This is a genomic window from Alteromonas sp. ABH2_165, assembly GCF_056159945.1.
The window spans coordinates 57,672-115,342 of the sequence record NZ_JBSWWF010000005.1; the positions used below are offsets into that span (position 1 = coordinate 57,672).

Annotated in this window: 49 protein-coding genes (1 of these 49 only partly in view); 16 read left to right on the top strand and 33 right to left on the bottom strand. The window is 48.0% G+C overall.

Features of this window, described 5'->3' with window-relative positions:
- From ACXAFQ_RS10975 to ACXAFQ_RS10985, 3 genes are all read right to left on the bottom strand, one after another.
- Positions 1 to 397, bottom strand: the 5' portion of a protein-coding gene (locus tag ACXAFQ_RS10975; protein ID WP_474821599.1) for a sodium-dependent transporter. It extends 1,025 nt beyond the left edge of the window; the window shows 397 of its 1,422 coding nt (coding positions 1–397); its start codon is at positions 395 to 397; its stop codon lies off the left edge, out of view.
- A 246-nt stretch (positions 398 to 643) separates the two neighbouring features.
- Entirely contained in the window at positions 644 to 1,381 is a 738-nt protein-coding gene (locus tag ACXAFQ_RS10980) for an SDR family NAD(P)-dependent oxidoreductase (protein WP_474821603.1), read from the bottom strand.
- Positions 1,378 to 1,776 carry a thiol-disulfide oxidoreductase DCC family protein gene (locus tag ACXAFQ_RS10985; RefSeq protein WP_474821607.1) on the bottom strand — a complete coding sequence of 133 codons (399 nt, stop codon included), beginning with the start codon at positions 1,774 to 1,776 and terminating at the stop codon, positions 1,378 to 1,380. Before ACXAFQ_RS10985 ends, ACXAFQ_RS10980 begins: the two co-directional genes overlap by 4 nt.
- A gap of 155 nt (positions 1,777 to 1,931) precedes the next feature.
- Here ACXAFQ_RS10985 and msrA point away from each other — a divergent pair, with 155 nt between their 5' ends.
- Both msrA and dps read left to right on the top strand, forming a co-directional pair.
- Positions 1,932 to 2,468 (top strand): peptide-methionine (S)-S-oxide reductase MsrA, encoded by a 537-nt coding sequence (gene msrA / locus ACXAFQ_RS10990; protein WP_474821610.1) that lies wholly within the window; start codon positions 1,932 to 1,934, stop codon positions 2,466 to 2,468.
- 330 nt (positions 2,469 to 2,798) lie between these two features.
- Positions 2,799 to 3,311 carry a DNA starvation/stationary phase protection protein Dps gene (gene dps, locus ACXAFQ_RS10995; RefSeq protein ID WP_474821613.1) on the top strand — a complete coding sequence of 171 codons (513 nt, stop codon included), beginning with the start codon at positions 2,799 to 2,801 and terminating at the stop codon, positions 3,309 to 3,311.
- 183 nt (positions 3,312 to 3,494) lie between these two features.
- On the opposite strand, the gene ACXAFQ_RS11000 is transcribed toward dps, so the two are convergent.
- A complete protein-coding gene (locus tag ACXAFQ_RS11000) occupies positions 3,495 to 4,622 on the bottom strand; it encodes a hypothetical protein (protein WP_474821617.1) in 1,128 nt (375 codons plus the stop codon).
- Between the two features lie 249 nt (positions 4,623 to 4,871).
- Between ACXAFQ_RS11000 and ACXAFQ_RS11005 the strand changes: the two genes are divergently transcribed.
- On the top strand, positions 4,872 to 6,737 hold the full coding sequence (locus ACXAFQ_RS11005) for a metallophosphoesterase family protein (protein ID WP_474821621.1): 1,866 nt from the start codon (positions 4,872 to 4,874) through the stop codon (positions 6,735 to 6,737).
- A 10-nt stretch (positions 6,738 to 6,747) separates the two neighbouring features.
- On the top strand, positions 6,748 to 7,290 hold the full coding sequence (gene fldB / locus ACXAFQ_RS11010) for a flavodoxin FldB (RefSeq protein WP_474821623.1): 543 nt from the start codon (positions 6,748 to 6,750) through the stop codon (positions 7,288 to 7,290).
- Between the two features lie 20 nt (positions 7,291 to 7,310).
- Here the strand turns inward: fldB and ACXAFQ_RS11015 are convergent, their stop codons facing one another.
- On the bottom strand, positions 7,311 to 8,507 hold the full coding sequence (locus ACXAFQ_RS11015) for an MFS transporter (RefSeq protein ID WP_474821625.1): 1,197 nt from the start codon (positions 8,505 to 8,507) through the stop codon (positions 7,311 to 7,313).
- 266 nt (positions 8,508 to 8,773) lie between these two features.
- Here ACXAFQ_RS11015 and ACXAFQ_RS11020 point away from each other — a divergent pair, with 266 nt between their 5' ends.
- The 3 genes from ACXAFQ_RS11020 to ACXAFQ_RS11030 all read left to right on the top strand — a co-directional run bounded on the left by ACXAFQ_RS11020 (position 8,774) and on the right by ACXAFQ_RS11030 (position 11,310).
- Positions 8,774 to 9,574: a CLCA_X family protein gene (locus ACXAFQ_RS11020; protein WP_474821627.1), complete on the top strand. Its 801-nt coding sequence runs from the start codon at positions 8,774 to 8,776 to the stop codon at positions 9,572 to 9,574.
- A 138-nt stretch (positions 9,575 to 9,712) separates the two neighbouring features.
- Positions 9,713 to 10,120 (top strand): ExbD/TolR family protein, encoded by a 408-nt coding sequence (locus tag ACXAFQ_RS11025; RefSeq protein ID WP_474821631.1) that lies wholly within the window; start codon positions 9,713 to 9,715, stop codon positions 10,118 to 10,120.
- Between the two features lie 182 nt (positions 10,121 to 10,302).
- Entirely contained in the window at positions 10,303 to 11,310 is a 1,008-nt protein-coding gene (locus ACXAFQ_RS11030) for a choice-of-anchor A family protein (RefSeq protein ID WP_474821634.1), read from the top strand.
- Here the strand turns inward: ACXAFQ_RS11030 and ACXAFQ_RS11035 are convergent.
- The 7 genes from ACXAFQ_RS11035 to ACXAFQ_RS11065 form a co-directional block, all read right to left on the bottom strand.
- The gene (locus tag ACXAFQ_RS11035) at positions 11,290 to 13,623 is read right to left on the bottom strand and encodes a cellulose synthase subunit BcsC-related outer membrane protein (protein ID WP_474821636.1); all 2,334 of its coding nucleotides are present in this window, start codon (positions 13,621 to 13,623) and stop codon (positions 11,290 to 11,292) included. The genes ACXAFQ_RS11030 and ACXAFQ_RS11035 overlap by 21 nt on opposite strands.
- Positions 13,613 to 14,653 (bottom strand): family 8 glycosyl hydrolase, encoded by a 1,041-nt coding sequence (locus tag ACXAFQ_RS11040; RefSeq protein ID WP_474821638.1) that lies wholly within the window; start codon positions 14,651 to 14,653, stop codon positions 13,613 to 13,615. Before ACXAFQ_RS11040 ends, ACXAFQ_RS11035 begins: the two co-directional genes overlap by 11 nt.
- Positions 14,653 to 16,914: a cellulose biosynthesis cyclic di-GMP-binding regulatory protein BcsB gene (locus ACXAFQ_RS11045; protein WP_474821640.1), complete on the bottom strand. Its 2,262-nt coding sequence runs from the start codon at positions 16,912 to 16,914 to the stop codon at positions 14,653 to 14,655. The genes ACXAFQ_RS11040 and ACXAFQ_RS11045 overlap by 1 nt, the downstream gene beginning before the upstream one ends.
- Positions 16,914 to 19,121, bottom strand: coding sequence for a UDP-forming cellulose synthase catalytic subunit (bcsA, locus tag ACXAFQ_RS11050; protein ID WP_474821644.1), 2,208 nt, complete (start codon positions 19,119 to 19,121; stop codon positions 16,914 to 16,916). The genes ACXAFQ_RS11045 and bcsA overlap by 1 nt, the downstream gene beginning before the upstream one ends.
- 1 nt (position 19,122) lies before the next feature.
- Complete coding sequence (locus ACXAFQ_RS11055; protein ID WP_474821648.1) at positions 19,123 to 19,602, bottom strand: hypothetical protein; 480 nt, start codon at positions 19,600 to 19,602, stop codon at positions 19,123 to 19,125.
- A 114-nt stretch (positions 19,603 to 19,716) separates the two neighbouring features.
- Positions 19,717 to 20,454: a tRNA1(Val) (adenine(37)-N6)-methyltransferase gene (locus ACXAFQ_RS11060; RefSeq protein WP_474821650.1), complete on the bottom strand. Its 738-nt coding sequence runs from the start codon at positions 20,452 to 20,454 to the stop codon at positions 19,717 to 19,719.
- 15 nt (positions 20,455 to 20,469) lie between these two features.
- Positions 20,470 to 21,102: an NAD(P)H-binding protein gene (locus ACXAFQ_RS11065; protein ID WP_474821653.1), complete on the bottom strand. Its 633-nt coding sequence runs from the start codon at positions 21,100 to 21,102 to the stop codon at positions 20,470 to 20,472.
- 66 nt (positions 21,103 to 21,168) lie between these two features.
- On the opposite strand from ACXAFQ_RS11065, the gene ACXAFQ_RS11070 reads away from it, so the two are divergent.
- The gene (locus tag ACXAFQ_RS11070) at positions 21,169 to 23,379 is read left to right on the top strand and encodes a S9 family peptidase (protein ID WP_474821657.1); all 2,211 of its coding nucleotides are present in this window, start codon (positions 21,169 to 21,171) and stop codon (positions 23,377 to 23,379) included.
- 53 nt (positions 23,380 to 23,432) lie between these two features.
- On the opposite strand, the gene ACXAFQ_RS11075 is transcribed toward ACXAFQ_RS11070, so the two are convergent.
- Both ACXAFQ_RS11075 and ACXAFQ_RS11080 read right to left on the bottom strand, forming a co-directional pair.
- Positions 23,433 to 23,807 (bottom strand): PH domain-containing protein, encoded by a 375-nt coding sequence (locus ACXAFQ_RS11075; RefSeq protein ID WP_474821659.1) that lies wholly within the window; start codon positions 23,805 to 23,807, stop codon positions 23,433 to 23,435.
- 19 nt (positions 23,808 to 23,826) lie between these two features.
- The gene (locus tag ACXAFQ_RS11080; RefSeq protein WP_474821662.1) at positions 23,827 to 26,340 is read right to left on the bottom strand and encodes a putative bifunctional diguanylate cyclase/phosphodiesterase; all 2,514 of its coding nucleotides are present in this window, start codon (positions 26,338 to 26,340) and stop codon (positions 23,827 to 23,829) included.
- A gap of 139 nt (positions 26,341 to 26,479) precedes the next feature.
- Between ACXAFQ_RS11080 and ACXAFQ_RS11085 the strand changes: the two genes are divergently transcribed.
- A complete protein-coding gene (locus ACXAFQ_RS11085; RefSeq protein WP_474822427.1) occupies positions 26,480 to 27,484 on the top strand; it encodes a serine/threonine dehydratase in 1,005 nt (334 codons plus the stop codon).
- Entirely contained in the window at positions 27,484 to 29,151 is a 1,668-nt protein-coding gene (locus tag ACXAFQ_RS11090) for an amidohydrolase (RefSeq protein ID WP_474821665.1), read from the top strand. The genes ACXAFQ_RS11085 and ACXAFQ_RS11090 overlap by 1 nt, the downstream gene beginning before the upstream one ends.
- Positions 29,152 to 29,200: 49 nt before the next feature.
- Here the strand turns inward: ACXAFQ_RS11090 and ACXAFQ_RS11095 are convergent, their stop codons facing one another.
- From ACXAFQ_RS11095 to dinB, 5 genes are all read right to left on the bottom strand, one after another.
- On the bottom strand, positions 29,201 to 29,869 hold the full coding sequence (locus tag ACXAFQ_RS11095; RefSeq protein ID WP_474821667.1) for a hypothetical protein: 669 nt from the start codon (positions 29,867 to 29,869) through the stop codon (positions 29,201 to 29,203).
- Positions 29,869 to 30,618, bottom strand: coding sequence for a hypothetical protein (locus ACXAFQ_RS11100; RefSeq protein ID WP_474821671.1), 750 nt, complete (start codon positions 30,616 to 30,618; stop codon positions 29,869 to 29,871). The genes ACXAFQ_RS11095 and ACXAFQ_RS11100 overlap by 1 nt, the downstream gene beginning before the upstream one ends.
- A 250-nt stretch (positions 30,619 to 30,868) precedes the next feature.
- The gene (locus ACXAFQ_RS11105) at positions 30,869 to 31,735 is read right to left on the bottom strand and encodes an MBL fold metallo-hydrolase (RefSeq protein WP_474821675.1); all 867 of its coding nucleotides are present in this window, start codon (positions 31,733 to 31,735) and stop codon (positions 30,869 to 30,871) included.
- 100 nt (positions 31,736 to 31,835) lie between these two features.
- Positions 31,836 to 32,066 carry a DUF1653 domain-containing protein gene (locus ACXAFQ_RS11110; protein WP_474821677.1) on the bottom strand — a complete coding sequence of 77 codons (231 nt, stop codon included), beginning with the start codon at positions 32,064 to 32,066 and terminating at the stop codon, positions 31,836 to 31,838.
- Between the two features lies 1 nt (position 32,067).
- On the bottom strand, positions 32,068 to 33,144 hold the full coding sequence (dinB, locus tag ACXAFQ_RS11115) for a DNA polymerase IV (protein ID WP_474821679.1): 1,077 nt from the start codon (positions 33,142 to 33,144) through the stop codon (positions 32,068 to 32,070).
- A gap of 544 nt (positions 33,145 to 33,688) precedes the next feature.
- Between dinB and ACXAFQ_RS11120 the strand changes: the two genes are divergently transcribed.
- Positions 33,689 to 35,332 carry a S8 family serine peptidase gene (locus tag ACXAFQ_RS11120; protein ID WP_474821681.1) on the top strand — a complete coding sequence of 548 codons (1,644 nt, stop codon included), beginning with the start codon at positions 33,689 to 33,691 and terminating at the stop codon, positions 35,330 to 35,332.
- A gap of 78 nt (positions 35,333 to 35,410) precedes the next feature.
- On the opposite strand, the gene nqrM is transcribed toward ACXAFQ_RS11120, so the two are convergent.
- The 10 genes from nqrM to ACXAFQ_RS11170 all read right to left on the bottom strand — a co-directional run bounded on the left by nqrM (position 35,411) and on the right by ACXAFQ_RS11170 (position 45,124).
- Positions 35,411 to 35,644 carry a (Na+)-NQR maturation NqrM gene (gene nqrM / locus ACXAFQ_RS11125; RefSeq protein ID WP_474821683.1) on the bottom strand — a complete coding sequence of 78 codons (234 nt, stop codon included), beginning with the start codon at positions 35,642 to 35,644 and terminating at the stop codon, positions 35,411 to 35,413.
- 12 nt (positions 35,645 to 35,656) lie between these two features.
- A complete protein-coding gene (locus ACXAFQ_RS11130; protein ID WP_474821685.1) occupies positions 35,657 to 36,679 on the bottom strand; it encodes an FAD:protein FMN transferase in 1,023 nt (340 codons plus the stop codon).
- A 63-nt stretch (positions 36,680 to 36,742) separates the two neighbouring features.
- Complete coding sequence (nqrF, locus tag ACXAFQ_RS11135) at positions 36,743 to 37,972, bottom strand: NADH:ubiquinone reductase (Na(+)-transporting) subunit F (RefSeq protein ID WP_474821687.1); 1,230 nt, start codon at positions 37,970 to 37,972, stop codon at positions 36,743 to 36,745.
- Between the two features lie 20 nt (positions 37,973 to 37,992).
- Entirely contained in the window at positions 37,993 to 38,601 is a 609-nt protein-coding gene (gene nqrE, locus ACXAFQ_RS11140) for an NADH:ubiquinone reductase (Na(+)-transporting) subunit E (RefSeq protein WP_474821691.1), read from the bottom strand.
- A 5-nt stretch (positions 38,602 to 38,606) separates the two neighbouring features.
- A complete protein-coding gene (locus ACXAFQ_RS11145; RefSeq protein WP_070125457.1) occupies positions 38,607 to 39,239 on the bottom strand; it encodes an NADH:ubiquinone reductase (Na(+)-transporting) subunit D in 633 nt (210 codons plus the stop codon).
- Positions 39,240 to 39,251: 12 nt separating this feature from the next.
- Positions 39,252 to 40,016 (bottom strand): Na(+)-translocating NADH-quinone reductase subunit C, encoded by a 765-nt coding sequence (locus ACXAFQ_RS11150; protein ID WP_474821695.1) that lies wholly within the window; start codon positions 40,014 to 40,016, stop codon positions 39,252 to 39,254.
- On the bottom strand, positions 40,006 to 41,205 hold the full coding sequence (locus ACXAFQ_RS11155; protein WP_474821697.1) for an NADH:ubiquinone reductase (Na(+)-transporting) subunit B: 1,200 nt from the start codon (positions 41,203 to 41,205) through the stop codon (positions 40,006 to 40,008). Before ACXAFQ_RS11155 ends, ACXAFQ_RS11150 begins: the two co-directional genes overlap by 11 nt.
- Before the next feature lie 3 nt (positions 41,206 to 41,208).
- Positions 41,209 to 42,546: a Na(+)-translocating NADH-quinone reductase subunit A gene (locus ACXAFQ_RS11160; protein ID WP_474822432.1), complete on the bottom strand. Its 1,338-nt coding sequence runs from the start codon at positions 42,544 to 42,546 to the stop codon at positions 41,209 to 41,211.
- A 607-nt stretch (positions 42,547 to 43,153) separates the two neighbouring features.
- Positions 43,154 to 44,332, bottom strand: a complete 1,179-nt coding sequence (fabV, locus tag ACXAFQ_RS11165; protein ID WP_474821699.1) for an enoyl-ACP reductase FabV — start codon at positions 44,330 to 44,332, stop codon at positions 43,154 to 43,156.
- 135 nt (positions 44,333 to 44,467) lie between these two features.
- The gene (locus ACXAFQ_RS11170; protein ID WP_474821703.1) at positions 44,468 to 45,124 is read right to left on the bottom strand and encodes an FKBP-type peptidyl-prolyl cis-trans isomerase; all 657 of its coding nucleotides are present in this window, start codon (positions 45,122 to 45,124) and stop codon (positions 44,468 to 44,470) included.
- Between the two features lie 197 nt (positions 45,125 to 45,321).
- Between ACXAFQ_RS11170 and ppc the strand changes: the two genes are divergently transcribed.
- Complete coding sequence (gene ppc / locus ACXAFQ_RS11175; protein ID WP_474821706.1) at positions 45,322 to 47,946, top strand: phosphoenolpyruvate carboxylase; 2,625 nt, start codon at positions 45,322 to 45,324, stop codon at positions 47,944 to 47,946.
- A gap of 105 nt (positions 47,947 to 48,051) precedes the next feature.
- Here ppc and ACXAFQ_RS11180 read toward each other — a convergent pair whose 3' ends face one another.
- From ACXAFQ_RS11180 to ACXAFQ_RS11190, 3 genes are read right to left on the bottom strand one after another with little or no spacing between them, the layout of a single operon-like run.
- Positions 48,052 to 49,494 (bottom strand): DUF2271 domain-containing protein, encoded by a 1,443-nt coding sequence (locus ACXAFQ_RS11180; protein WP_474821709.1) that lies wholly within the window; start codon positions 49,492 to 49,494, stop codon positions 48,052 to 48,054.
- 7 nt (positions 49,495 to 49,501) lie between these two features.
- Complete coding sequence (locus tag ACXAFQ_RS11185) at positions 49,502 to 50,395, bottom strand: calcium-binding protein (protein WP_474821713.1); 894 nt, start codon at positions 50,393 to 50,395, stop codon at positions 49,502 to 49,504.
- A 9-nt stretch (positions 50,396 to 50,404) separates the two neighbouring features.
- Entirely contained in the window at positions 50,405 to 51,193 is a 789-nt protein-coding gene (locus ACXAFQ_RS11190) for a DUF4198 domain-containing protein (protein ID WP_474821716.1), read from the bottom strand.
- Positions 51,194 to 51,385: 192 nt separating this feature from the next.
- Here ACXAFQ_RS11190 and ACXAFQ_RS11195 point away from each other — a divergent pair, with 192 nt between their 5' ends.
- From ACXAFQ_RS11195 to ACXAFQ_RS11205, 3 genes are all read left to right on the top strand, one after another.
- The gene (locus ACXAFQ_RS11195; protein WP_474821718.1) at positions 51,386 to 53,764 is read left to right on the top strand and encodes a TonB-dependent hemoglobin/transferrin/lactoferrin family receptor; all 2,379 of its coding nucleotides are present in this window, start codon (positions 51,386 to 51,388) and stop codon (positions 53,762 to 53,764) included.
- Between the two features lie 141 nt (positions 53,765 to 53,905).
- Complete coding sequence (locus tag ACXAFQ_RS11200; protein ID WP_474821722.1) at positions 53,906 to 54,502, top strand: PepSY-associated TM helix domain-containing protein; 597 nt, start codon at positions 53,906 to 53,908, stop codon at positions 54,500 to 54,502.
- 27 nt (positions 54,503 to 54,529) lie between these two features.
- Positions 54,530 to 55,828, top strand: a complete 1,299-nt coding sequence (locus tag ACXAFQ_RS11205) for an NADPH cytochrome P450 oxidoreductase family protein (protein WP_474821726.1) — start codon at positions 54,530 to 54,532, stop codon at positions 55,826 to 55,828.
- Positions 55,829 to 55,945: 117 nt separating this feature from the next.
- Here the strand turns inward: ACXAFQ_RS11205 and mdh are convergent, their stop codons facing one another.
- Entirely contained in the window at positions 55,946 to 56,884 is a 939-nt protein-coding gene (mdh, locus tag ACXAFQ_RS11210) for a malate dehydrogenase (RefSeq protein ID WP_474821729.1), read from the bottom strand.
- Between the two features lie 225 nt (positions 56,885 to 57,109).
- Here mdh and argR point away from each other — a divergent pair, with 225 nt between their 5' ends.
- Complete coding sequence (argR, locus tag ACXAFQ_RS11215; protein WP_070125469.1) at positions 57,110 to 57,574, top strand: transcriptional regulator ArgR; 465 nt, start codon at positions 57,110 to 57,112, stop codon at positions 57,572 to 57,574.
- Positions 57,575 to 57,671: the final 97 nt, after the last annotated feature.

Consider the following 57,671-nt stretch of genomic DNA (forward strand, 5'->3'; position numbering starts at 1 on the left):
ACGTTTCAGGTTCGGCGAGCACCGCTAAATCGCCGGTGACAATCTCGTACAGATAACCAAAAATCCATACCGTAATAACCAAATAAAACACGGCAATCATGAATGGCGTGATAACGGATAACCAACCCGCGAGTTTCCAGCCCGTCGAATTCCCGCTGATGACACGATACGCCCCCAGAGGGTCTTTCTTGGCATGACGCCCAACCGACATTTCTGCCAACATGACAGGTAAGCAGATCGCCACAACAAAAATGGCGTACATCAATAAAAACGCGCCGCCACCGTTTTTAGCAGCGCCAACAGGAAACCCAACCAGGTTACCAATACCGACTGCCGATCCGGCTGCTGCCAGAATAAATCCGATGCGCGATCCGAACTGTTCTCTCGCCCCGCTCATATCATCTTTCCTCTTCACTTATTGTTATAATCGGGTGGTGATGATTTTTTGTGTTGTTTTGTTTACCACACGTGTTACGGCCGTTTTTAATAATTTTATGGCCTCACCTTCCCCACACTGCTTACACTCGCAAGTTTTTGGCAAGTTCGCAAACAGTAACGGCGAATAGTATCAGCGTCCCTGTGTAAAGTCTCGCATCAGTCAGCTGGAATGGCCTGTTTACGCGGGGTGTGGCGAATATTTACGCTACCAGTCGATAGGCTTATGTTGCCAATCTGTAAAGTAGGGAGAGTGAGCGGGCGTGACGTTATCGAGAAACGCCATTAATTGCTCTGCGGTAAATTGAGGGGTAAACAGTTTGCCTTTGGGGACATTGGCTTGGAAAGGTTGAGATAACCCACTATCGACGGTGCCGGGATGATAGCTAACCAGTGCAGTGCCCTTACTACGTCTGGCATATTCCACGGCAGCTGTTTTTAGCATCATGTTTAACGCGGCCTTGGAGGCCCGATAGCCATACCAACCGCCGAGCTGATTGTCCGATATGCTGCCAACCCGTGCACTCAGACAGGTTATCGAGCTATGCTCATCTGCCATGCATCCCACCAGATTTTTCACCCAAAGGGTGGGAATAATGGTATTTACCGCAAAGTAGGCCATGAGTTTGTCGGCAGATAAATCTTCCAGCTTTTTCTCTGGCTGTAAATTTACCCCGTCGACGTCGCCGTGCAATACACCAACGGTGCATACCACTCGTTGAAATTGCACGCCTTGGGATTTCAATTCTTGTAACCACGTACCAACAGCTTTATCGTCACCGGTATCCATCGTGATGGCCCGCACATTTTGTGCAGTCTCAGGGGTGACAGAGGCATGGCGAGCCACTGCGTGTATTGTGTCTTCAGGAAAACGGGAAGCAAGCGCCGCAGTGAGGGCCTGACCAATGGCGCCGCCTGCACCTATTACCATATGAGCCATTGTCATTTCGAATCCTCTGGAAGATGGCAGGAGCCGCTGTCGCAGGTTCGTCGTTTGCCTGTCAGTAGATATGAAATGGTGTAACGATGTTTAGCAAACCAGTTATAGCCCATATCGGCAATGGGTCTAATAATCGGCCAACGCAATGGGGCGTACAACCAGCCTTTGCCAACGGCCTGCCAAACGGCATGGGTTGCATCTAAACCTGTGACAAACTCACCATTGTCTCGTTGTGCATGAATACGATTATTAAGCGCTTGCCAGTCTAATGATGGGTAGCGTTCTGTGAAACCAGGCTGATTGATATCAACCAGCTCAATACGGTTATGGTGGTCTCGTTTCTTCAGGTGCGCCATTTCAGCGCAGCATAATGGACAATAACTATCGTAGAAAATAATCATGCAGTTCCTCCGCTTCCCGGAAACCCAGGGTAGATGAATTACGATTAGTTTAAACGGGCCTGCCTTTGCGGGGGATTAAAAAACCGTAACAATAGGTTGAAGTTGAGAACGATAGTAACCACATTATAGCAATTGAAATCTTACAGGAGCTTAGAATGGCGTCCATTGAAACAGCAACCCTCGGCGGCGGTTGCTTCTGGTGTATTGAATCGGCTTTTAATAGTGTTGACGGTGTGGAAAGTGCCATTTCCGGTTATGCCGGCGGTCACGTCGAAAACCCAAGCTATGAAGCGGTGTGCAAAAAAGATACAGGGCACGCAGAAGTGGTTCGCGTTGAGTTTGATAAAGACAAAATCAGTTACCGAGAAATTCTGGAAATTTTCTTTGCCTTGCATAATCCCACTCAGGTAGACAGACAAGGCAACGATGTGGGACCTCAGTATCGCAGTGCGATTTTCTTCCATTCAGAAGCGCAGAAACTTGAAGCGCTGAAGATCATTACTGAAATCAATGAAGAGCAAATTTGGCCAGATCCAGTTGTTACCGAAGTCACTGAAATTAACAACTACTACCCAGCTGAAGATTACCATCAGAATTATTTTAAGAATAATCCGCAAAATCAATATTGCGCAATGGTGGTGGCGCCCAAGCTGGCGAAATTCAAAAAAACCTTTGCTGAGCGCCTACGCTAATTAATAGTTATGATTTTTGACGTGGTTCATACACGTCGATAAAACCACCGGTTTTCTTACGATTTAATCACCCCCAATTATTGTGTGTAAAATCGTCTGAACCGGTGGTTTTTTGTTTGCACTATTTACACAGTCACAGCGGCGCAACGCGCTTTTTCAAGTACGAAAAAGACATTACAAATCATTCATTCTTCTCGCAGCCAGCGCTATAAAAGGGCTTCAGCGAATTAACGTGCAGTGCGGTATACCCTTTGCAATATTTCTAGTAACTTTCAAGACTGCACGGACCACACGGGTGGCGCAGTCATCATTTATGAACTGGAGAATTTTATGAGCACAAGTAACGTCGCTACATTTACTGCACCGGGTATGAAGAATGAATCTGCTGAGCAGGCTATTGCCGTTTTACAACAGCGCCTGGTAGCCCTACTCGACCTGCAACTGACTCTAAAGCATATCCATTGGAACGTGGTTGGCCCTAACTTCATTGGCGTACACGAAATGCTGGACCCACAAGTAGATGGCGTTCGCGACATGACAGATACCATTGCTGAGCGTATCGCTACCTTGGGTGGTGTGCCAGAAGGTACGCCGCAAGCTATCGTAAGTAAGCGTTCTTGGGATGACTATAAACTGGGTAAAGACCTGGTGATGAATCACTTAGCTGCGCTGGATAAAGTGTACAACGGTGTAAACGCCGATCACCGTGCCGCTATCGAGAAACTTGAAGAACTTGATGCTGTTTCAGAAGATATGGTGACGGGTCAGTTAGCCGACCTGGAACAATATCAGTGGTTTGTCCGTGCTCACCTCGAGTCAGCAAACGGCGACCTTAGCCAGTAACATTCTTCAAGTGAGGTAATATTGAATTACAGTATTACTAAACTGGCAAAAAATGGGCGCCCAGTGAAGGGCGAACAGATTGGATTTTGTTTAAAAGCCATTACCTCGCGGTAATGGCTTTTTTTATTTTATGTAGCAGCAGTTACCTTTAACGGGAAACCTAAACAGTACTGAATTTGACGATTATTCAAACCATTGTGGATTAATTGGCGTGGAGAACAACAATGGCGCCATGGATTCATAATTTTCCCGATTTGATTCACAGCGAATGTTCTTCAGATAATTTTCTTTCCACGGATCATTAATCATCCACAGCGTGTCTGCCAGTACCGCGATTCCTTCAATTGAGGCGTTGTCCATAATCTCCGTAGCCCCACACCCTTCTACACCATTGTCAGCGGGAGCGATAAAACTCAGCGCCACACGCTTCGCGGCTTTGTCTGCAGCCGTAGAAATAACCCATAGTTCATTGTCATTTCTGGCCGCTGCCAACAGGTAGCCTTCTCCAGAATCTGTTGTGTAATACGTCATGCCATTTACAGGGTGATTTCCGCTATCAAATTGAGGCAAGTTTAGCCCGGGGTCTAACACCGAGGCATAATCAGTGGTTTTCCAAAACGCATCAGTGAATGTAAGGGAAAATACCCGTGGCTGGCCATTTGCGTCTTTCTCTAATCCCAAATAAAGCTGGTTATTTGGCCCCATCGCGAGCCCCTCTATACCATCATTAGGGTAATCACCCACACCAAGTTCTATTGCAAATTGGAGTGGTCTGACGCCGGTCATGGTGGTGCCAAATTCATTTTGCTCAAGTCGCACAAGTAGCGAGGGGTAATCTGTAGAGCCTGAATTCTGGTAGCGTTTCTGACAACGGGTCGAAAGCGCGCCTGTTCTCGTGGCATCTTCCGTTACGGTATAAAACACGCCGGGCTGAATGGGGTCAGCAACAAGCGCTTCCAGGTCCGGCTCATCTGCCAAATAGCCGGCAAAGCAACTGCGACGCACCACGGTACCTAAGCGCATCTTTTCTGATTCACTTTCCACCGTTGATGATTCAGGGTTGATAAAATGCAATCGGCGTTGCAATTCCGCATTAGCACTGGCATCAGAAAGTGTGACCAATTTATCTTCGAAAACGGTTAAACCCGAAGTTTGAGGGTCTGTCATCACCTCATCATTACCGCCTTTTATCCAGTTACCCGCAACTTTCAACGATACCGGTTTTTGCTCAGGCTCAATCATCGGCGGTTGCTCGCTGCATGCTGTTAACAGCAATACGGCAACGCCTGTAGCACCTGAAATCTTAGTCATGATGTTTCCTTGGTATTCTGCAGTTTTTCTACGTCAGCAGTGGCGAAATCGCTGAACACATAGTGCGCGTAGTGCATAAGTCGCTGACATTCAACCGGCGCTCACGGCACTTATTGTGCACCATGATATAAAATCCGCGGTTGTGTCAGCAACAATACGAAACACAAGCAATGGTCCAAATGCTACAAGATACGGTAACATACGTTGCTGAAAGTACTTTTACTCTATTCACAGGAGCTTCTTCCCGCTATGTCGTCACTGCCACTGGTGATCGCCGGACCACTTTTACGTCATACTCATCAGAATGGTTTTGTATTGTGGTTAGTTACCCGCGAACGCACCGCGATTAACGTTACGTTGAATGGCGAAGGTACGCCCACTCAATCACACACCATTCAAGCGGGCAAACACGCTTTTGTTACATTACTTGAAGTGAGTGTCGAAGACGGACTTGAAGAAGCAACACGCTACCACTATGGGCTCGAATTCAACAACGATGCGCTTAACGGTGAATGGCGCAACGAGTGTGAAGAACTGCTATTTGCACAACAGCAATCACTGAGTTTTGTCTGGCAATCAACGCTCACCAATGTCCTGCATGGCTCTTGCCGAAAACCCCATCATCATGAAACCGATGCGCTGATTCGGGTTCACGACCTTATTCAATCTGAGTTTGATGGAAATGCACAACGGCCAGACATGCTGTTGCTCACCGGCGATCAGGTTTATAGCGATGATGTAGCCGGGCCCATGCTAATGGCTATTCAGCAAGTTATCGCAGAACTCGGGCTTTTTGGTGAAGCCTTAGAGGGGGCCGTGGTTTCTCACAGTGATGAACTGCCAGATCATGAGTTGAATTTCTATCGTCGTGACGACCTGCTGCCCAAAATTGCCATGAACACCGCGTTGTCGAAACTGTTTTTTGGTGCCAAGAAAAAGCCGGTGTTCACATCGGTAAACGCCAAGAATCACCTCATCACTTTCGCCGAAATTTTTGCCATGTACCTTCTGGTTTGGTCACCGGTAATGTGGCGACGCGCCACCATTCGTAGCAATCAAATTCAGGAAGCCTTTCGCGCTCAGTTTGATCAGGAACAACAAGTTTTAGACGGCTTTATCGAAACACTTCCGCAAATACGCCGCGCTATGGCGCACATACCTGTGTACATGATTTTTGATGACCATGACGTCACAGACGACTGGAATCTTACCCGGGGTTGGGAAGAGGAAGTATATGGACATCCGCTATCTCGACGGATGGTAGGTAATGCGTTAATGGGCTATTGGCTTTGTCAGGGCTGGGGCAACCAGCCGGATAAATTCAGAGCTGTGGCAGAGGAAGCCGGTGAGGTATTTACTGCCAAGGGCATTGAGCAACATGATAGTTTCATCAACACATTGTTCGATTTCAGCGAATGGCACTATACCCTTGAGACATCGCCTCCGGTTTATGTCATGGATACCCGCACCCAACGCTGGCGCTCGGAGTCCAGTTTGAATAAGCCCAGTGGCCTGATGGACTGGGAAATGCTGTGTGAATTTCAGCAAGCACTCATTGGCAAAGAAGCGGTGATTGTGGTGTCGGCAGCGCCCATTTACGGGGTAAAAGCCATAGAGGCGATTCAGAAAGTTTTCACTTTTTTCGGCAAAGCGCTCACCGTAGATGCTGAAAACTGGATGGCGCACAAAGGCACCGCGAATGTCATTTTGAACATTTTTCGCCATTATCGTACGCCGCCTGAATTCATCATCCTTTCCGGCGATGTGCATTATTCATTTGTATACGATGTGCGCCTGCGTTTTCAACGTAACAGCCCGCATATTACCCAATTCACGTGTAGTGGCATTAAGAACGCCTTTCCTGACGGCTTATTAAGCTGGCTGGAACGCATCAACCGCTGGCTTTATGGACACAAGTCGCCACTCAACATCTTTACCCGGCGACGGAATATGTCGGTGCGCTCCCGTCCCCCCGCAGGCTTGCACGGCAAAACACTGCTTAATCAATCTGCGATCGGACAACTTGTTTTACACGAGAACGACACCACTGTAGTGTGCAAAGCATTGTGTAGTAATGGCGATACGGTAGAATTCCCGCCCCGAAAAGAGGATTAGAGGTAAAGCAATGAGTGATTCAGCCCTGTCTATCGGTTTGTTCTATGGCTCCACCACCTGTTATACAGAAATGGCCGCAGAGAAAATCGAAGCACAGTTAAATGAGATTTTTGATGCTCCGGTAGTCAGCGTTTTCAACATCAAAGATACTGCACTCAGTCAGGCTGAAAATTTTGATATTCTCATTTTTGGTATCTCAACCTGGGACTTTGGTGAGTTACAGGAAGATTGGGAGTCCAGTTGGGAAGATGTTTACAAACTGAATTTGCAGGGCAAAACCGTTGCACTTTACGGTTTAGGCGATCAGTACGGCTATGCCGACTGGTTTCAGGATGCCCTGGGCATGCTGCATGAAGCATTATCGGGCTCAGGTTGCAGATTCATTGGATACTGGCCTAATGAAGGCTACGAATTTGCTGAATCTAAAGGGCTTACCGAAGATAAATCACAATTTGTAGGCTTAAGCCTGGACGATGAAAATCAGTATGATTTGTCAGAGCAACGCATCAATCGCTGGTGTCATCAGTTACTTGATGAGCTGGCCAGCGAATGAATGACGCTTTATCGGGTGGGTTAACGGTCTGCCTGCTGCCGTTTTAAGATCATCAGCATTGCCAGTAAACACAGCACAACGGCCAATCCTGCAAAGCCAATACTTACCGGTTTCAGTGCGTATTTTAAATGGATAAGGCCGACCAGGATTACCGGCACAGAAATGGAGATATAGCTAATAATAAAGTAACTGGATATTGTTGCAGCCGCTTTATCGTCTGGCGCTTTCGCACCTATTTCACTTAATCCACTTTTAAACGCCAGGCCGTGCCCGAACCCAGCCACAGTCGTACCGGTTAACAGCAATACCAGTCCGGATGTCCAGAAAGCCCCACAGATGATAGCCGTTCCCACTGACAAGACCGCACAACCAATAACCTGTCGGTACGTCTGTGGGATTTTATCGACCACTGTTTGCCCTACTGCCGACATAATAAACATAAATCCGGTTACACTGCCTACTAGCAAATGGTTAGATAAATGCAGTTCAGTCTGCAGAAAATTAGGGATAATTGCGGAATAAAATCCACACACCATGAAGCCAGCCACTGCCGCAATCGCTGCTGGAGGAAAAACTTTCCGCACCTCCTTTGGATAAGCAGGTTTTCTGGGTGATAAGTCTACATTTTCACTACGCTTCACATTTTCAGGAACACGCAGAAAAAGCAGTCCGCAAATTATCATTAAACCCGAATGTGCAAGATAAGGCATCAGCAAAGGTTGTGGTAAAGCAACGGCTATTGCACCAGCCAATATAGGGCCTAATCCAAGCCCGCCCATGTTTGCAGCCGTAGCAGTAAGTACGCCGGCGCGCTGAAATCCTTTTGGAGCAAGCTCAATCACCGCAGCCGTGGCAGCGCTTGCAAACAATCCTGCGGATAGTCCTGACACAACTCTTGCGATCAGAACCAGCGAGACATCATCAGCCAGACAAAACAACACGTCACTAAGGATGGAGAAAATTATCCCGGCATAAAGTACCGGCTTTCTACCAATTTGATCTGACCATGACCCCGATATCACAAGTGCCGCGATGACCCCTGCGGCATAGACTGCAAATATTGTTGTGATCATCAGCTGAGACAGCTGCATCTGGTCTGTATAAATCGGGTACAGAGGTGTGGGCAGCGTGGTTCCTGCCATAGTGAAAAAGAAAGTTGCGGCGGCAATAACAAATGCCAGCCAGGAATTGTGAGGGGAACTATTACTTTGCGTCATGAAAAAGAGCCTGTTCAAAAGAAGAAGATTTATGGCGATGTAACTGTTTTGGCTACGGTTGAACCGAATGAAGTGTTTTATCTGTGCGGGGAACGCACATACGCTATCGCTAAACTACAGTTTTCTGCGCCAGTAAAGACACACATTTCTTTTCAGATAAGAAAATCGCTATCAGGGGTAAAAGCCGATACCATTGCCGCATCAGCGTGAATTTACGTCCACAAGTGGCCTGATATTTATTTCGACCACCACTTAGCAAATGGGTTATGGCACAAACAGAATCTACTTCCAGACTCCATAGAGAGTTTTATCGCAATGGTCCCTCTCACCGGGATGGGGCCGATGTTAGCTTCAACGATATCCGTAAACTGTTTAATTTTTCCAGTATCACCATTGGGAAATGGGTTACCGCTCAAGAACAGCAACTGGCAGCAAATTTGTTTTTCGATGCACTTTACGATCTGATCGAAATATTACAGATCAACGAACAGGTGATCTCACTCAATGGGTCTTTGTCGCTGGCTTTTGGCAGCGGTGGTCAAAAGCACGCCAGCGCGCACTATAACAGCGCTAAACGCCAACTGGCACTGGCTAAGAATGCCGGCGGAGGCGCGCTGGCCCATGAGTGGTTTCATGCCTTTGATCACTATATTGCATCTCATGTTTTCGATGATCTACCGAGCGGACCATTTGCTTCTAAAGCCTGGCTCGACAACGCCTCAATTCGCCCACATGCCTTGAACAGCAAGCTATGCGAGTGTTTTCAACTTATGTTTCTGAACGATCAAAATTCGCCTAATGATTACCTTTTGCGATCAATAGAGGCTGATCGCGCGTTAAAAATGTATTACTATGCAATGCCACAAGAAATGGCAGCGCGGGCTTTTGAAGCTTGCATTCAGGACAATCCCCTGAAGAATGCATTTCTGGTGCAGGGTACAAAAAAGTCAGCTGAGGCTAGACTTGGGATTTATCCTCATGGTAATTTGAGACAACAGCTTAATGATTCGTTAATGTTGTATTTTTACCAGTTGGGGGTTGCCCTGACCAAAAAATCATCGCAATAACAATATACAGTGATGATTTTGGCTAAAAAGCCATCAACAAGTGTTAGGAATGGTGTCTGTTTATTACAAAACACTACCAGTTTTTGTAACAAACAGTATACTAGGGTGCTCGAACTTAAAGAGAAGAATGATTACGAGATGAAAAGAAAAAAGCATACCAGTGGCGATGACGAGGCTCAGATTGACATGACCCCCATGTTGGACATCGTGTTCATCATGTTGATCTTCTTCATTGTAACCACCTCTTTCGTTAAAGAGAAAGGTCTGGACGTTAACCGTCCTGATGAAAATCAGTCTAACAACAATCAGCCATCAAAATCGCTGTCTATTCGTATTGATGCAAACGGCGTTATTACTATGGGTGGACGTGAAGTTGACGTACGTCGTGTTGTTGCAAACGCGCAAACGTTCCTGGCTGAAAACAACACAGATTCAGCTGCAATTCAAGCAGACAAAGACACCGAGCATGGTCTCGTTGTTGAAGTAATGAACCAGGTCAAAATTGCAGGTATCGATAAAGTATCTGTTCTGGTAAAAGACTCTTAAGTCAGCAATACTTCTTTTCTATTATGAAACGCGGCGCTTGCCGCGTTTTTTGTTTCTAAGCCACATAAACCGAATCCTTTTGTTATTCGCCTGATTAACGTACAATAAATTCTCATTTTTGATTAATTCATCACCAGGCGTCGTTAACTGGTCAGCATGTTCTTCTAACCTGCGGAGTCTTCATGATCAATCTGCGTTTAAAACATCTCGCTATCGGGTTGCTGTTCTGTAGTCCTCTTTCTTACGCTTCTCCTTTGTATTTAAACGAAGCATTTAACTTTAATGCCTATGTCATTGAAGACATGACTGCGGAACATTCTGATGTTGAAGGTCAGCTTGCTGTGGGAGGGAATTTATCCGCTCAGGATTACAGCGTTGGTTTACAGTCAGCAGACAATGGCCAGAATATTCTTACTGTCGGCGGTGACGTGTACCTGCGGGACGCGAGGATTTATAACGGCGATGCTGTTGCCGGTGGCAATATTGACATCGACGCCTCTGTTGGCTTGTACAATGAAGACCAAACCAATAATAGCCACACTTTTTATCAGGATAGCAGTTTTGATTTCTCCACCGTCAGTGCCGACTTGCTCAGCACGTCGTCGCTGTGGGGAGCAATGACAGATACCGCAACAACAGCAATTACCGGCAACGGTACAGATGTGTGGAGCATCAGCTTCAACGGAAATAGCGACTTCAACGTTTTCTCCATTGATGCAGACACGTTATCAGCATCAGATAAAAGTATTTATCTGAATGTTGCTTCCGACAGCCTGAATATTATTAATGTATTTGGTGACACTGTTGATTTGTTTAATACCGGCTTCTTTGGTGCAGATGGTACACAAATCCGTGACAATCAACCGGGTGTGTATCGAAGCAATGGCTTGTTCGCCAATAACGTGTTGTTTAATTTCGTAGACGCCACGTCACTTTCACTCAATGCTATTGCGTTTAAAGGCAGTATTCTGGCACCACTGGCAGACACCGTGTTTTATGACGGTCAGATAGACGGAAATTTCATCGTAAAAAGCCTGAGCTCGCCTGTTGGTGAATTCACCGGGCAAATTAATGACTACCGTTTCGGTGATTTATCTTTCAATGTGGATGAACCAGGCGGCGCTCTGTTTATCGTAATGCTTATGGCATTGGGTATTCGTCAAGCGTTGTTAAAAAAGAAAGTCCTTTAACGCCGGTTTCGAGCCAAACAATGTATCACTGGTAACGCCGCGACGTGGTGCGGCGTACCATCGTAATTCAATACCCGCAAACGTAGCCTGATAAGCCACAGCGTGAGAACGGCTAATGTAACCCGCCACAGACCAGTGACTTGCAAACTGATACTGCCCCTCTACGAAGAGGTCAGCACTTATCCCTTTTTGATTGGAAGGTGATACTTCACCAAATGTCTCGGGGCTTAGAGGAAAACGTGCACCTCCTTCTTCATACACCGAAGACCAACCGATGCTTAACCGACTACGAATTTGCCATTGTTGCGCTTCAGCACTAAGTAACTCTGCACTCGCACCAGCACTAACGAAACGTTGGGGGCTAAAATATCCACCCTGTCCCAATGTAAAATCACTCAGGTCGTGGTCGTATTTTTGCCAGCTGATATAAGGCCCAACACGTAAATAATCGAATTGCTCACTATCAATTTTATCTAAGAGGTCGCGGCTCATATCCATGCGAAGCGAATACGTGCCATTATCTTTCACCCCTTCACCCTCTAACGCAGCAAAGTTAAAACTGGATGACACCGCCCAACGATCATTTAGTGTCAGCACACCGAGTCCTTTCATACCGGTTTGTAGTACTCCGCCCCAGGCGGTCGTAAAGGGATTCTCTCCACGCCAATGCGTGCCGGTTTGACTCAGCATGCTGTCTTTGCGCCGCTGACGATAACCTATGATGGAGAGTTGCCAGGTTGGCTGAAAGTAAGTGCCGCCAAGTGCACCAGTAAAACGGGTAGAAACGGGCTGGTCAAACAGCAAATATCCCAGGTTGGCATAACCAGTCCAATCCTTCGCCTGACGTGTCACATCCACTTCGATGCCCTGGCCCGTTTGTATGGTATCGCCAGTAAAAGTTGTGCCAACAGCGCCACCACCAAAGAATGTACCTTCAGCGCCAGTACCAGAGAAAAGTCGCTCATGACGAACCGATAAATCAATTTTAATGTCGTCAACAACGGTAGACATGCCGGCGTATCCGGCCTGTTCATCCAGGTGTCCAAGGCCACGCAAACCGTTACGATGACGTGTTGTCAGGCCAACGTAAGCTTGCAAATTACTGTCGACAGTCGCTTTGGCTCGCGTGATCCCTTTACGATTGGCTAGATCAAACTGTTTTCTTCCCCACGCCAGCTCACCATGCTGGGAAGCAATAAATTGCGCAACAAAAGGATATCGTGCCGCCAGTGGCTCAAGCGCTTCGGCATTGTAGTTGTACGCATGAATCAATGCGCTTTGTGACTCTTTATCGTCGGGAGCCAGTTTCAGTAAATCACCGAATACCACTCTAGCTTTACTGAACTGTTCATCGTTGGCTAATGACCAACCGTAGAGTTGATTGAGTCCTGGGGTCATCCCGCCCCGTTCGTCAAGCTGTTCGGCAACGGCGATGCTGCCAGTATAATCTGCGTTCTCGTAGCGGGTGACTAACTGTGTTGCCAGCGCACTATTGCACCAATTTTCGACCTCAGGATTATGTGTAGTGGAACATGCCAGCTCCAATGCTTCATCGTTACGATGCAGCTCTGCTAACGACAAAACCCGTCCTAATCGTTCATCAATCACGCTGAACAACATGTTGGCCTTGTCCATAGCGTTATTATCGAAAGCGTCCCAGGCGGCACCACGCAGTAAAGGATGGGTTTGAACAGGGTATGCAGAGAAAAGCTTCTCTAGAGCCACCCGATTATTCTGAGCGATGGCATCAAACACCAGCGCATCAATCGCCGCCCCGATGGCATCATTACGTGCCTTACTGCTATTATCGCTAACTTCACTGAACAGATCCCGAGCACGCTCATAGTGCTGGCGAGCCATATTTATCCAGCCCATCAACAGCAAGGCATCGTCATTACGCTCTGTCAGTGCAAAGCCTTCCGCCCGATCAATGAGGTCGCTGGAAACGGTCTGCCATTGGCTGTCATTCATGTTAGCCAATTGCCCCATCAGCAAAGACATTTCATCAGGCTTATTCTGCGAGGCCGATGCTTCAGACAATGGCGGCGCTATTGGCTTAGCTGACGCAGGTGGACGATTTAGCGCTTCCAAAGCTTCAGAAAGTGCTTCATCGGGTGTCCATTGGGGATATTTCTGTTTAAGACGTTGAAATTCTGCGTTGGCTAAATCAGTTTGTTCATGCCTGATGTGGTACCACACACCGGTAAGATCAGGGGCAGACGATGTGAGCAATGCGGGTGCTGTTAACGCAAAAGGCGTTGGCGCGGCAAGCGCAACGGCGATGGCAAAAGAAAGACTAATCTTAGCCTTCATCAAAGCCTCCGTCTTTCAACGCAACCAGACTTAGCATCACCAAACTGGCGGAGTAGTAATCCAGTTTATCGTTAATGGCAAAGCTGTTGTTGCCGTCGATGTTATTTTGTGGCTGCTGGTACAAGGCCGCCGTGGCTTTATTAACGGCAATCATGCCGGCGGTCATGCCATATTCAGCAGTTTCACCCGTCGCCAAATTTCGGGTAGCCGGGGCAGCACCATTGTTCCAATAAGATAGAAAAGGTTGAGCGACAGATTTATCAACACTCTGCCAGGCTAATTGCAGTGGAATACGACAGGCATTGAAGCCAAACTCAGCATTCACCACATTTTCAATTGAAATTCCGTTGGAGGTAACACGAAGCCAATCGGGAGTTAGTGACCACTGTGCATTTGCCTGGGTTATCAGACTAATACCGGACACTGCGAGATCATCCCAACTCTCATCGCCAGTGGCATCAGCAGCCGCATGCAGAGCAGGAAAGATCCAATAAGATAAGTTGATCTGCACATCTCCATTGGGATAAGTGAATCCCTGCTCGCCAGGCAACAGCAGTACATAATCATTTTTGGCAACCACAACTGCGCTTCGCATAGCAGCGAGAATCGCCAATGCTGACTGACGATAGTGTTCTTCCTGCCATTTGTCCGCGGCCCGTAGTAATGACCAGGCGATAAGCAGATCACCATCGGAGGCATTGTTGGGATCGTCCACACAAGTGCGGTCTGCTGCGGCGCAAGGTACATAGCGCCAACTAAACAGTTTATCAGCTCGCTGTAAGGTATCTGCTGTCCACTTCCATATTTCGTCGAAATACGCTTTATCTCCGGCAGTCACCGCGAACAACATGCCGTACCCCTGTCCTTCACTGTGCGACACGTTTTCATTACCAGTATCAACAATGCGGCCATTGTCATAAAAAGCCGAGTTGAAATGTTTCCAGGCAACCGAAAAATTATCTTTTCTTACCGGAGCACAACCGTTAGTCATCACTATCATCACCAGTGCAACAATCGCTTTGCGAAACATTACCAATTTTCCTGAATCTTCTTATTCCGACGACGCAACAGCAGCAAGGCTAACGCTGCACAAACGATAACCACAATGACCAGTGCCATCAGCCAAATCCACGGATGATTCGACAGCCACATCCGCGTTTGCAGCCAGGAATCCTCAAATTCCCCCACCACGTAAACATCCGCTACCTGCATAACCAGCTCTGGCTGCTCGCTGTTGTCCCAAGCAACAAGGTCACCTGCCAATTGCCCCCAGATAGCCGGAGAAGTTAAGTCCTGCATTCTGTCGGCTAACAGTTCGGCATTTTCAGCAGCCATCATGAATACCGTACCGGTTCGTTGCCCCTGAGGATTTTTCTGCGCCACCAGCACGCCCATATTTCCCAGAGTACTTTGTTGCACAGTTGCGCCGTGCATAATAAAACCGGGTTTGCGTTCTTCTGAGGCATCCCGCAGTCGGTTGTGTAGCAAGTTCTGTAAGCGGTACGGCCATTGTTTGGTGTTCGCCAGATTTGCAGAGAATGGTTCAGCGTAACCGTCCGGAACGGTTTGCGGTGTCATTAGCACGAAGGCCGTGTCGGTGGTTGTTTCTGGCACACCGCTAACGATATGTAAATCAGGAATGAGCGTATTCACCGTTTGCGCCAATTTACCGCTAAGCGTTAACGCCGCACCGCGCATAGCCTCTTCGGTAATGTAAATATCGGCGCTTTGACCAGAAACAGTTGCCATGGGATAAGCCGCATCGGCAAATAAGGTGAGATCAGGCTGACGGGCAACATGTCCGGCTTTAGGCAACGCTATGCGACTGCTAGGCAGCAACTGAAAGTGCAGGTGACGACCAACCACATCGTCACACACCACATCAGTGATAGGCGCGCGCATGGCTACATCGAACTCAATGGCGTTGGTACCGCCCTTCAGGTGTCTTGCCGGCACGTTTAACTGATACTGGCTAAATGACTCACCGTAAGGATTGGTCAGCGGCAAACCATGCACCAACTCGCCATTAATCAGCACATTCATCATCGACCCCTGACCAAACGCGGCACCATAGGCGAAATTCAATAGCAGCGTGACCGAGGCATTTTCAGGCACATAGAAATCGGCGGGCAAGGAGAACTGAATGCGTTTGGTTGTCGATGTTTCCCCGCGGTATTCCGCACCACCGTCTCCCATATCGGCCAGCGAATAGCTCTCGCCGGGTGTCAAGGTATCGGCTTTCAGCAGGGCATCATCACTGCTCGCCCGCACGTCATCAATCACCACTGAAGCATCCTGGTTAAGACCATCGTCCATCAGGGCCAATGCTTTTGCTGCCAGCATAACCTGATCACCGTTGGTCCCTGACACAATTAACCGGTGGGATGCCGGCACGCGTATTTCATCGTCAATTTCGACAGCAGGCGTGGTTTCAACCCCCAAATATGCCCCACTGACCTTGTTATACGTCTGCTCAGAAAGGTTTTCCCGGAGCGATGATACCGTTCCCACCAGTACGTGAAGCTTGCCGGTGTCTTGCTCTGACAGATAATGGCTACTGCGCGCTAATTCGGCGAGCTCTTCTTCAGACCAAGGGACTGATGGCGCTGGAATTCCAGAGACATCACTTAAAATATCGTGCTTAATGGCTAATTGCTGATAGTCGGCACGAAGTGCCAGCGCCTGTGCAACCACGGGCAATGCATCGGATAAAATGCCCTGCTCGACATTGCTTGAGGTATAAAGTGTTACAGATTGCTGACGACCAATGCCGGCATTAAACAAGTCGCTGATATCACCAACAACAGTAGGGCCACTTCCAGGCTGCGTAGTCATAGAAATCACCGAACGGAATAAATCAATTTCGCTCCATAATTCCGGGGCAGCATTGTCGACACATTGATTGGCATAGTGCTGAGCAACCACGAAGGTTAGCGTGTTATAACCCTCTCGCCAAAGTTCAGCGGGAATATCGACCTGCGGACGAAAATTCGGCAATTGAGGGTCTAAGGCCTGTTGAAATATGGTGGCGTTATTGAAACGAATAGCCATTACCGAACGCTGCTTGAGCAAGGCGATTGAGTTCACTGCACGCATATCCAGCGTGGCTTTTTCTACTACTAAGCCACCAGCCAACGGAACAGAAAGGTCAAACTCTGCCATCGCGCCCTCCAGCCGCAATGTGCTGTCACCGGCATAAAGTTCAGATAATCTGACCGTATGGGTTTGTTGCGCCTGAACCTGAAAAACTGAAGCGATAAAAACCAGTAAAAAGAAAAATCGCTGTGCCATTAAGTGCCTTCCTTCGCTGTTCGCAATTTCCGCCACAAACGGCGGCTTTGCAGATAAAAATGTTGAATTGCAGGGCTGATACTTACGCTGACTACATGCTTCACACCAAACCAATAAGAAATGGGTCTTGTTCGACGCCGCTGAAAACTTTGCCAACGGCGGCTATCGCCTAATACAAAGCGGATAACATTCCCGATGTGCTGCGTGTCACGGTTGAATTGAATGCGTACTTGCTGCCGTTGAGGTGATACTTCTAATATACTGGCGGGCAAAAGAACAGGCTCAATATCGCCTTCTCGTTGCGTGCGCAACAACACCTGATTCTGCAATGCACTCAAATCACCAGCAATTTGTGCTCTCGCACCGCCCAAAGACAAATCCATGAGATGGCCGGGCCACGCCTTGCCAGCAGTATCGACCAAACTGACCTCGTCGTTGGCAGGAAGCCTGGCCTGCTCACGAACCTGTTTGCGTTCAACCAACACGCCTAAAACGCTAATCAACAGGATAAAGTTGAAACAATTCCAGGCCAAAACTACGGCTGTAAGCTCCCGGGTTAGCGGCTCGTATATCATCTTAAGTATGCCCGCCGCCATTGCAACGGTCACCAGAATTAATAATGAATAGAAAACCCCAGACAACGGCGAAATAAAGGTACGAGTCAAATTCTCCCCTTTGGGCGTAACGACAAACGACGGCGCCCTAGGATTTCTAAACACTCTCATGAGCGCTCTTAAGGTAAAAATACACTGCAAAATTTCATAAAGTTCAGATACCAAGGGCCATCGGGTTTTACCGAACAACATGGTCGACAGCATGTAGGTGGCCATAACGTGAGGGACGGTGTATGCAAAAATATCTGCCATGGACGCGTGATACACCTGAAGGTCAAACACCAAGTAAGCCAGTGGCATGAGCAAAAAGATGATCCGCGCGAAGGGAAACAACCAGAACAAAATGGAACTCATGTAACCGATTCGCTGATGCCAACTCAACTGACGTTCCATGAAGGGCTTTTTGAGTAGCAGAATTTGTGTCATTCCCTGCGCCCAACGCATACGCTGGGTGACAAAAGCATCGAAGGTTTCTGGTGCTAATCCACTCACCATAGGCCGATCAACGTAAACAGACTCATATCCTAAAGCGTGCAGATCGAACGCAGTTTCAGCATCTTCGGTGATGGAGTCACCCGACAAACCACCGACTTCCATTAAGTGCGCGCGACGAAGCACCGCTGCAGAACCACAGAAAAACGACGAAGACCAAAAATCCAGGCCACGTTGAATCGTGCCGTAAAACATATCGTTTTCTGATGGCATGCGGCTAAAGGCGGAAAAGTAATTACGCTCAACAGGGTCGGGATTTGCCATGAAGTGTGGCGTTTGTACCAGAAAGACTTTCTCGTTTTCCACCAGCCAGGGCACGGTGTGATCCAGAAAATCTCTTGTCGGCACATGGTCTGCATCAAGAATCACTACCAATTCGCCGTTGGTTTCGAGCAAGGTGTCGTTGATGTTGCCCGCTTTTGCATGGTGGTTCAGTTTGCGGGTGTGATAGTGCACGCCAAGCCGCTCGCATAGGGCACTTAACTCAGCCTTGCGGGCTTTCGCGGCAGCAGACCCCTGCGCATCTGATTGCGTTATCTTCTGTTCGGTGCTGCCATCGTCGAGCAGATGTATGGCCAACTTACTTTCCGGGTAGTCAAGCATCAGCGCGGCCCGAAGGGTGATCTCAAGCAGGTGTGCACCTTCATTATAGGTTGGAATAAGTACATCCACAGTGGGTAACGCACTATCAGGCAAGTCGCGAATGGTTTTCAGAGGCCGACTCAAAGGCAAAGCGTTGACCATGCATCCCATAATATGGGTAATACCTGCGTAAATCTCTGCCAGAAACAGCAACCAAACTGCTATCAGAGAAAATAAATCCACCGCAGTAAGTGTATAAAGTCCGCGCCACATCAGGTATCGAACTGTGAGCGCTAATCCCAGAAACATAGCCACCATACGAAACCATTGTTGGTAGCGGTGATAGGCTTTTGATTCCTGCGAGCAGAGATGAACGATGATCAGGATCACCATAGACGCCAGCAATTGTGAGCCGGAGTCCATCGGAATCAATAATAAAAAGGTGAGTAAGGATAATCCGGCAACAAATAGTAGGCTGAGCCCCCAGGAACGGACACCGCTTTCTCTAACTTGAGACAATTTAGTGCTCCAGTATGGGAACCTGAGTAACTGCTGCGTAATTCCCGCGGTTAATTAACACCAGATGACTGTCGGTAATTTCCACTTCATGATTACTGACGTAAAACCGTCGTGATAATGCATCGCGATGTTTGCGTTGTTGCTTCACCCAAACATAACAAAATGGTTGAAAAATCATACCCATGGCAAATGCAATGAATCCACCAGCGAACATCCACTCAGAGGTTACGGGCGCCACAAATAATGAAAAACTGAGCATCGAAAAGCCAGCAACGACAACAACCATCCATGCTGCCATCAGGCGCTTAGCTTTCTGTAGTGATTTTTCGGCATCGCGAAATAAGCAAAGCCGTTGCTGCCAAAGAGTTCTAAGCTGCGATACCGTGTTGCCTACAAAGCCTTCTGTCGAGGCTTCTGCGTTATTCATTCCAGAAGTATCTTCAGCCGAACCTTCCTGCAGCGGAAAGTTATCGAACGACATAATTGGAGGCTCCCACCCTTTAAAATGTTCCAGCAGTGCCGGATTTGGGAAATTCTAATAATGACCGTTACATATATCAATCTATAACATTGAACATGACTGTTCAATAATCAGTCAGAACTTTAAATAGAATTCCTGGCACAAGTGACGGAATGCTGGCGTATATTCGCCGGCTACATCCCTGATCACCAGATCTGTAGTGGATAGTGCATTTTTCGTGCACATTTGCAGATGGGTGAATTTAAGCGCTACCAGATAAGGCATTTTGTTGGTAACAGCGCTCACGGAAAGACGGGCCACAAGCCCAAGCCCTGCGCTTTTGGCGACATCTGTGACGTGAGCTTCTCGTTCGATGGGATAGAGGCAATAAAACACACCACAGTCAGATAATTGGCGTTTTACGACGTCCATGAGTGTCTGCGGTAACAGACTATTTTCTAACCTGGCCGCTGCCCGGGATGGCGTAAGGGAATCATAAGCATTCGACGTATCGTTTATCGATGCAAAATAAGGTGGGTTGGTAATAATGCAATCAAATTGCTTGGGTATAGCTAGCTTCGCAACATCGCCTGATAACACATTCATTCTCGCTGCCCACGGGCTGTTAGCAATGTTTTCATCAGCCTGCACGCAGGCAGCACTATCTAGCTCAACCGCCGTAACGTGAGCCTGAGATTGAGATTTCTGCGCCATCATCAGCGCCAGTATTCCACTACCGGTACCAATATCGAGAATATGTGTGCTGTTACCGGGGTCTGCCCAGCTGCCAAGGATCATGCTATCGGTATTCACCTTCATTGCGCAGTTATCCTGCTTCACGGTGAATTGTTTACAGCGAAACCCACGGCTCATCTCTGTTTTTTCCATTTATTCAAAATGTTGCAGGGTAATCATTTTACGCGCGACGTCGGCGGCCGTCACTGGGCGATACTTTTTAAGCGGCCCCACCATGAGTTTCCCCAGCATGGGCGCCAAAGCTTGCATGATATCTTCAGCAGGTCGCGATTCTGTTCTTTCGCCCAACAATAAAGATGGCCTAACGGCTGCTGCATTGGGTAATTGCGGCATACGCATCAGCGCATTTTCTAACTCACCTTTTACCCGCAAATAAAAGTTAGCGCTTTTTGCATCGGCACCCACAGAGGAGATCCAAACAAAACTTTCCGCGCGCTGAGCACGGGTTAACTGGGCCGCAATGTGCACGTATTCAAAATCAACCTTCCGAAACGCCGCTTTCGAACCTGCGATTTTCATCGTGGTCCCCAAACAGCAGTACACGTGACTCACACTGAAATAGCCCTGGTAGTCCTGCAATGCGTCGAAATCGATAACAATGGGATTCAGCTTTCCCGCTGGATCGCTGAATAAACTCGCAGGTAAAGGACGACGAACCAGCAGGGTGATACTGGTATAGCGAGGATCGACAAGTAACTGGCGAACCAACGCCTTTCCCACTAATCCTGTCGCACCCAGCACCAAAGCAGTTTTATTGCCATGCACCTTATGTCATCCTCTATAATCACAACAAATAATAACTAGCATCTAAGACAAAGCCGAAGATAACAAATGAAAAAAACTTTATTACTGGGAGCCCTCATGCTCAGTTCACTGGCTCATGCCAAAGATCTTACCATCGAACGAATTTACGATTCGCCCTCATTGGAAGGCAGTGCGCCGCGTTCGCTGAAAGTCTCTCCTGACGGCCAACGCGTAACCTTTCTACGCGGTAAAGAAACCGATTACGACCAACTGGATTTGTGGGAATACCACATTAATTCAGGTGAAACCCGCATGTTATTCGACTCAGCAACCCTGGCACAAGGCGATGGCGAGCTGTCTGATGAAGAAAAAGCCCGCCGTGAGCGCATGCGTCTTTCTGGTAGTGGTATTGTAAGCTATCAGTGGTCAGCCGATGGTAAAGCCCTGCTGTTCCCACTTGGTGGCGATGTATTCTATCATCAGTTGGGTAAAGAAGGGGCCAAGCAACTGCTTGATACCGACGCGTTTGAAACCGACATCACCTTGTCGCCCAAGGGCAATTACATTGCCTATATCCGCAACCAAAACCTGTATGTTAAACACATTGCTACTGGCAAGGAAACCGCCATAACTCAAGGCGGTGGCGGTAATATTAAGTACGGTATGGCCGAATTCGTGGCCCAGGAAGAGATGAGCCGGATGACTGGCTACTGGTGGTCGCCGGATGAAAGCTATATTGCCTTCACCCGTGTGGATGAATCGCCGGTTGAAGTGATCACCCGTTCCGAGATTTATGCCGACAACATCAAAACCATTGAACAGAAGTACCCTTCTGCCGGTACCCCAAACGTAGAAATCACGTTAGCCGTTCAGAACATTGAAAGTGGCGAGCGTCAGTGGATTGATTTGGGTAAGAACAAAGATATCTACCTGGCCCGTGGTAACTGGATGCCAGACTCAAGCGTATTCACCTATCAATGGCAGAGCCGTGACCAACAGCAACTTGAACTGCGCGCTTACGATCTGTCTACTAAGAAGCAAAAAGTGTTGCTGAAAGAAAGCAGCGACACCTGGGTAAACTTGAACGACGACCTGCGTTTCCTCAGCGACAGCAACCAGTTTATCTGGGCGTCTGAGCGCGATGGCTTTAAACATCTTTATTTGTACAACAACGACGGCTCACAGGTTCGCCAACTAACCAAAGGCGACTGGGTGGTTGACGATGTGGTTGCAGTAGATAAGAAAGCTGGCGAAGTTTACTTTACCGGCCGTAAAGACACCCCACTGGAGCGTCATCTGTATCGCGTACCACTGGCCGGTGGCGACATCACCCGTATTTCTCAGGAAAACGGTTTCCATAACATCACCTTCTCGTCAGATGCTTCAATCTATGTAGATAGCATGTCGACGATTAATCATCCTGCACAGGTCAGCCTGCATAAGGCCGATGGCGAACAGCTTACCTGGCTGGAAGAAAACGCCATTGATGAAAATCATCCGCTGGCGCCATACATGGACAGCTGGACAAAACCTGAGTTTGGCAGCTTCAAAGCTGATGATGGCGCAGAGCTTTTCTATCGCCTTTACAAGCCTGAAAACCTTGAGAAGAAGCATCCGGTTATTGTTTACCTTTACGGTGGTCCACACGCCCAAGTAGTAACTAATAGTTGGGCGGGCAACCGTGGACTGCTGATGCAATACTGGGTTGACCAGGGTTACGTGGTATTCAGCATCGATAACCGTGGTTCTAACTATCGCGGTAAAGCCTTTGAAGACCCGATTTTCAAGAAAATGGGCTCTATTGAAGTACAGGATCAAGTTGCCGGGGTGAAATTCCTGCGTACGCTACCTTACGTAGATGCAGACCGTATCGGCGTACATGGCCACAGCTACGGTGGATACATGACCTTAATGACCATGTTCCAGGCAGGTGATTATTTTGCAGCGGGCGTTTCCGGCGCGCCGGTCACTGACTGGCGTCTATACGATACCCACTACACCGAACGTTATATGGGTAACCCGAAAACCGACGACGATGCCTATACAGCATCAAGTGTGTTCCCTTATGCGAAAGATCTAAAAGGTGATCTGCTGATTTATCATGGCATGGCAGATGACAACGTTCTGTTTACTCACAGCACCAAGCTGTACAAACATTTACAGGACATGGCAATTCCGTTTGAAACAATGGATTACCCGGGTAAAAAACACAGCATTCGTGGTAAGCAGACCGGCATTCACTTGTACAAAACAATCACTAATTTCTTCAACCGGAATTTGCATCCGGAAAAAGACTAAACTAAAAACGGGCTGCTAAATTGCAGCCCGTTTCTCTATTTTCGTTTTACTCATCAGCCGAACAATCGATTCGCTAACTGATGCTGCACACCTTGCGCAGCGTTTTTACTTAGTTCAACTTCAATCGCCTGGTCCTGCCCTGAAACCCAAATTTTAAGCTCAGAGTCGGTGTCGAAATGGCCTGCCGTTTCTACCACAAACTGGGTAATAGACTTATAAGGAATAGAGTGATAATTCACTTTGCGGCCTGTGAGTCCTTGCTTATCAATCAGGATGAGTCGGCCCGAAGTAAAGACAATCAGGTCTCTCACCAGTTTGTAAGCACTTACAACAGTTTCACCATTGCCTAATACAGGCGCTAGCTCTTCACCCACCGCCTGTGGATCAGTTTCGCTGGCATTGCCGAGTAACGCATCAAATAAACCCATGTGCTCTCCTTTTTACTGTTCACGCACGAAGTCGACTTACATTATCACGGCTTTGTAATCTGTTCATTAATGGTAATGGCTTCCCGAGTGCGAAACCCTGCCCAAAATCCACATTCAGTGCTTTAAGCGCCTTGCAGGTAGCATCGTCGGTAACAAATTCGGCGATAGTTTGCTTGCCCATACTTTGCGCGATGGCATTGATGGCTTTTACTGTTTCATGATCAATACTGTCGCTGGCCATGTTTTTCACAAACGAACCGTCTATTTTGACGAAATCCACATCCAGATTTTTCAGATAAGTAAACGAAGACATGCCCGCACCAAAATCATCCAAAGCAAACAGGCAGCCTTTTTCTCGCAAAGTATGAATAAAGTGTTTCGCTGCGCTGATATTGGTGACCGCTGCGGTTTCGGTTATTTCAAAACAAATCTTATGCGCGGGCACTTTCGACGTCATCACTCGCTTGACGATATGGTCGAGTTTTGCCGGGTCACCTAACGTTAAGCCAGACAAGTTTATGGCGACCTTACCAAGATGCTCCAAATGCTCAGGATAGGCTTCGAGCGTGGTCAGTGTCTGGTCGACAACCCAGCCGTCTATTAAATTCATCAAGCCGTGACGCTCAGCTAACGGAATAAACAGCCCTGGACTGATTAATCCGCCCTGTCCATCGGGTAAACGCAGCAAAATCTCATAATGTTGCAGGTCAGCCTCTACCGTGGTCATTGGCACAATTGACTGACTATAGAGCTCGAATTTATGTTCCCGCAGCGCCCTGTGGACAATTTGCAAGACGTTGCTTTCACTATGGGCATCCGGCAAACTATTCAGCGAATCCACCACGATATAACGATTCCGCCCTTGATATTTAGCCTGATAACAAGCGTTGTCAGCCGCTTTGATTAGTTCAGCAGCAGAGCCACTTTCCTGGTCGATAGCAATCACGCCAATACTGGCGCCAACATAGAAAAGACGATCTTCGTGAATGAATCGGTAACTCGCTATGGCCTCTAATATAATATCCAGCTTTGCCGTTGCCTGAGTGATTGTCTGGCCAGCAAAAATAATACAGAACTCATCACCACCAATTCGCGCCAGCAAATCAGTAGGTTCAAGGTGAGACGCAAAAAGCTCGGCCACTTCCTTGAGCAGTTTGTCACCCGCCGGATGCCCGCAACTGTCGTTTACCAGTTTAAAGCGGTCCATATCGATAAAGCACATTACGCCGGTCTTTTCGCCTTGCTTGACCTGCTCAAGTAACGTTTTTAGTTCGCTGTCGAAAGCGTAGCGGTTTAACAGACCAGTAAGCTGATCGTGACTGGCCTGCCAGCTGACCTCTTTCTGTAACACCTGTTCAGTAGTGACATCGCGAAAGGTCATTGCCAACGTTTTGTCCGCCTTAACCATTTGCACTTTCAAGCATTCAGAAGGTACCGACGCACATTCAACCTTAAGGAAGCCTTCAAATGGCTCGCCAGTAAATACCACCTTTCGCCCGGCCTCAGTGAGCGATTCATGACCCAGCAAACGCATATGTTCATGAAGCGTGGCAGATACGGCCTCACCCTGAAGATAGGGAAACATTGTAAAGCTCATGCGATTGGCTTCGAGGAGCACGAACTCGCCATTGTGCAACTGATAAATTAACAGTGCATCCAGCGCCGCATCACTGGCTGTACGGTAAAGTTGCTGACTTTGCGTTAAATTCATCGCACCTTTGAGTTGCTTATGGAAGACCCAACTCACTAGCAACGACATCAATACTCCAACAACGCCAATTAAAAACCCGGGGTTAAATGTTGCGGGACGACTCTGAATACGCAAAGACCACTGACGGCCAAGAAATTGAATATCTGAGATAGATATTACAGAGCCATCTTCCACAAAATCCCCTGCTTCCAGTACATGACTATTCTTATCCAGCAACATGAAATTAAACTGAGGGCCAACGAGTTCCCCCATAATCACATTTAACGTTTCGCTGATATCGAAGGTAGCCACAACGAAACCCAGTTCGGGTTGCTGACTACTGATGGCCCTGCCGTATATCAAAAAATAATGGCCGGTTTTGTCAGAGCGACGCAGCACACTTTGAAATTGTTCTGAAGGGCTAAGCGAAGGTAACCCAGAGCGGATTGGAATGCCGCCATCATTTGCCAGTTTCGACACACTTTGCGCATGATTTCTTGGCAGCGAAATCCAGCGCACAAGACCACTATTATCGACCAGAGATAAAGACGTGTAACCATGCTGAATATTCATCAGCGATACAGCTTGCACATTAAACCAATCAATTTCATTTGGGGAGAATGCCGGCCAGGCCTGCATTAAGTTAATCATGGCCTGTCGGCGCTCAGTGGAAAACAGCTCCAGACTATTCACCACCTGCTTAGCCAAGGAACGCGCTTTGGATACACGAGACGTGCGATCGTCATTCACCAGATACACACCTGCAGAAATGAACAACATACTGAGCAGCAGAAATAAAATTACCGGGAGTAAGTAAACCCTGCTTTGTTTTTGTTGTTGCATGACATGACGGCTCGACTATGTAAGTGCTTGCTAAAATACGTCAGAAGTATGAATTTTTTATTAATTCACAGCCCTGGCGGAAAAAGTGATAACGTATATCGCAACAACGCTACCCACTTCGGAGAATTTTGTGTCAGCAATTCAACTACCTGAATTTAGTGATGTTCAGGCTGCATCAGCGCGAATAAAAGGCAAGGTGCTACGCACGCCACTGTTGGAGTCTTCACTGTTGAACCGCTGGTTGGGCCAGCGCATTTTATTTAAAGTTGAATGTCTGCAAACCACGGGCGCCTTTAAACTACGCGGCGCGATGAATTTTCTAAGCAAGTTGGCCGAACAAGGCGCATTGCCCGAAAAAATCGTAGCCAACAGTTCAGGCAATCATGCTCAGGCGGTGGCATTTGCAGCGTCGCAATTCGATATACCGGCGTGCATTTATTCAACCGAGAACATCTCTGCAGTAAAAGCCGCGGCGACCAAAAGTTACGGGGCAGAGCTAAAGCTGTTTCCCACCCGCCCGCAGGCTGATGCGGCTGTGGCAGAGGCGGCAAAAGAAGCGGGGACAATTTGGATCCCGCCTTTTGATCATCCTGATATTATCGCTGGGCAAGGTACCGCTTGTATGGAAGCCATTGAGGATGCAGGAAAGGTCGATGCTATTTTTGCGCCGTGCGGTGGTGGCGGCCTGATATCGGGAACGTTACTTGCCGCCCGTGGACTCGCGCCAAACGCAAAAGTGATAGGTGCAGAACCGCAAGCTGCTAACGACGCATCCCGTTCATTGCAAAGTGGCATTATTGAATCGCTTCCCGGCCCGGCAGACACTCTGGCAGATGGTGCAGCAACGCCCTCTGTCGGTTTGCACACATTCCCCTTGCTGCAGCAATTAGACGATTTCTACGAAGTGGATGAAGTTCAAATTGCTTACTGGACGCAATGGCTCCAGCATCTGCTCAAAATCCATGTGGAGCCCACCAGCGCCCTTTCCATGTCTGCAGTGGTATCGTGGTCCCTCGAAGTGCCACCGGGTCAAACTGCGGTTGTTATTCTTACTGGCGGAAACATTAGTCAACAAAGTATGCATAAAATCTGGAGCTCGGATTACTTGCTTCAACCCCCTAACCTCACAGAACAGGAACAATAATGAAAAATAAAAATACCTGGCGGATAAGTGTGTTGTCGCTGCTGTTTTCAGCATCCACAGCATTGGCCGATACCACACTGGTAAAGAACGTGTCGGGCTACACCCTTGATGATAGTGGTAAGCTAATATCGTTTTCGTCAATTCTTATTGAGGATGGCAAGGTTAAAACCCTTGATCCAACGAGCATGCGCGCTGATGCGGTAGTCGATGGCGATGGTAATGTGATGTTGCCCGGCTTGATAGACGCCCATGGGCACTTGCTGGGCCTCGGCAGCAGTTTGTTAGAAGTGGATGTACGAGACAGCCGTAGTGCTGCAGATGCTGCCAAGAAAGCCGCAGCCTATGCCTTTGCACATCAGAAGCAAGCATGGATTTTCGGCAGCGGCTGGAACCAGGAAGTCTGGCCGGATCGTAGTTTTCCTACCGCAGCGATATTGGATGCTGAAATCAGCAACCGTCCCGTATGGCTGACCCGGGTAGATGCGCATGCAGGATGGGCCAACACCAAAGCACTGGAATTAGCAGGCATTACCAAAGATACGCCCGATCCAGTGGGCGGAAAAATCGTCCGCGATAACGATGGCAACCCTTCCGGGGTACTCATTGACAACGCCATCGGACTAATGGAAAAGGTGATGCCTAAGGCAGGAGCAACGTTATACCAGCAGCAACTTGATGCGGCAGGGCAACACTTATTGTCTGTGGGGATAACGGCTATGCACGATGCTGGTGTGCCCCATTCCGTGTATGATTTCTACCTCGCTCGGGCTGCAGAGCAGACACTACCGGTGCGCATTTATGCCATGATCAGCGCCACCGACGACGACCTTGATAGCATGTTAGATAACGGACCGGTTCGCAGTGCTGACGACTTCCTCTTCATTCGTAGCGTAAAAGCGTACGGCGACGGCGCACTGGGCAGTCGCGGCGCCGCATTATTAGCACCTTATAGCGATGATCCACACCAATCCGGTTTGTTGCTCACTCAGCCTGAAGAAATGGCGCCTCTTTTCTCAAAAGTACTCGGAGCAGGGTTTCAGCTTAACTTTCATGCCATCGGCGATCGTGCTAACAGGATGGCACTGGATCAGTTTGAAACCACGATGAAGACATTCCCGAACCGGGATTTCAGAAACCGTATCGAACATGCTCAGGTTATTCACCCTGACGACCTCTCTCGCTTTGCTGAACTTAACATACTGCCTTCTATGCAGCCGACTCACGCGACCAGTGATAAAAACATGGCAGAAGACCGTTTAGGTAAAGATCGCATGGAAGGCGCCTATGCATGGAAGACATTGCTAAATTCAGGCATTCCTATTCCGCTGGGCTCAGACTTCCCGGTAGAACTGGCAAACCCATTCTACGGTTTGCATGCAGCGGTTACCCGACAAGATCGCAACAATCAGCCGGTTGCAGGCTGGTACGCCCATGAAGCCATGACAGTTGAACAGGCTTTCCGGGGCTTTACGCTGGATGCCGCTTATGCCGCGCACATGGAAGACACTTTAGGCTCATTAACGCCGGGGAAATGGGCGGATTTCATTCTTGTCGATCGGGATATTTTCGATATTCCAGCACAAGATATCTGGAAAACCCAGGTACTGGAAACTTGGAGTGCAGGTATTCAGGTGTTTAAAGAAAACAACCCGAGACTACCTGAATAAACAAAGTGGGTTCAGTGTTGTGTTATGAACACTGAACCCACTTTTTATGTTACGAAGGTGGCAGTAGCGGAGACAATACATACGCTACGATATTGCGGTATTTTCCTACCGACACGAATTGCGCTTCATCAGCATCAAGCCCCACTCGCCGTGAAACCACTTCACCATTGCGAAGAATATAATTCACTTTTAGGGTAACCGCTGAGCCTGTAGCCCGGGTAGTTCCAGGTATTACCGATTGTTTTTGTTCTGTATTTTCCCAGACTGCAAGACCATTAACTCGCTCAATATTTTCTCTGTAAGGATGAATAAAAGCCATGCCCTGAACGTCAGGGTCTGATTCAAAAAGGTCAGAGGCGGTTTTCTTAATGGCGTAATTCAACACTCCAGCATCAAGCATTCCAGTCGCAGAACTGTACAATCCCCCTTGTGAACCAGCAGCACTATAAAAGTGCTGCTGGGTTTCTGCCTGGTGGTTTTGTAATTGCTTCTTAGCCAGAAATTCAGCGGAATCAGCAATAAACTGCCGGGTATAGGGTGAAAACGGGTCAGTAAATGCGGGGGGCAGCATTACAAAGTGCACACCGTCAGATTGGCTTTCATCAACGGGCAGTTCGATTGCCGGAGACGTTATCCTGGGATCAAAGAATATTGGCTCCAGCGTTTTACATCCGGTTATCCCCAGCAGAAGCATGCCAGCAATGATTAGGTTTTTCATTACTTCTTGCGCTGCTTAATATTAGCGAGATGCGTGAACGCGAGATCCAGTGCGTTCGCCAATTGCGCTTCATCATCAAAAAGGTATTCGACCGTTTTCATTTTGGCATTGCCGTCATCATCAAAGCGGGCCAGCAACTCAATACCACCGCCGACAAAAGACAGATCTTTATACTCTGTGTCTTTAAAACTCAGGTAAATGTACGCACCTGGGAGGTGCCCGGTCTTCTCAACGAAGAAAGATCCAAGTACATCACCGGCATCGACTCCATCCTCCAGAAAGTCCTCTGATTGTCCATACCAGTCTGCGGTGTAGCCCAGCAGGAAGTTATTTGAGAAGTGAGCCTGCGTGATATCAATTCCGGCAAACAGAAAGATATCAACATTGAGTTTTTCCTTCGTTTCTCTCAATGCCTGATTATATAACTGGTCATACAAAGCTTCATTTATCTGACCCGTATTCGAATTGTAGAGGTCAGGGGTTTCTTTTTTCAGTTCTTTCAGGCGTTTGTAGAAGCTGCTGGCATCCACGGTTTTGAAGCCCGCCTCTGCCAGCTTGGTTTCAATGCGTGGCTTATAGAATTGTTTTAGTTTTGGGGCAAAGTATTCAAGACCTTCAGGCACATCAAAACTGACCAGACCAACCGTCTGATAATTAGTAACAAGACTTTTAGTGTTCAGGTAATCGGGTGTAGATTTACAGCCGGCAACGGCAAATAGCACAAGAATAAATACCAGTAGTTTGTTCATGCAATACTTCCATGTGAAGGAGATTTCGTACTACGTCCGGCACTTTGCACTGAAATGTTATGTTCTCAGCGGCTATGCTGAACAGCGAAAATTGAGATTATCAACTCAAAACTCTTTTTACAATTGCTTTACAACGGTAAAAAGATGATTTCCATCCCCACTATGCAATAGTATTTACTGACATCTACAATGTTGCGATAAGTTATTTATTATTAACAAAAAAGAGGTTTTACACCTCCTTTTGATAAACTTACCAAAGTGTTTTTATCCACTTTTCTGTACTGATGAAGTTCCAGCTCCAACTGTCCCACTGGCTACCCAGGCCTTTTTCAATTGCCTGCTCCTGAGTGAGTCCATCCGCTTTCATTTTCTCTACTGTGCTGCGGGTTTCTTCAATCATCGCGAGAAAGTTTTCGTAGTCAGCTTTGTCTGCCAACGGGCCATGACCGGGAATAATGATGGTATCGTCATCAATTTTACCCAGTAAGGTTTTCACCGCCGCCACGTATCCATCAACGCTGCCACCGGAACTTAAATCAATAAACGGAAATCGTTTATTGAAGAACAGATCACCAGTGTGCATGACATTCGGCTCTTTAAACCACACCACACTATCGCCATCGGTATGACCGTGTTCGAGGTGAAAAACGTTGAGGGTTTCGTTATTAAAGTGAATGGTAATGCCATCTGCGAACGTCACCACGGGCAACGCGCCCGGAGCAACTTTTTCATCTGACGCCAAACGAACACGCACATTTTCGTGGGCGAAAATTGTGCTGTCTTTGTGGTCGTGGAAGAATGCGTTGGCGCCAGTGTGGTCGCCGTGGAAATGGGTATTTACCAGATATTTAGGTGCATCGTTACCCAATTCTTTCAGTGCGGCCGCAATCTTTTCAGCCAGTGGCGCAAACTGATCATCAATAATGAGAATACCGTCTTCACCGGCAGATACGCCGATATTGCCACCGGCGCCTTCAAACATATGCACTGAACCGCGCAGCGGCGTATCTTTTATTTTAACGTTATCAAAATCCTGAGCGAATGCGCCACCTGTGCAGCCAATAAGCGTGACTACCGCTATCAACGAATTAATTTTTTGTTTAACTGGAAATATCATCTTCTTTCCCTGTTTACGTGTGTTATGGCTGATACGTAGCTTACAAATGAACAGTGCATTTGCAGTTCAGGTTTACCTGATGTCGCTTCAACGGTATCCGTTAGTCCGGATTATGCTCGTCAACATAACGAAATCTCGGTACAGCTTCGCCATCAACCTCTACATTCTCAACAAACATCTCCAGTGGTCTTACCCACAACGCTCTGTCGCCGTATTCGGGGCGATAGACGACCAATTTAGTTTCGTCTTCGGAATGGGTAGCCACACCAATAACAGTATAAAAGTTGCCTTTATAATGCTGATAAGTTCCGGGTTTAATGCTGTTTGGCACCTTAGTCATCCTCCAAAGGTAGCTTTAATTGTTCAACAGATGTTCCGTCAGCCAGACCAATATGAATACCCACCAGCCTCACACCTCTTCCCCTTGAACGCTGCCAGGCTTCGTCGAGGAGTTCATAAAAGAAAGGCGCTTCAATATCGTGATGCCGGTGCTCTACTGTGGTCTGTTGAAAATCCTGGAATTTTAGCTTAACACCCTGCGAGCGTATGAGGCAGCGTTTTGCGCCAGATTTCTGTAAATGTGACGCTATTCGTTGCTGCATTTTCTCCCACAACGCAGGGATAACGTCCCGGCACTCCTCTAGCGAGTGTAAATCTGTGCTAAAGGTACGTTCAACACCTATGGATTTGCGTTCCCGAGTGGTATTAACATCACGATCATCAATACCGTGAGCACGATTCCACAACACGGTGCCAAATTTCCCCAGCTCCTTTTGCAAACGCTCGAAGGGGTATTTCCGCACGTCAGCACAATTATGCAAACCCAAGCGCTGCAACTTTTGTTGCGTCACCTTACCTACCCCGGGAATTTTAGCCAATGGCATGGCACGAACGAAACTATCGAGTTTGTCCGGCGTGATCACACACAGGCCATCGGGCTTGTTTTCATCACTGGCAACTTTGGCTACAAACTTACAAGGAGCGACACCAGCAGACGCGGTTAGATTCAGCTCTTGCTTGATTCGCCGGCGAATATCTTCAGCGATTAACGTGGCGCTGCCATTAAACAAGCGCGTGTGTGTGACATCAAGGTAGGCTTCATCGAGTGATAAGGGTTCGATGAGATCGGTGTAATCGTTGAATATTTCGCGGATTTTCTGGCTTTCTCTAACGTAAACATCCATGCGGCCAGGTACGAGAATGAGATCAGGGCACAAACGTTTCGCATAAGCGGTAGCCATAGCCGAACGTACACCGTATTTACGCGCAGGGTAGTTGCAGGTAGAAATAACGCCACGGCGGTCAGAGCTGCCGCCAATAGCTATGGGCTTATGGGTTAACGACGGATTATCACGCATCTCAACTGCCGCGTAGAAGCAATCCATATCAACGTGAATGATTTTCCGCACATCGCCACCACACTGTATACATACACAGCATTTTAACGAAAATTGCCAGCAATAGAAGTGTTTAATTGGTCTGCTCTAATACTCCTCTTCTCTTTGCTGAATAAAGCAGATTTTTTGCAAAGTATTATTTCGCCCTTGCTAAAAAATTTCTGAAAATTTATCCACGCCACCTATAAATCTGTTTTTATTTCATTTTTATGAATTTAAATATTAAGTGACGCCTATCTGTCTGTACCGCCCTGTTGCTGTATCTCGCAGCGAAATACTCACCCCTGTAATACGTGTCTATTCCGATACGAGATTATGCGACGTTATACGTTACAGCCCCCACCTATCCGTAGTATAGATTTCGTGCTGCTTAGCAAAAGTAGCTTTTACAACGCTTGCGTATCGCCGTTTCATTTAGCCGATTTTTTAGTCGACGGAACGGCAAAGGAAAAACAATAAAGCCATCTGAAATGGCGTGCACAGGCCGGTTAAACACCCCGAAGTAGCGCTCCGCAGAGAGCGAGTGGGAAAAAATAACGACAAGACAGGAAAATAAATGTCCAAATCATACACATTTCCAACCAAAACCCTTATTGCAACGTCATTAAGCTTAATTGCTCTGTCGGCGAATGCGATTACTGAAACCAGCGACGCAGGTCCGATCAAGGTAGCGTCATCGCCCCTAACACCATTAGATTTGAAAGAACTTCGGGCGCTCCAGCGCAATGCAAGGGGTGGCGCGGAAGAGCGCTATATTGTGACCTTCAAGACAGGTATTGCTGAAGAAACAGAATCTGGCCTGGAGACTACCAGCAAAGCCAATCCGCGGGCGATGTCAGTAGCATCAGTGAAATCGGCCATTCAGCGTGTAGGTGGTAAAACACATAAAGTAATGTCACGCCATGGTATGGCGTCGGTAACGCTTAACAAGAAAGCACTCAATGCGCTTATGAAAAACAAAGACATTGAGGTTGCTCCCGATCCAAAACGCCACCTGATGGCGCAGACCACACCTTACGGTTACAACATGGTTCAGGCAAACCAACTTTTCCAGTCTGATACCAGTGCCCGTAAAGTGTGTATTATCGACACAGGCTACAATCTTGGGCATCCCGATCTTCCCGGTCAAAATGACGGTGTTACCGGCCAGGGGAATAACAGTGCGGTTGGTAACTGGTATAACGATGGGAACGGTCATGGCACACACGTGGCAGGCACCATTGCTGCCTACGACAACACAGAGGGCGTGATTGGCGTTTATCCCGGCGTAAACTTACACATAGTGAAGATTTTTGATGATAGCGGCAGCTGGACTTACGCTTCAGATATCATCACCGCCATTGACCAATGTCAGGATGCTGGCGCCGACGTGGTAAACATGAGTTTGGGCGGAGCGGGTTCATCGTCAGCTGAAGCCAACGCGATGCAAGGCTTTGTTGATGACAACATGCTATTGGTTGCCGCTGCTGGTAACGATGGCAACAGTTCCCTTTCTTATCCGGCATCTTACGATGCAGTTGTTTCAGTTGCTGCCGTAGACTCCGGTAAGAACCGTGCGAGCTATTCTCAGTATAACTCACAGGTTGAAATCTCAGCCCCTGGTAGCTCGGTCTATTCAACCTATCCTACAAACAGCTATGCGACTCTTAACGGTACATCCATGGCGACCCCTCATGTTGCAGGTGCAGCGGCACTGGTATGGAGCTTTCACCCTCAGTGTAGCGCAAGTCAGATACGCAGTGCATTAGCCGCAACTGCGGAAGACCGTGGCAGCGCAGGTCGTGATAACTATTACGGCTATGGTCTGGTTCGCGTGGGAGAAGCCAACAGCTACCTGAACAACAATGGTTGTGATGGCAGTGGGGATGGCGGCGGTACGCCAACGGAACCCGGTGTAGAACCGGTATCAGGTCAACTTACTGGTCTTTCTGGTTCACGTTCAGCTTGGGATCGATACACCTGGACCATCCCCGCTGGCGTTTCCACTATGACCATTCAGATTGCCGGTGGCAGTGGCGATGCAGATCTCTACGTGCGATACGGCTCTCAGCCCACGACCAGTGCGTACAATTGTCGCCCATATAAGAGTGGCAACAACGAAGTATGTACCTTCACTGCACCTGAAGCGGGAACATGGCATATCGGACTGCGCGCATATAGCACCTATAGCAATGTAACCATGAGCTATTCTTACGAGTAATCCCAACCTCTCGTAGAATAAAAAAGGCCGGTACAAGATGTATCGACCTTTCTTTACACTGTTAATTCAGCGTACCCATTACAGGATCTGGTTGTCTTTCCATTCCGCAATTTTCTTCTGACGGGCTTCTTCTCTTTCCATGCGCGCTTTTTTCCGGTCGCAAGGCTCCGGGCAATCACAGGCCTTTTCAATACCCAGCGCACCTAACCCGCCGCAGCTACCGGCGATAGACTTCTTTTGCACCATGTATCCAACACCCATGGCCATCACCATGGCGAGAAAGAATACGAATGCGAGAATAAAGGTGGACATAGTTAACGACTCCTAATTTTTCACTTCAACGATTTCATCGAACTGTGGCGAAGCATATTCTTCAAATCCGTCTTTCGTTCGTTTGATCAGAAATACGGCTAAATCCTCTTTCTCCGCAAGCGCTTTTGCTTCATCCCAGCCCATCACGTTAAATGCCGTAGCTAAACCATCAGCTGTCATTGATGACGGATGCACCACAGTAACCGACACCAGATTATGGGTGATTGGTGATCCCGTGCGCGGGTCAATCAAATGCGAATAACGTTTGCCATCCATCTCATAGTAATTGCGGTAGTCACCCGACGTTGCAATTGCATTGGTACCCACTGAGACAATTTTCTGTACAGAGCGTTCCGTTGACACGGGTTTCTCAATGGCTATCAACCATTCCTCACCATTGCCCCGTTCGCCCTTCACGCGCATTTCGCCGCCGATTTCTACCAGATAATCATGTACGTTATTCTTCTCCATGATTTCCGCAACCTGATCGACACCATAGCCCTTGGCGATGGTCGATAGGTCAACGTAAACCATTGGGTGCAACTTACGCAATCCATCCGGCGTCATATTGATTTTATCAAGACCAACATAGGCGCGCACTTCTGCAACTTGCTCTTCGCTAGGTACTTTTTCAGGGCGCTTATTCGGACCAAACCCCCAAAGGTTTACCAACGGGCCTACCGTTACATCCAATACACCGTGACTAAGTTCACCGAGTCTAAGCGCTTCATTCACTACTTTCGTTGTTTCAGCACTCAGAGCCACAGGCGTTGTGTAACGATTCTGATTGAAGCGAGATAATTCTGACGTTGGGTCGTAGGTAGACATCAGCTTATTGATTTCTACCAAACGCGCATCGATCTCATCCTGCAGACCTTCAATTTGTCCGCGTTCATCAATCACATACTTTACATTGTAGGTTGTCCCCATGGTGTTGCCATGAAGATGAACAACCTGTTTTGCTTCCTGAGCACAGGCACTCAGAAGCAGACCAGCAAGAAAAACGATACCAATCCGCAAATACTGACTAATCACTTGTTATCCTTTATCGACTAAAAAAGGGGGCTAAGCCCCCTTTTCAATTATACCGTTTGCTGATTAACCACCAAAGTCATCAAGCATGATATTTTCGTCTTCTACCCCAAGATCTTTCAGCATGTTAATAACAGCTGCGTTCATCACAGGAGGACCACACATGTAGAATTCACAGTCTTCCGGTGCTGGGTGGTCTTTCAGGTAGTTTTCCAACAATACGTTGTGGATGAAACCTGTTGCACCAGTCCAGTTATCTTCAGGCTGCGCATCAGACAGTGCGACGTGCCATTCGAAGTTATCATTCTCTTTGGCCAGTTCGTCGAAATCTTCTACGTAGAACATTTCGCGCAGTGAACGGGCACCGTACCAGAATGAAATCTTACGGGTTGATTTCAGTCGACGAAGCTGGTCGAAGATATGTGAACGCATTGGCGCCATACCTGCACCACCACCGATGAATACCATTTCTGCGTCAGTCTCTTTAGCGAAGAATTCACCGAACGGACCAGAGATAGTCGCCTTATCACCTTCTTTCAGGCTCCAGATGTAAGAAGACATCTTGCCCGCAGGCAGAGACAGATTATTAGGCGGCGGCGTAGCGATACGCACGTTCAGCATAATAATACCTTCTTCTTCCGGGTAGTTAGCCATTGAGTAGGCACGGATGGTCTCGTCATCAACTTTAGATTCGATGTCGAAGAAACCAAAACGTTCCCAGTCTGGACGATACTCTTCAGGAATATCGTAATCCTTATATTTCACGTGGTGAGCAGGTGCTTCGATCTGAATATAACCACCAGCACGGAAAGGAACGCTTTCACCGTTAGGAATTTTAAGCTTAAGCTCTTTGATGAAGGTCGCTTTGTTGTCGTTGGAGATAACTTCGCAATCCCACTTCTTAACACCAAAGATTTCTTCTTCCAGCTCAATCTTCATGTCTTGCTTAATCGCGACCTGACATGACAGACGGCAACCTTCACGCGCTTCACGCTTAGTGATGTGATCAAGTTCGGTAGGCAGAATCTCACCACCACCTTCTTTGATGTCTACACGACACTGGCCACAAGAACCACCGCCACCACAAGCAGATGATACGAAGATACCCGCTTCTGCCAGCGCGCCTAACAGCTTGCCGCCAGGCTGAGTAGTAATCGCTTTCTCAGGATCGTCGTTGATCATGATAGTTACGTCACCGCTTGGTACCAACTTAGATTTGGCAAACATGATAATAAATACCAGTGCCAGAACGATGACAATAAACATGCCAACGCCAAGTAACATTTCAATACTCATTTATATGCTCCTTTGCGTTATTACAGCGCGATACCAGTGAAAGACTGGAAGCCTAACGCCATCAGACCCGCAATCATGAACACAGAGCCCAGACCACGAATACCATCAGGCATATCAGCATACTTCAGTTTTTCGCGAACAGCCGCCAGCAGTACAATTGCTAACGCCCAGCCGATGCCGCTACCAACACCGTACACGAAGCTCTCACCCAGGCTGTATTCACGTTGAACCGCGAATGCAACACCACCGAAGATTGCACAGTTAACTGTGATCAGTGGCAGGAAGATACCCAGTGCGTTGTAAAGTGCAGGGAAGAACTTATCCAGCGCCATTTCCAGGATCTGAACCAACGCAGCGATAACGCCGATGAAGGTCAGGAAGTTCAGGAAGCTCAGGTCCGCATCAGGGAAGCCAGCCCAAGCAAGTGCGCCCGGAGCCAGAATGTTTACGTAGATGATCTGGTTAACTGGAACAGAAATACCCAGTACCACGATAACCGCTACACCCAGACCCATCGCTGTTTTAACTTTCTTGGATACGGCCAAAAACGTACACATACCCAGAAACAATGACAGCGCCATATTTTCGATAAAAATCGAACGAACAAATAAAGACAGATAATGTTCCATGACCATTACTCCTTAGGCTCAACCTGTTCAGGACGCAGGGTGCGCAGAATCCACACCATACCACCGATCAGGAAGAATGAGCTGAAAGGCAGGATAAGCAGGCCGTTCGCCTGATACCAGCCACCGTTTTGTACCAGAGGCAGAATTTCGAAACCTAAGATGGTGCCGAAGCCGAACAGTTCTTTCACTGTACCGATACAAATCAGAATGAAGGAGTAACCCAGGCCATTACCAATACCGTCTAAGAAGCTCATCAGCGGAGGACTCTTCATCGCATACGCTTCTGCACGACCCATTACGATACAGTTGGTAATAATCAGACCAACGAACACCGAAAGCTGCTTGGATATCTCATAAGAGTAAGCTTTCAGAATCTGGTCTACCACGATTACCAGCGACGCGATAATCGTCATCTGGATGATGATCCGCACGCTTGATGGGATTTGGTTCCGGATTGCGGAAATAAACAAGTTGGAGAACGCCGTTACGCTGGTCAGGGCCAGAGCCATAACCAGAGCCGTTTCCAGCTTAGTAGTAATCGCCAGAGCTGAACAGATACCAAGTACCTGCAGGGCGATTGGGTTGTTGTCGAGAATCGGTCCAAAGAGGACCTTTTTCATTTCTTTAGTGTCAGCCACGATAAGTATCCTTTATGAACGCCATGCTTGTTTCTTAAGGAAAGGACCGAAGCCCTGCTCGCCTACCCAGTACTGAATGGTGTTTTCAACACCGTTACTGGTCAGGGTCGCGCCGGAAAGTGCGTCAACAGAGTATGGGCTTTCAGGGTTAGCGTTTTTCTTAACCTCGATAGCCACGTCGCCGTCTTTATACAGCTTCTTACCATCCCACTTAGCCTGCCAGGATGGGTTCTGCACTTCACCGCCAAGTCCTGGCGTTTCTTTTTGCTGATAATAGATAAGCTCTTTCACAGTCTGGCCATCAGCTTTAACAGCCAGGAAACCGTACATCAGATCCCACAGACCACTACCATGAACTGGCAGAATCACGCGGGAAACATCACCAGCTTCGTCTTCAACCAGGTAAACACTTGCTACCTTTGCGCGTCGCTGGAAGCCAACATTACTGTTTTCAACCTTGATGCTGGTTTCGTCTTCTTTAGCCGCTTTGTACATGTCGTAGTCTTCAGACGGCTTTTCAGTGAATTCACCAGTACTTAAATCAACATAACGCGTTTGGACGAACTCTTTAAACGTTGCATCGATTTCGTCACTGCTCATGCCCATTTTGTAAAGGCCTGCAGCAGTAAGAATGTTAGTTTGCTTATCGAGCTTAGCATTAGCCTGCTGCTGAGAGCGCAGACCTACCGCAGCACCTGATACGATAATGGAGCAAACAAGACAGACGGCAACAACAACGCCAACTGTTTTTCCTAAAGTTTCTTTCTTAGCCGACACGAGCTACCCTCCGCTTAATATTGCTTTGCGCGACGAAATAGTCGAACAGTGGCGCCCACAGGTTGGCAAACAGAATTGCCAGCATTACACCTTCAGGGAAGGCCGGGTTGAGCACACGTACAAGTACGGTCATGAAACCGATGAAGATACCGTAAGCCCACTTACCCTGGTTGGTAAATGACGCAGATACCGGATCAGTTGCCATGAAGAACATTGCGAAAGCCAGACCGCCGACAACAAAGTGCCATTGCGCAGGCATTGCAAACATCGGGTTAGTGTCGCTGCCGATCATGTTCAGTAAGGTTGCGAAGAACGCCACACCTACCGCTACACCCGCAACGATTCGCCAGCTGGCAATACGCATGTAGATGATGAACAGACCACCCAGCATAATTGCTAAGGTTGAGGTTTCGCCTGAAGACCCCTGAATGAAACCGAAGAAATGGTCCCACCATGCAGCGGTATCAGAGAAGTCGTAGCCAGTTGTTGCCGCTTGACCCAGGGTAGTTGCACCTGAATAACCGTCAGCCGCTACCCATACTTTGTCGCCAGACATTGCTGCTGGATACGCGAAGTAAAGGAATGCACGACCTGCCAGAGCAGGGTTAAGGAAGTTACGACCGGTACCACCAAAGACTTCTTTAGCGATAACCACACCGAAGGTAATACCCAGTGCAACCTGCCACAGAGGTACAGTAGCAGGCATTGTCAGTGCGAACAGTACAGACGTTACGAAGAAGCCTTCGTTTACTTCGTGCTTACGTACAGAAGCAAACAGCACTTCCCAGAAACCACCTACCGCAAATGTTACCGCGTAGATTGGCAACCAGAAGCAGGCACCGTAGAAGAACAGACCCAGGCCACTGGCGTTAGCGATATCGCCGCCCAGCGCAGTGAACAGGCCAGCCTGCCATGAATCAGGTAGAGATGCACCGCCAGCAATAGCGTCTTGCGCTTGCAGGCCGATGTTATACATACCGAAGAACATTGCCGGGAAAGTCGCGATCCACACCATAATCATGATGCGTTTCAGATCGATACTGTCACGTACGTGGGTACCGGCTTTGTTAACCATACCAGGAGTGTAGAAGATGGTTGCAGCTGCTTCGTACAGGGCATACCACTTTTCGTACTTTCCACCTGGCTCGAAATTTGGTTCGATTTTTTCCAGATAGGCTTTTAAACCCATGACTTAACCCTCTTTCTCAATGGTGGTCAGACAGTTACGCAGAATTGGACCGTAGCTGTATTTGCCTGGGCACACGTAGGTACACAGCGCTAAATCTTCTTCGTCCAACTCCAAACAACCCATAGCCTGAGCACTGTCGGTGTCGCCTGCAATCAGGTCACGCAGTAACAGTGTTGGAAGAATATCCAGAGGCATAACACGCTCGTAGTTACCGATTGGAACCATAGAACGTTCTGAACCGTTGGTAGTGGTAGTCATGTCGAAATCTTTGCTACCCAAGTGACCCAAGTAAGCACGGGTTACTGAGTGCTTGTCTGAACCAGGGGTGATCCAGCCAAGGAATTTCTTCTCACGACCTTCCATCAGCGCAGACACCTGTAGGTGATAGCGACCAAGGAAACCATGAACACCGCGTGCAGTGGTACCGTTCAATACAGAACCAGAAACCGTGCGCACTTCACCTTCGTTAAGCTCACCGGCAGTCAGTTCAGCGATATCTGCACCCAGTAACGTACGTACCAGACGAGGATTTTTCGCTGCAGGACCAGCCAAAGAAACAACGCGACGGTTATCAACTTCACCCGTAGTCACGAAGGCACCGAAAGCTAATACGTCTTGGTAATTAATTGACCAAACGATTTTCTTCGCACCTGCCGAATCTAAGTAATGAATGTGCGTACCAGCCAGGCCTGCCGGGTGTGGACCACCGAACTCTTCAACATCAACGGCTGCATCGCCGGTAGATACTGAAGCACCTGCTGCTTTACACACGTATACCTTACCGCCTGAAAGTTGCTTAAGCACTTTTAAGCCAGCAACAAAATCGTCGCTACGCTCAGCGATGATTACTGCAGGATCTGCAGCCAGTGGGTTGGTATCCATTGCGTTAACAAAGATGGATGAAGGAGTAGAACCTACCGCAGGTACTTTACTGAATGGACGGGTGCGTAAAGCAGTCCATAGACCGGAGTCTACCAGTGAAGTTTGCAGTTGTTCCTTGGATGCGCTAGCGATCTGGTCTGCAGCAATTTTGTCGAAAGTAACAGCTTCGCTGCCTTCGATTTTAATTACAACAGATTGAAGAACACGTTTGGCGCCGCGGTTTACTTCTACCACTTCGCCCGCAGCCGGTGCAGTGAACTTCACGCCTGGATTCTTTTTGTCTTCAAAAAGAATCTGGCCTTTAGCCACTTTGTCACCAACCTGGACATGCATGGTAGGACGCATGCCAACATATTCTTCTCCCAGAACGGCAACGCGCGTGACAGCAGCTCCATCGGAGATTTGCTGTTGCGGCGCTCCCTTGATAGGGAGGTCGAGACCTTTCTTGATTTTTATCATACGTAATCGCACTACTCTAATAGAAGAACCCTTATGCATAACTGCAGCCTGAGCTGCCTGCATGCAGAAGCGCACTTCTTAATCAGGTATCCGTCACCCAAAGTTTTATTGAATTTCCGTTGCAGCGTTCTCACCAACCAGTTTCTGGCGGTAAATCTCGATACGTGCCGAGAATATCTTATTATTAGGGCCGTTGTTTTTACTGAAACCAGCCCCATAGCTACTACTGAAGCGGTGTTGAAGTAAAAACCGGAAGCAGAGAATAAAACGCCCTCTACTTAACTACGGGATTTTAGCATCATCGCAACGCGTTACGCTATGCAAATAATGGATAATCCACAATATTTGTTAATTTTTAATATAACCGCTGGTTAATTTTGCAATACACAGGTAACAACCTGCGATGTCAGGCGCTTTTCTAGTGTAGACCATCTCGGCCTGACTGCTCAGAAAGTGAGCGCGCTATTCACTGGCAGATGCCAATACTTCGGAATGGCTGAAAATACTACCACACTGAATGTGATTTAAATCTAAGACTTAACGCCTATATTCTGACGTAAAACGCAAAAAAGCCGTCTGTCGACGGCTTTATTATTATTTTGTCAGATTACCATTTAACCACAGTATCAACGTCGGCTTCGTAATCTACACCTGGAATATCAAATCCAAACAACTTGAGGAACTCATGATGATAGCCAGCGTAATCACTTAATTCATGGAAGTTGTCTTGCGTTACCTGATCCCACAGTGCCTTGATTTTCGCCTGGGTGGCATCGTTGGTTTCTTTACCGTCCATACGATAGCGATTTGCTTCGTCTACCGCGCCGGTTTCACCGTAAAGGCACTCTGTGTACAGACCAAAGATTTGTTCAATACAACCTTCATGGGTGCCTTCTTCTTTCATCACTTTGTAAATCAGTGAAATGTAAAGCGGCATAACCGGAATAGCTGAACTCGCCTGGGTAACCAGGGCTTTTAATGAAGACACGTTTGCCTCAACCAGTTTATCAGTGTGCTTACCGATAATGGCAGCGGCCGCGCGGTCGAGATCTTCTTTCGCCTTACCGATAGTCGCCTGACCGTAGATAGGCCAAGTCAGCTCTTTACCGATGTAAGTATAGGCCGTGGTCTTACAACCTTCAGCCAGCACGCCAGCATCGCCGAGGAAATCCATCCAGCGTTCCCAGTCTTCACCGCCCATTACCTTGATAGTGTTGTGAATTTCTTCATCGTTGGCAGGTTCCAGGGTGACATCGTGCACTTTATCTTTGTCGGTGTCGTAAGTTTTAGTGGTATAGGCCTGACCTACTGGCTTCAATGTCGACTTGAAGGTTTCACCACTTACCGGGTCGGTACGGCGTGGAGAAGCCAGTGAATAAATCACCAAATCAACAGAACCCAGGTCTGCTTTAATTTGTTCAATCACCTGCGCCTTCATTTCATCTGAAAAAGCATCGCCGTTTAAGGTTTTTGCGTACAGGCCATTTTGCTCAGCCTGTTGATGAAATGCTGCAGTGTTATACCAGCCCGCTGTCGCTGTTTTGCGCTCAGTCGGCTCTTTTTCGAAACAAACACCTAAGGTTTTCGCACCATAGCCAAAAGCGGAAGTGATACGTGATGCCAAGCCGTAACCGGTAGAACAACCGATAACCAACACATTTTTAGGGCCGTCACCAAGGTCGCCCTGCTGACGAACATAATCAATTTGCTCTGCTACTGAAGCAGCACAACCCGCTGGGTGTGCGTTAGTACAGATGAAGCCTCTGACTTTAGGCTTGATAACCATAGTAGTTTTTCCTTTGATAATTGTGCGCGTATTGTAATCGCGTCTGTGGCATTTACAACTCTGAGCAGATGTCGTGTGAAGATGCCATACAGGCAGGAAGGTAGCGACAGTGTGTACGCACTGCCGCCATGGGGATTAACCCAGGATGTCGAGTAACTCAACATCGAATACCAGCGTAGAGTAAGGGGCGATCGCGCCGCCTGCACCCTGTTCGCCGTATGCCAGATCGTAAGGAATGTACAGTTTCCATTTTGCACCTACTGGCATTAACTGCAGTGCTTCAGTCCAGCCGCGGATCACACCGTTTACTGGGAATTCTGCAGGCTGACCGCGCTTGTAAGAGCTGTCAAATACGCTACCATCAATCAGTGTACCGTGATAATGAACGCGAACCGTGCTGTCTGCAGCAGGCTTGTCACCTTCACCGGCTTCAATAATTTCATATTGCAAACCGCTTTCGGTTACCGTAACTTCATCACGTTCTGCATTTTTTGCAAGGTAAGCGTTACCTTCTTCAATTACCGCTTTGCTTTGCTCAGCTTTAGCAGCCTGCATGCGTTGGTGAATTTCACCAAATGCGTTGCGCAGCGTGTCGGTATCAACCTGTGAGGCTTGACCATTGAACGCATCGCTCAGACCATCGAGTACTGCATCTAGAGACAGGCCTTCGAACGGATTGGATTTAAGCTGCTCTCCCATTTGGAAACCAACACCATAGCTTGCTTGCGTTTCTACGCTGGTATATTTATCGGTCACATTGACTCCTGAAAGTAAATTACAATATTTGTACATTATTTAGCCGCATTTCGTTACTCAAAGTGCATGCCAAATAACCTGGCACGGAGTGTATCATATCAGCCTGCAACATGCTTGGGGCTTGGGATTTGTTAAATGAACTTTTCATTAAGGTTTAATTTATAACGGAATGACGTTAGACAAGTTTAACAATTTTGAAGTATGGTTATGGGCATATACAGTAGGAGGATGCTATGCAATCACACTATGATGCTGAACTTAAAGACACAGTTCGGTACCTGGGGAAAGTCCTTGGCGAAACCATTCAAGCTGAATTGGGTCAAGAATGGTTAGACCGCATTGAGACCATCAGAAAAGATGGTCGTTCTTCATATCAGGGCGACGCAACCTGTAGCGAAAACCTGAAAGAAATTTTCAAAAAACTTTCAGATTCTGATCTTTTGACGGTTGGCCGGGCATTTGCACAATTCCTGACTCTGGGCAATATTGCTGAGCAGGAATACAACAGTGCGATGAGCGTAGATGCGTCGTTAGATGCGCTGTTTGAACACCTGGATAAAGCTGATCTCAATGTTGAAAACGTACAGAAAGCGGTTTCAAAACTGAAAATTGATCTGGTACTCACGGCGCACCCTACCGAGGTGACTCGCCGTACACTCATTCATAAACAGAAAGAGTTAGCACAGTGCCTGAAGCATATTCACCAGGACACCCTTGAAGATCGAGAGCGCGACCGCGTTGAAACCCGTATTGCTGATTTAATCAGTCAGGCGTGGCATACCGAAGAAATTCGTTCTGTTCGCCCTACCCCGGTTGATGAAGCGCGTTGGGGCTTCTCCGTTATCGAAAACTCGCTGTGGGAAGCCGTACCTGACTTCCTCCGTGACCTCGACGAGCGTTTGCAGTCAGACTACAAAGTCAATCTGCCTCTAGATGCCGCACCGGTTCAGTTTAGCTCCTGGATGGGTGGCGACCGTGATGGTAACCCGTTTGTAACGTCAAAAGTAACTGAACAGGTATTACTGCTGGCCCGTAAGCGTGCTGCAAAACTGTTTGCCTCTGATCTCGACCGTTTGCAGGTAGAACTGTCGATGTTCGATTGCAGCGATGCCCTGCGTGAAGCCGTTGGCGCTGATGCCAACGAACCTTATCGCTCGCTGTTGCGCCCACTGGTTCGCCGCTGTGGCGAAACCCGCGACGGTATTGCTGATTATCTGGCAGGCAAGAAAGTTGACCAAAGTACCTGGGTTCAGCACAACGATGAGCTACTTGAGCCTCTGATGCTGTGCTACGACTCATTAATCGAGTGCGGAATGCCAGTGACAGCCAATGGCTTGCTGCTCGACACTATCCGCCGGGTACAGTGTTTTGGTGTTCACCTGCTGCGTTTGGACGTACGTCAGGACTCAGAGCGCCATGCCGATGTATTCAGTGAGATTACCCGCTACCTTGGCTTAGGTGACTATGCGCAATGGAGTGAAGCAGACAAACAGGCTTTCCTGCTGCGTGAACTTAGCTCTAAGCGTCCGCTGTTCCCTGCGCAATGGGAAGCGTCTGACGACGTAAAAGAAGTGCTCGATACCTGTAAAGTTATCTCTCAGCACAGTAAAGAAGGTTTCGGTATTTACATCATTTCAATGGCCAGTGAGCCATCTGATGTCATGGCGGTTCAATTACTGTTGAAAGAATCAGGTGTAGACTGGCCAATGCCGGTAGCCCCTTTATTCGAAACCCTCGACGACCTGAATAACTCGCCTTCAGTTATGCGTAAGCTGCTGTCTATCGACTGGTATCGTGGTTACATCAAAGGCCGTCAGTATGTGATGATTGGTTACTCTGACTCTGCTAAAGATGCCGGTGCGCTGGCTGCAGGTTGGGCTCAGTACGAATCTCAGGAAGCACTGGTACAAGTTGCCGATGAATTTGAAACCACACTGACACTGTTCCACGGTCGCGGTGGTACGATTGGTCGTGGTGGTCTGCCTGCACATGCAGCTATTCATTCACAGCCTCCGGGTTCACTGGAAGGTGGCTTCCGTGTTACCGAGCAGGGTGAAACCATCCGCTATAAATTCGGTATGCCAAAACTGGCGAAGCAAAGCTTGGGTATTTACGCGTCTGCGATTATTGAAGCCATGCTGTTCCCGCCACCGGAGCCGAAGCCAGAGTGGCGTGAACTTATCATCAAGATGGCCGCTAATGGTCGTGACAACTATCGCGGAACCGTGCGCGAAGATAAAGACTTCGTACCTTACTTCCGTGTAGCCACGCCAGAGCAAGAGCTGGGCAAACTGCCGTTAGGTAGCCGTCCTTCTAAGCGTAAACCTCAGGGCGGCATTGAAAGTTTGCGTGCTATCCCGTGGATTTTCGCTTGGGCACAAACCCGTCTGGTTCTGCCCTCCTGGCTTGGCGTAATGCGCGCTATCGATTCTGTAAAGGCAGAAAGCGACGCTAAGGTCGTGGAAGAAATGTTTGCTGAATGGCCATTCTACCGTTCACGTCTGTCTATGCTGGACATGGTGTTTAACAAAGCAGATCCACGAATCAGTGAAGCTTATGACGAGCGCTTGGTACCGGATGAGCTGAAGCACTTTGGTCAGGCGCTGCGTGACGAGCTGAAAGAAAGTGTGGAATCTCTGCTGGCACTCACCGGTCAGGAAAGCATCATGGACAAAGACCCGATGGGTAAAGAGTCGATGAATATCCGTGCCGGTTACTTGCAGCCTCTGCATTATCTGCAAATCGAACTGCTAGAGCGTATTCGTGCAGCCGGTGACGACGCGCAGAATGCGGTACTAGAACGTGCCATGATGGTGACCATCGCCGGTATTGCAATCGGTATGCGCAACACCGGTTAATCCGGTCTTCGCCATAATGAACAAAGCCGTCGTGAAAACGACGGCTTTTTTGTATGTTTACATTTAAAGCATTGTCAGCAAGTGCGCTAGCTTCTCCCACTATTGCTACAAAGAGACGGACACTTCACCAATTTCCCCCTTCCCCACAGTATGTAAAGGCTGTTTCATCAACACCTCTAAATCGAGCGGGATTTTCTGATAATTCCGACCACCGTCTTCCCGCGCGACTTCCACGTTCAGTACAAGTTTAGTCTGCTTTACCGGCTGTCCTTGTTCGTCATACCCGTCCCATTGCACATGCAGCGGCTTATTCTTACGAGTTGCACCGGCGAATCCATCAATGAAGTCTTCATGGGTTCTACCTATTTTTCGCCACCACACTCTCAATTCGGTGAGCCAGCGTTGACTATCACCTCGAATTGACAGGCTTTTAATCAACTGCGCATTTTCATCGGTTAACCACACAGAAACATAAGGGCCGTGATATTCCGGCACGTTAAAGCGCGGCAACGTCACATCAATGGTTAATGGTTTAACGGCCGTGTCGTGCTGATTTTGCCAAAATGCAAAGTAACCCTCAGTAGTGTTCACCCTTCCCTTTTGATCGGTGGTCTTAACCAGTACCTCAGGCTTATCAACCAGAAAATCGTTAAGTTGCGTGGTAGAAGTGACCACGGCGAGTTGCGACACTATCGCGGCATCAAACACATTGGGTGCAACCACGTGGGAGATTAAGCCCGACGCAGGCCAACCATCACTGCTATCCAATACCCCACTTTCTGCCGCCCCAGTCACCACCTTGCGGGTAGCAGTATTTATGATGGCACCGGAAAACACCTCGTGATGTTCCATAACTGGTTTATCAAACAGCGTCCAGCCAGAAGGTGACTTGCCTTCATGGGTTATGGACGTGTTGTTTACCGTAATAGAAAATGCGCCGTCTTCGCCTACGATTTGCTGAAGATACTTGGCGATTCGGTTTGCAAGTAATGCATCTCCGATTAAACCGAAATCCCAGAACGGCGCATCTGGCATGATCTCCGGCATTAGCAGTTGCGATGGCGTATTTAACGTTACTTTGGTCACTCTAGATGCTCTTGCCAGCTTCCGCGCTTCTCGACGTTCCAGCGTGCCTTCTCCAGCCACGTACTGATGCCAATACTGATAAAGCGCACCGTTACGGCAACTCACTTTGCCTTCGGAGAGATGAAACCAATCCTCGCACTTCGCCAGGCCCTCAAATATCCATGTAGGCACATCGTGAGCGCCAGGTCGTGACAAGTCGGCTACCAGTTTACTTTGTGGTGCCAACACTTCCGCGGTGTTTTGCACCAGCTCAGCCAACGGCTGTTGCTTAACCTTTTCATAGCCGCCAACCAATTTTATGACAACGTCATAATCGGCTTGCTGAATATGAAATGTGTGTGCTGAGTTTGCGAGTGTTGCTGAGGAGTTATTTTCTGAAGTGGAGTGAGCGGCCGGGCTTGCCGCCTGTGCAGCAAAAGCTGCACAGGCACTCCAAATGAATACAATGAAGCTGCGTTTCATTAATTATTCACGCTCGCAGTTTGCGTTGCCTTATCGTCACTTTCTGTGCTTTCACGTTTAAAACAGGCGCGGGATCATCTAATGTGATGAAACCATCACCGGTGGTGTCGTAGCGACTGAAAGAGCGGAAACCAGACTGCATGTACTCGTTAAAAGTCATGTGACCGTTTTCATCTTTATCCAGCACGCCAAAACGCACGTAGGTTTGCTTTACTTGGCCGTCGTAAGTCTTTTCGTACTGTGCATCCAGACGATCTTCAAACTCGAGCACGTATTCCTGTTCTGTCAGTACACCATCGCCGTTCTCATCGGTTCGGGCGAATTGCTCATCTCTGACAGCCTGAAATTCTGCTTTATCGACTTTTTCGTCACCGTTTGTATCGTACAACCCCATGAAGCCCTCGATGTTATGGGTAGTCGGCATGCGTAACATGGGGCGTTGTTCCAATTTCGGCTTATCATCGCTGTTATCAGCTCGGCCTTCACGTACCGGATCCTGATCAGACGCCAGAACAACGCCATCTTTATCCTGATCCATAAAATCAAAGCCTCGCTCACCCACTGCATCCATTTCCGCTTTGGTGATCTGCTTGTTGTCATCCTTATCGATAGCGTTAAAGCGAATATACGTTTGTTTTACGGAAGCTTTTCGATCGGCCTGCATGCGCGCGGTCATTTTCCCTTCCCACTCGTACACATACTCATCTTCTTCCAGCGTACCATTGTGGTTGGTGTCGGTAGCGGCAAAACGTTGTCGGCGGGCATCAACAAACTCTTCCAGCGACAGCTTTTCATTTCCGTCTAAATCGTAAGTGAGAATAATGCCGCTGGCACTGTGCGGAGCGGCCATAGCCAGCTGAGAGAGCAGCGCAGTAGCGATAATTACAGAGTTAATTTTCATTGTTCGTCCTCAGAATGCTTCTAACGTAAGTGTGGTGGTGTAACTGTATACCGGCACGTCAGCACCCTTTGGTGCAGGCGCTTTTACTCGGGCCTGAAGCAGGTACAACCCTTGCGAATTCAATGATACCGACGCTTCCCCTTTGGCATTTGTGGTAAGCGTTTGGAAATCAGACTCTTCACTAAACTGGTCGTTAGCCAGATACAGCGTGACTTTTTCATTAGCTACCGGCTCGCCTTCGTAAGTTAACGTGAATGCAAACGTGTCGCCGCTAAACAAGCCATTTGGGTGAGTACTAGGTACCAACTCAAGACCTTGTCCGCTGGCTGCCAATACCGTATCAGTAGGGCCTTTTTTCGTTACATAAGTCACCGCACTGGTTACCGACTGAAAGTGCTCAGTTAATGTAGCGCCTTCTGGCAACGGCTTCTCATTGCCTCTCATGGAACCACGCTCACCATTGAGGTCGTAAACTCTGAAAATTGCTCCCATGCGCTTCCCGGTGGAGAAGCGATAAGTGCCTTCCTGTTCCATTGCCTGCTCAAGTACATTTCGCGTTTTTAAATCCACTACCGTCTCAACAGGTGACAGTTTGCCGTCTGGCATTTCAACATCGAACTTTGCATTGCTGATCGCCACTTCTGGTACGAAGAATTGCTCGGCGAACGACGCATCCAAGGTCACAGTGTCGCGGCTAACCGGTTCAAAACTCAAAGGTTTTAGATACGGAGTATGCGCTTGAGAGGCTGGGATAAAAAGCAGGCCCGCACAGACCAGCGCCAGGGAGGTTTTATTCATTTTTGTGTTTCCTGGTTGTAAAAAGTGGAGGGATCTTATTGCAAATACGAATTATTATCAATATTATCCTCATCGACTTTGGCTGACCCGTTCGGTTGTCCGTAACGTGACGTCGACTACTCACCCTTTATTTGAAGCAGTCAAAGCAAACATAAAAATCTACGAAAACAACACTACCGCATGGAGCCAATCATGACTTTCCAACGCACTGCATTATGTTTTGCAGTTACGGCGATCCTGTCAGGCAACGTTTTTGCCCAAGAAAAAGAACAACTTGCTGTTACCAAAGTAAAAAGCGAAGACGCCATTGAGTACAACAAAAATGAAACTACACTCGATGCGCAAGCTATAGCACTGGATTCCATCACAAACATCGAAGATACAGCGCGCTACATTCCTGGCGTTCAGATAAACGATACCGGCAACCGATTTGGTGATGATGGATTTAATATCCGGGGATTAGGCGGTGATGCGGTTGCAGTACTGGTTGATGGTGTCGCTCAGGGTGAAACCCTTAACCCGTCAACATTTGCCGCTTACGGTATGTTTGGCTCAAGTCGCGGCCAGGTTGAACTAGAGCACGTTAAAACGGTGACCATTTCAAAGGGGCCGGGCTCTGTGGCTATCGGTTCTGGCGCGTTAGCGGGTGCAGTGTCTTATGTCACTAACGACGCCGCCGATTTTCTGCCATTAACGGGTGATGCCACGGGCGGAAAAGTAAAAACAGGTTTCGACTCTCGTTCAAACGAGTGGCTGATGCACGGTACCGTGGCCAATCGTACTGGTAATTTTGAAAGCCTGCTGCAATATACTCGCCGTCAGAGCGATGAAACTGAAGCTCACAGCAATGGCGAAGATATTCTTGGTGCTGCGCGAGGCCAGGCTGATCCGATGGATAATACCAGCGATGCTGTCATGTTGAAGCTTGCTTACAACCTGGATGAAAATAGCCGCTTCGGTGTTGTTGTTGAAAAAACCGACCGTTCAACCGATGGTCTGCCGCTGTCGAGAGAACCGGCGGAAGGTACAACGGCAAGTTACTTCGATTTTTCCAGTTACGATGAAAACAATCGTGAACGCTACGGTGTATTTTACGAACAGGAAAATGCCAATAACCCGTTCTTCGACACAATTAAGCTTCAGGCAAATTATCAGGAATTGTATACGTCGGGTCTGACATCCTTCCTATTCAACAGTCAGGGTTCCGTAATACTGCGTCAGGAAGACCGCGAATTTGAGCAGCAGTCGACAAATTTCAATGTCGATCTCACCAAACTCATCGAAGGTGATATCAGCCACAATATTGCATACGGCCTGACTTATCAGAAAACCGAGTCAAACAATATTATGTACGATCGCCGCTACGATGGTGAAACCACCAGCGCAGCTCTACTCGATGGTTACCCTATTCTCGATCAGGCATTTGTCCCTAAATCAGATAAAACGCTAATCTCTTTTTATGCCACCGATACCATGGCTTTGAACGATGCAGTTAACCTGCACATTGGCGCGCGCTACGACAGAACAGAGTATGAGCCGGAGGTGTCTGAAAACTTCTCGGATCCTACCGGGCTAAGCGTTCAAGATGCCAGCTTCAATGCGCTGGTTGGTGAATTGGCACTGAGCTATACCGTTGCCGAGGGACATGAAATTCTGGCTAAAGTGAGCCAGGGCTACAAAGCCCCGACGCTACAGGAACTTTATTTCGGCACCAATTCTGGTGATGAGATTACTGACATTGTCACCGGCGACGTTTATCAGGATCTCGATGAGGTAGCGAATCCCGAACTAGACGCTGAACGCTCGACAAACTATGAAGTGAGCTATCAGGCAAACTTCGAACGTGGATATGTCAATATCACGGCTTTTAAAACCAATTACACCAACCGTATTCAGAGTGAAACTTTCTCCAACGCTTATAGCACTGACGTTACAACGCAATCTTGCAGCCCTTGGACAGGCGAATGTACGGTGTCGGTCGTGAGTGAAGATACTTACACTCAACCGCGTAACAGTGGCGAAATTGCCATTAAAGGTCTTGAGTTCAGCACTTTCTATATGTTGACCGACAACATTACCGCACAGTTCGCGTACTCCACCATATCCGGTGAGTATAAATCTGAATATGTACCGCTCAGTGAAGACAGCTTTGACTTCTACGACAGAGGCAACGACCTGGAGACACTGGCACCGGATGCGGCAACCTTGTCGTTAGGTTATCTGGCGACAGATCACAACTGGGGTGTAAAACTGCACGGTATGTATTCCGCCAAAATGGACAACAATGCCGACCAAAACAGTTTTGCATCGCTTAACAATGGCAGTGGCCCGTTCTTTTATCCTGGTAGCCTGACAACATTCGACCTCACCGCATTTTATCAAATCACAGATAATCTGAGACTGACGGCGGCGCTATACAACCTGACAGATAAAGAATATTACCGTTGGGGCGTAGTGAGAAACCTGCGTTCAGGTAACGGCGGATTCTTCTCAGGCGTTTCGGGTAATGGTTTCCAGCGTTTCTCAGAGCCTGGCAGAAATGGCAGCGTATATCTTACCTACGTATTCTGATAAAAAGGGTTAAACGCCCAACGACAGAGACTACTGGCCCACTTTGTGGGCCAGCTTTGCTTCAAAAAATAATAATTCGTATTATCATAACCAGATTATTCTGGTCGCCCCAGACTCCGTTTGTCCAAGTTGAGTAACATTATGCGATTTTCTCTAGGCAGCGCCCGCCAGTGGCACTGGATTTCTGCCGCAATCTGTATGGTCGGTATGCTTATGTTTGCCATCACCGGTATCACCTTAAATCATGCAGCCGATATAGATGCTGTTCCGCAACTAACCAACATAGAAAAAACGGTACCCGACGATCAACTCGCCTCACTCGATTCGTTGGAGGAAGGCCCGGTGATGCTGCCCCGCTCGCTGCGCAACTGGTTATCAGACAACGGCATCGCGCCCCCCTCAGATAAAGAAGGCGAATGGGATGGCGTGGAGCTTTACGTTTCCTGGCCCGGCCCTGGGCAAGATCACTGGCTGTCTATCGATGTAGAAATGGGCGAACTGGTTTATGAAGGCACTGACAGAGGATGGATTGCCTATTTCAACGACTTACATAAAGGCCGCAATACCGGCGGTGTGTGGTCGTGGTTCATTGATATATTCTCCGCGGTGGTGATTATCTTTACCATTACCGGTTTACAACTTTTGCTTAAGCAAGCTCCACATAAAGCCTCAACTTGGCCAGTCACCGCGCTAGGGTTACTTATTCCGGTATTCATCATGCTCGTTTTCATTCACTAGTAGATACACCAACAGGGAGTTTCCATTGTGACTGAATCACAACGTTTAATACTGGCTCTCGTGCTGGTTGCACTTTATCTGGTGTGGGTGGGATATTTATTCTGGCGTCATAAAGGCCGGTATTTATTTACTCATATCAGCGACAGTGAACTGTTAGTTGCCTACGCAAGCCAAACCGGGACTGCACAAGGTGTTGCAGAGGAACTGGCGAACAATCACCACACACAAGCCCGCCCGCTTTCCGCTATCACCTTAGAGAAGCTAGTTGAATATCAAAGGGCTATATTTGTAGTAAGTACTTACGGTCATGGAGAACCACCGGATAACGGCCGTTCATTTCTAAGACGATTAAACCAGGCTAACACCAGCTCAACCGATTTGTCGCACCTTGATTTTAATGTCATTGCATTGGGCGACAGCAAATATCCTCACTTTTGCGCGTTTGGAGAACAAATCGAAAAAGGGTTAAAAGCGCTGGGGGCAGTAGCATCAACGGCACTGGAAAAAAGGGACAGAAGTGACAGTACACTTACGCAAGATACGAGCGTGCAGACCGAATCTGAATTTGAGCAATTTACCCTGGTGAATCGCAGACAGCTTAATAACGATAGCACCCGACCATTATTTGAAATTGATTTACGACCGGCTAGTGACGCGTTTTCGTGGCACCCTGGCGACATTCTGGATATCTTGCCCGGCATTAATTCAGGCGATCAAGAGCAAGCCGCAGCCCGTAGCTACACCATCGCCTCGCTTCCTGAAGAGGGCATTGTGAAGCTCATTATCAGGCTGGTGATTAAACCGGATGGTGAATTGGGTAAAGCATCTGGCTGGGTTTCCCGTCAACTCGACATTGGATGCTCGGTTCGCGGTAAACTTCATCGGAATCCGTCTTGCTACCTTACTGAAGATGCAAAGCCTATTCTGCTGATTGGCGCAGGCAGTGGGCTCGCCGGCATTCGCTCTCAGTGGCTTCACGCGGCTAAACAGCCGTCCCGCCGCCTTTACGTCATTTATGGAGAGCGCGAGCCCGACAACGACGATGTACTTCCGAAAGTGATAGAGCCATCCATTCAACAAGCCCACGCAACAACGCTAAATCGCGTTTTTTCACGCTGTCAGGAACATCCTTCTTACGTACAGCAAAGCCTGAGCCTGCAAATGGCAAATCTGCAAGACGTGGTTGATAATGGTGGCCAGATTTATGTTTGCGGAAGCTATGCCGGAATGGGCGAAGGCATACATCACACGCTTAGCACTATGTTGGGTGAAGATACCGTCACCCAGCTTATCGATGCCCGCCGCTATCATCGCGATGTGTATTAACAAAACGATTCGTAGGGCCCGTTTTATCGATACCTAACCTGAATCACACAAAAGCCAAAAAACAAAAAGGCCGACTTAAACAGTCGGCCTTCAATAGATTTGCAATTCGTTTCGGTATTAGCCGTTTACGAATTCAACACCAATTTTGATGTCGCCACGCAGACCTTCCAGCATGTCGTCTTTCGCTTTTTGTTCGAAAGCGCTCAGCTCGCCGTAAGGCAGGATTTCTTCAACACCGTTTGCACCTAAACGTACAGGGTGTGAGAAGAATGCTGCGTCGTCGCTGTCGTCAGTTTGAACGTAGGTGTATTCAACCACGTTTTCGCCTTGCATAGCAGCAACCAGAGACAGACAGAAGCGTGCTGCAGCCTGACCCATAGACAGAGTCGCAGAACCGCCGCCAGCTTTGGCTTCAACAACCTCAGTACCCGCATTCTGGATACGAGTAGTCAGGCTAGCAACTTCTTCATCAGTGAAAGAAACACCTTCAACCTGGCTCAGCAGAGGCAGGATAGTAGTACCAGAGTGACCACCGATTACAGGAACGTGTACGCTTGATACGTCCAGGCCTTTCAGTTCAGCAACAAAAGTTTCTGCACGGATCACGTCCAGAGTAGTAACACCGAACAGTTTGTTCTTGTCGTAAACGCCTTTTGCTTTCAGCGTTTCAGCAGCGATAGCAACAGTGGTGTTTACTGGGTTAGTAATAATACCAACACAAGCAGAAGGACAGTGATCAGCAACGCCTTCGATCAGGTTCTTAACGATACCAGCATTAATGTTGAACAGGTCAGAACGGTCCATACCAGGCTTACGAGGAACACCAGCTGGAATAAGAACAACGTCACAACCGCTAAGCGCATCGCCCAGATCATCTTTACCATGACCGGTAACTTTCACCGCGGTGGGGATGTGGCTCAGGTCAACAGCAACACCAGGAACAACTGGCGCAACGTCATATAACGCTAATTCAGAACCTGCTGGCAATTGTGTTTTCAACAACAATGACAGCGCTTGACCAATACCACCGGCAGCACCTAACACGGCTACTTTCATACCATTTCTCCTATGGAATAGTTACTCGTCAAAAAAACGGAGCGTCACAGTAAATCAACGCGCGTAAAAACTCAATCACCCAATGGTCTTATGCATGCATATTGGGTATAAGCGGCAAGATTATGCATGATTTTGAATGAATATGCACAAATATTGCTTAAATGGAAAGACTACGGCACAATAATAGCGGTTTGTACCCTTAAACACCAAATATGACAGGTAAATATGGCTAATATAAAACAAGAAAAGATGATCAAAGCCTTCAAAGAAATTCTCAAAGACGAAAGTTTCGGCTCTCAAGGAGAAATCGTTGAAGCCCTGAAATCACAGGGTTTTGATAACATCAGCCAATCGAAAGTGTCACGTATGCTGAGTAAGTTTGGCGCGGTAAGAACGCGAAATGCCCGTGGTGATATGGTGTATTGTTTACCACCCGAACTTGGCATGCCTACAGCGAAAAGCCCGCTAAAACAGCTCGTGCTCGATATTGTACACAATAACGTGATGGTCATCATTCGAACCAGCCCGGGAGCGGCTCAGCTTATCGCAAGACTGCTGGACTCACTCAGCCAGAAAGACGGCGTGCTGGGCACCATTGCTGGTGACGACACCATTTTCATCGCGCCAGCCGATGTTACCCAAATTGAAGATCTCAGACAGCGAGTAGAAAACCTGTTCGATAACGTTTGATGAGCTTCACTACGTTAGCGTAATGACAAAAAGCACCATCTCCGGTGCTTTTTTGTTGCCCACTACTTCTTATTCGTGAAGACGCTAGGCATTTATT

Excerpts from the sequence above, each read along its gene's own strand:
- ACXAFQ_RS11075 (WP_474821659.1), bottom strand. The coding sequence starts at position 23,807 with ATGGGTTTATTTGATGCGTTACTCGGCAATGCCAGCGAAACTGATCCA.
- ACXAFQ_RS11005 (WP_474821621.1), top strand. The coding sequence starts at position 4,872 with ATGTCGTCACTGCCACTGGTGATCGCCGGACCACTTTTACGTCATACT.
- ACXAFQ_RS11170 (WP_474821703.1), bottom strand. The coding sequence starts at position 45,124 with ATGTACAAATATTGTAATTTACTTTCAGGAGTCAATGTGACCGATAAA.
- ACXAFQ_RS11040 (WP_474821638.1), bottom strand. The coding sequence starts at position 14,653 with ATGTTTCGCAAAGCGATTGTTGCACTGGTGATGATAGTGATGACTAAC.
- ACXAFQ_RS11025 (WP_474821631.1), top strand. The coding sequence starts at position 9,713 with ATGAAAAGAAAAAAGCATACCAGTGGCGATGACGAGGCTCAGATTGAC.
- ACXAFQ_RS11090 (WP_474821665.1), top strand. The coding sequence starts at position 27,484 with ATGAAAAATAAAAATACCTGGCGGATAAGTGTGTTGTCGCTGCTGTTT.
- msrA (WP_474821610.1), top strand. The coding sequence starts at position 1,932 with ATGGCGTCCATTGAAACAGCAACCCTCGGCGGCGGTTGCTTCTGGTGT.
- ACXAFQ_RS11190 (WP_474821716.1), bottom strand. The coding sequence starts at position 51,193 with ATGAATAAAACCTCCCTGGCGCTGGTCTGTGCGGGCCTGCTTTTTATC.
- ACXAFQ_RS10985 (WP_474821607.1), bottom strand. The coding sequence starts at position 1,776 with ATGATTATTTTCTACGATAGTTATTGTCCATTATGCTGCGCTGAAATG.
- ACXAFQ_RS11020 (WP_474821627.1), top strand. The coding sequence starts at position 8,774 with ATGGCACAAACAGAATCTACTTCCAGACTCCATAGAGAGTTTTATCGC.
- ACXAFQ_RS11000 (WP_474821617.1), bottom strand. The coding sequence starts at position 4,622 with ATGACTAAGATTTCAGGTGCTACAGGCGTTGCCGTATTGCTGTTAACA.
- ACXAFQ_RS11030 (WP_474821634.1), top strand. The coding sequence starts at position 10,303 with ATGATCAATCTGCGTTTAAAACATCTCGCTATCGGGTTGCTGTTCTGT.
- argR (WP_070125469.1), top strand. The coding sequence starts at position 57,110 with ATGGCTAATATAAAACAAGAAAAGATGATCAAAGCCTTCAAAGAAATT.
- ACXAFQ_RS11100 (WP_474821671.1), bottom strand. The coding sequence starts at position 30,618 with ATGAACAAACTACTGGTATTTATTCTTGTGCTATTTGCCGTTGCCGGC.
- ACXAFQ_RS11195 (WP_474821718.1), top strand. The coding sequence starts at position 51,386 with ATGACTTTCCAACGCACTGCATTATGTTTTGCAGTTACGGCGATCCTG.
- ACXAFQ_RS11200 (WP_474821722.1), top strand. The coding sequence starts at position 53,906 with ATGCGATTTTCTCTAGGCAGCGCCCGCCAGTGGCACTGGATTTCTGCC.
- nqrF (WP_474821687.1), bottom strand. The coding sequence starts at position 37,972 with ATGAGTATTGAAATGTTACTTGGCGTTGGCATGTTTATTGTCATCGTT.
- ACXAFQ_RS11015 (WP_474821625.1), bottom strand. The coding sequence starts at position 8,507 with ATGACGCAAAGTAATAGTTCCCCTCACAATTCCTGGCTGGCATTTGTT.
- fldB (WP_474821623.1), top strand. The coding sequence starts at position 6,748 with ATGAGTGATTCAGCCCTGTCTATCGGTTTGTTCTATGGCTCCACCACC.
- ACXAFQ_RS11180 (WP_474821709.1), bottom strand. The coding sequence starts at position 49,494 with ATGAAACGCAGCTTCATTGTATTCATTTGGAGTGCCTGTGCAGCTTTT.
- ACXAFQ_RS10980 (WP_474821603.1), bottom strand. The coding sequence starts at position 1,381 with ATGACAATGGCTCATATGGTAATAGGTGCAGGCGGCGCCATTGGTCAG.
- ACXAFQ_RS11055 (WP_474821648.1), bottom strand. The coding sequence starts at position 19,602 with ATGTCGTTCGATAACTTTCCGCTGCAGGAAGGTTCGGCTGAAGATACT.
- ppc (WP_474821706.1), top strand. The coding sequence starts at position 45,322 with ATGCAATCACACTATGATGCTGAACTTAAAGACACAGTTCGGTACCTG.
- ACXAFQ_RS11160 (WP_474822432.1), bottom strand. The coding sequence starts at position 42,546 with ATGATAAAAATCAAGAAAGGTCTCGACCTCCCTATCAAGGGAGCGCCG.
- ACXAFQ_RS11060 (WP_474821650.1), bottom strand. The coding sequence starts at position 20,454 with ATGAGCCGTGGGTTTCGCTGTAAACAATTCACCGTGAAGCAGGATAAC.
- ACXAFQ_RS11185 (WP_474821713.1), bottom strand. The coding sequence starts at position 50,395 with ATGAAAATTAACTCTGTAATTATCGCTACTGCGCTGCTCTCTCAGCTG.
- mdh (WP_474821729.1), bottom strand. The coding sequence starts at position 56,884 with ATGAAAGTAGCCGTGTTAGGTGCTGCCGGTGGTATTGGTCAAGCGCTG.
- ACXAFQ_RS11070 (WP_474821657.1), top strand. The coding sequence starts at position 21,169 with ATGAAAAAAACTTTATTACTGGGAGCCCTCATGCTCAGTTCACTGGCT.
- fabV (WP_474821699.1), bottom strand. The coding sequence starts at position 44,332 with ATGGTTATCAAGCCTAAAGTCAGAGGCTTCATCTGTACTAACGCACAC.
- ACXAFQ_RS11120 (WP_474821681.1), top strand. The coding sequence starts at position 33,689 with ATGTCCAAATCATACACATTTCCAACCAAAACCCTTATTGCAACGTCA.
- ACXAFQ_RS11155 (WP_474821697.1), bottom strand. The coding sequence starts at position 41,205 with ATGGGTTTAAAAGCCTATCTGGAAAAAATCGAACCAAATTTCGAGCCA.
- ACXAFQ_RS11095 (WP_474821667.1), bottom strand. The coding sequence starts at position 29,869 with ATGAAAAACCTAATCATTGCTGGCATGCTTCTGCTGGGGATAACCGGA.
- ACXAFQ_RS11080 (WP_474821662.1), bottom strand. The coding sequence starts at position 26,340 with ATGCAACAACAAAAACAAAGCAGGGTTTACTTACTCCCGGTAATTTTA.
- dps (WP_474821613.1), top strand. The coding sequence starts at position 2,799 with ATGAGCACAAGTAACGTCGCTACATTTACTGCACCGGGTATGAAGAAT.
- nqrM (WP_474821683.1), bottom strand. The coding sequence starts at position 35,644 with ATGTCCACCTTTATTCTCGCATTCGTATTCTTTCTCGCCATGGTGATG.
- nqrE (WP_474821691.1), bottom strand. The coding sequence starts at position 38,601 with ATGGAACATTATCTGTCTTTATTTGTTCGTTCGATTTTTATCGAAAAT.
- ACXAFQ_RS11035 (WP_474821636.1), bottom strand. The coding sequence starts at position 13,623 with ATGAAGGCTAAGATTAGTCTTTCTTTTGCCATCGCCGTTGCGCTTGCC.
- ACXAFQ_RS11045 (WP_474821640.1), bottom strand. The coding sequence starts at position 16,914 with ATGGCACAGCGATTTTTCTTTTTACTGGTTTTTATCGCTTCAGTTTTT.
- ACXAFQ_RS11105 (WP_474821675.1), bottom strand. The coding sequence starts at position 31,735 with ATGATATTTCCAGTTAAACAAAAAATTAATTCGTTGATAGCGGTAGTC.